Origin of the sequence: Nocardia pseudobrasiliensis NBRC 108224 (genome assembly GCF_001613105.1) — a bacterium.
Classification (GTDB): Bacteria; Actinomycetota; Actinomycetes; order Mycobacteriales; family Mycobacteriaceae; genus Nocardia; species Nocardia pseudobrasiliensis.
The window spans coordinates 228,591-276,456 of sequence record NZ_BDBS01000001.1; the positions used below are offsets into that span (position 1 = coordinate 228,591).

Annotated in this window: 37 protein-coding genes and 1 tRNA gene (1 of these 38 running past the window's edge); 19 read left to right on the forward strand and 19 right to left on the reverse strand. The window is 67.5% G+C overall.

The window, feature by feature from the left end; genetic code table 11:
- The 3 genes from NP4_RS01055 to NP4_RS01070 form a co-directional block, all read left to right on the forward strand.
- On the forward strand, nucleotides 1–1,117 hold the 3' portion of the coding sequence (locus tag NP4_RS01055) for an ATP-dependent DNA helicase UvrD2 (protein ID WP_082875404.1). Its footprint begins 1,061 nt before the window's first position; 1,117 of the gene's 2,178 nt are visible here — the last part of the coding sequence; its start codon lies beyond the left edge, outside the window; its stop codon occupies nucleotides 1,115–1,117.
- Nucleotides 1,118–1,692: 575 nt separating this feature from the next.
- Complete coding sequence (locus tag NP4_RS01065) at nucleotides 1,693–1,977, forward strand: WhiB family transcriptional regulator (RefSeq protein ID WP_062513114.1); 285 nt, start codon at nucleotides 1,693–1,695, stop codon at nucleotides 1,975–1,977.
- Nucleotides 1,978–2,236: 259 nt separating this feature from the next.
- Entirely contained in the window at nucleotides 2,237–2,641 is a 405-nt protein-coding gene (locus NP4_RS01070; RefSeq protein WP_067990429.1) for a hypothetical protein, read from the forward strand.
- Between the two features lie 101 nt (nucleotides 2,642–2,742).
- Here NP4_RS01070 and NP4_RS01075 read toward each other — a convergent pair whose 3' ends face one another.
- On the reverse strand, nucleotides 2,743–3,333 hold the full coding sequence (locus tag NP4_RS01075; RefSeq protein WP_211335712.1) for a helix-turn-helix domain-containing protein: 591 nt from the start codon (nucleotides 3,331–3,333) through the stop codon (nucleotides 2,743–2,745).
- A 153-nt stretch (nucleotides 3,334–3,486) separates the two neighbouring features.
- Here NP4_RS01075 and NP4_RS01080 point away from each other — a divergent pair, with 153 nt between their 5' ends.
- A complete protein-coding gene (locus NP4_RS01080; protein ID WP_067990432.1) occupies nucleotides 3,487–4,599 on the forward strand; it encodes an aryl-sulfate sulfotransferase in 1,113 nt (370 codons plus the stop codon).
- A gap of 34 nt (nucleotides 4,600–4,633) precedes the next feature.
- On the forward strand, nucleotides 4,634–5,974 hold the full coding sequence (locus NP4_RS01085; protein ID WP_067990435.1) for a uracil-xanthine permease family protein: 1,341 nt from the start codon (nucleotides 4,634–4,636) through the stop codon (nucleotides 5,972–5,974).
- Here NP4_RS01085 and NP4_RS01090 read toward each other — a convergent pair.
- The 4 genes from NP4_RS01090 to NP4_RS01105 form a co-directional block, all read right to left on the reverse strand.
- Nucleotides 5,916–7,259, reverse strand: coding sequence for an ABC1 kinase family protein (locus NP4_RS01090; RefSeq protein ID WP_067990439.1), 1,344 nt, complete (start codon nucleotides 7,257–7,259; stop codon nucleotides 5,916–5,918). The genes NP4_RS01085 and NP4_RS01090 overlap by 59 nt on opposite strands.
- Before the next feature lie 530 nt (nucleotides 7,260–7,789).
- Nucleotides 7,790–8,725 carry a TOMM precursor leader peptide-binding protein gene (locus NP4_RS01095; RefSeq protein ID WP_082875407.1) on the reverse strand — a complete coding sequence of 312 codons (936 nt, stop codon included), beginning with the start codon at nucleotides 8,723–8,725 and terminating at the stop codon, nucleotides 7,790–7,792.
- 297 nt (nucleotides 8,726–9,022) lie between these two features.
- On the reverse strand, nucleotides 9,023–10,558 hold the full coding sequence (locus NP4_RS01100; RefSeq protein WP_245996881.1) for a cytochrome P450: 1,536 nt from the start codon (nucleotides 10,556–10,558) through the stop codon (nucleotides 9,023–9,025).
- A 128-nt stretch (nucleotides 10,559–10,686) separates the two neighbouring features.
- Nucleotides 10,687–12,081, reverse strand: coding sequence for a zinc-dependent metalloprotease (locus tag NP4_RS01105; RefSeq protein ID WP_067990448.1), 1,395 nt, complete (start codon nucleotides 12,079–12,081; stop codon nucleotides 10,687–10,689).
- 50 nt (nucleotides 12,082–12,131) lie between these two features.
- On the opposite strand from NP4_RS01105, the gene NP4_RS01110 reads away from it, so the two are divergent.
- Nucleotides 12,132–13,157, forward strand: a complete 1,026-nt coding sequence (locus NP4_RS01110) for a YlbL family protein (RefSeq protein WP_211335714.1) — start codon at nucleotides 12,132–12,134, stop codon at nucleotides 13,155–13,157.
- Here NP4_RS01110 and NP4_RS01115 read toward each other — a convergent pair.
- Nucleotides 13,154–13,747, reverse strand: a complete 594-nt coding sequence (locus NP4_RS01115) for a PPA1309 family protein (RefSeq protein WP_067990453.1) — start codon at nucleotides 13,745–13,747, stop codon at nucleotides 13,154–13,156. The genes NP4_RS01110 and NP4_RS01115 overlap by 4 nt on opposite strands.
- Nucleotides 13,748–13,871: 124 nt before the next feature.
- On the opposite strand from NP4_RS01115, the gene NP4_RS01120 reads away from it, so the two are divergent.
- Entirely contained in the window at nucleotides 13,872–16,892 is a 3,021-nt protein-coding gene (locus tag NP4_RS01120) for a UPF0182 family protein (protein ID WP_082875408.1), read from the forward strand.
- Between the two features lie 89 nt (nucleotides 16,893–16,981).
- Here NP4_RS01120 and NP4_RS01125 read toward each other — a convergent pair whose 3' ends face one another.
- Nucleotides 16,982–17,521 carry a transglycosylase family protein gene (locus NP4_RS01125; protein ID WP_067990458.1) on the reverse strand — a complete coding sequence of 180 codons (540 nt, stop codon included), beginning with the start codon at nucleotides 17,519–17,521 and terminating at the stop codon, nucleotides 16,982–16,984.
- Between the two features lie 651 nt (nucleotides 17,522–18,172).
- Here NP4_RS01125 and NP4_RS01130 point away from each other — a divergent pair.
- Together NP4_RS01130 and NP4_RS01135 are read left to right on the forward strand one after the other, a co-directional pair.
- Nucleotides 18,173–18,246: transfer RNA gene (locus tag NP4_RS01130), tRNA-Met, on the forward strand.
- A gap of 127 nt (nucleotides 18,247–18,373) precedes the next feature.
- On the forward strand, nucleotides 18,374–19,282 hold the full coding sequence (locus NP4_RS01135) for a DUF2797 domain-containing protein (RefSeq protein ID WP_067990461.1): 909 nt from the start codon (nucleotides 18,374–18,376) through the stop codon (nucleotides 19,280–19,282).
- 3 nt (nucleotides 19,283–19,285) lie between these two features.
- On the opposite strand, the gene NP4_RS01140 is transcribed toward NP4_RS01135, so the two are convergent.
- Together NP4_RS01140 and NP4_RS01145 are read right to left on the reverse strand one after the other, a co-directional pair.
- The gene (locus tag NP4_RS01140; protein WP_245996882.1) at nucleotides 19,286–21,361 is read right to left on the reverse strand and encodes a CocE/NonD family hydrolase; all 2,076 of its coding nucleotides are present in this window, start codon (nucleotides 21,359–21,361) and stop codon (nucleotides 19,286–19,288) included.
- Between the two features lie 86 nt (nucleotides 21,362–21,447).
- Nucleotides 21,448–22,284 carry a helix-turn-helix domain-containing protein gene (locus NP4_RS01145; protein WP_067990465.1) on the reverse strand — a complete coding sequence of 279 codons (837 nt, stop codon included), beginning with the start codon at nucleotides 22,282–22,284 and terminating at the stop codon, nucleotides 21,448–21,450.
- 76 nt (nucleotides 22,285–22,360) lie between these two features.
- Here NP4_RS01145 and NP4_RS01150 point away from each other — a divergent pair, with 76 nt between their 5' ends.
- Nucleotides 22,361–23,185: an alpha/beta fold hydrolase gene (locus NP4_RS01150; RefSeq protein ID WP_067990467.1), complete on the forward strand. Its 825-nt coding sequence runs from the start codon at nucleotides 22,361–22,363 to the stop codon at nucleotides 23,183–23,185.
- Here NP4_RS01150 and NP4_RS01155 read toward each other — a convergent pair.
- From NP4_RS01155 to NP4_RS01175, 5 genes are all read right to left on the reverse strand, one after another.
- Nucleotides 23,167–24,384: an FAD-dependent monooxygenase gene (locus tag NP4_RS01155; protein ID WP_067990469.1), complete on the reverse strand. Its 1,218-nt coding sequence runs from the start codon at nucleotides 24,382–24,384 to the stop codon at nucleotides 23,167–23,169. The two genes, NP4_RS01150 and NP4_RS01155, sit on opposite strands and share 19 nt — an antisense overlap.
- A 69-nt stretch (nucleotides 24,385–24,453) precedes the next feature.
- Nucleotides 24,454–25,029, reverse strand: coding sequence for a TetR/AcrR family transcriptional regulator (locus tag NP4_RS01160; protein WP_067990471.1), 576 nt, complete (start codon nucleotides 25,027–25,029; stop codon nucleotides 24,454–24,456).
- Between the two features lie 12 nt (nucleotides 25,030–25,041).
- The gene (locus NP4_RS01165; RefSeq protein WP_067990474.1) at nucleotides 25,042–25,497 is read right to left on the reverse strand and encodes a DUF6640 family protein; all 456 of its coding nucleotides are present in this window, start codon (nucleotides 25,495–25,497) and stop codon (nucleotides 25,042–25,044) included.
- A gap of 106 nt (nucleotides 25,498–25,603) precedes the next feature.
- Nucleotides 25,604–27,067 (reverse strand): carboxylesterase/lipase family protein, encoded by a 1,464-nt coding sequence (locus tag NP4_RS01170; protein ID WP_067990475.1) that lies wholly within the window; start codon nucleotides 27,065–27,067, stop codon nucleotides 25,604–25,606.
- Between the two features lie 102 nt (nucleotides 27,068–27,169).
- Entirely contained in the window at nucleotides 27,170–28,123 is a 954-nt protein-coding gene (locus tag NP4_RS01175) for an Lrp/AsnC family transcriptional regulator (protein ID WP_067990478.1), read from the reverse strand.
- Nucleotides 28,124–28,178: 55 nt separating this feature from the next.
- On the opposite strand from NP4_RS01175, the gene NP4_RS01180 reads away from it, so the two are divergent.
- Together NP4_RS01180 and NP4_RS01185 are read left to right on the forward strand one after the other, a co-directional pair.
- Nucleotides 28,179–28,649: a MarR family winged helix-turn-helix transcriptional regulator gene (locus NP4_RS01180; RefSeq protein ID WP_067990482.1), complete on the forward strand. Its 471-nt coding sequence runs from the start codon at nucleotides 28,179–28,181 to the stop codon at nucleotides 28,647–28,649.
- 163 nt (nucleotides 28,650–28,812) lie between these two features.
- Nucleotides 28,813–29,040 carry a TetR family transcriptional regulator C-terminal domain-containing protein gene (locus NP4_RS01185; RefSeq protein WP_067990484.1) on the forward strand — a complete coding sequence of 76 codons (228 nt, stop codon included), beginning with the start codon at nucleotides 28,813–28,815 and terminating at the stop codon, nucleotides 29,038–29,040.
- Here NP4_RS01185 and NP4_RS01190 read toward each other — a convergent pair.
- Nucleotides 29,006–29,254 (reverse strand): hypothetical protein, encoded by a 249-nt coding sequence (locus tag NP4_RS01190; protein ID WP_067990487.1) that lies wholly within the window; start codon nucleotides 29,252–29,254, stop codon nucleotides 29,006–29,008. The genes NP4_RS01185 and NP4_RS01190 overlap by 35 nt on opposite strands.
- Nucleotides 29,255–29,717: 463 nt before the next feature.
- Here NP4_RS01190 and NP4_RS01195 point away from each other — a divergent pair, with 463 nt between their 5' ends.
- Nucleotides 29,718–30,440 (forward strand): TetR/AcrR family transcriptional regulator, encoded by a 723-nt coding sequence (locus NP4_RS01195; protein ID WP_067990491.1) that lies wholly within the window; start codon nucleotides 29,718–29,720, stop codon nucleotides 30,438–30,440.
- A gap of 9 nt (nucleotides 30,441–30,449) precedes the next feature.
- Here the strand turns inward: NP4_RS01195 and NP4_RS01200 are convergent, their stop codons facing one another.
- Nucleotides 30,450–31,322, reverse strand: coding sequence for an NAD-dependent protein deacetylase (locus NP4_RS01200; RefSeq protein ID WP_067990569.1), 873 nt, complete (start codon nucleotides 31,320–31,322; stop codon nucleotides 30,450–30,452).
- A gap of 105 nt (nucleotides 31,323–31,427) precedes the next feature.
- Between NP4_RS01200 and NP4_RS01205 the strand changes: the two genes are divergently transcribed.
- Complete coding sequence (locus NP4_RS01205) at nucleotides 31,428–32,909, forward strand: bifunctional phosphatase PAP2/diacylglycerol kinase family protein (protein ID WP_067990494.1); 1,482 nt, start codon at nucleotides 31,428–31,430, stop codon at nucleotides 32,907–32,909.
- Between the two features lie 18 nt (nucleotides 32,910–32,927).
- On the opposite strand, the gene NP4_RS01210 is transcribed toward NP4_RS01205, so the two are convergent.
- Together NP4_RS01210 and NP4_RS01215 are read right to left on the reverse strand one after the other, a co-directional pair.
- Nucleotides 32,928–34,622 (reverse strand): Hsp70 family protein, encoded by a 1,695-nt coding sequence (locus NP4_RS01210; protein ID WP_067990497.1) that lies wholly within the window; start codon nucleotides 34,620–34,622, stop codon nucleotides 32,928–32,930.
- 56 nt (nucleotides 34,623–34,678) lie between these two features.
- Entirely contained in the window at nucleotides 34,679–35,602 is a 924-nt protein-coding gene (locus NP4_RS01215; protein ID WP_062513037.1) for a LysR family transcriptional regulator, read from the reverse strand.
- Nucleotides 35,603–36,087: 485 nt separating this feature from the next.
- Here NP4_RS01215 and NP4_RS40565 point away from each other — a divergent pair, with 485 nt between their 5' ends.
- Nucleotides 36,088–36,519 (forward strand): hypothetical protein, encoded by a 432-nt coding sequence (locus NP4_RS40565; RefSeq protein WP_147287808.1) that lies wholly within the window; start codon nucleotides 36,088–36,090, stop codon nucleotides 36,517–36,519.
- 191 nt (nucleotides 36,520–36,710) lie between these two features.
- The gene (gene ald, locus NP4_RS01220; RefSeq protein WP_067990571.1) at nucleotides 36,711–37,820 is read left to right on the forward strand and encodes an alanine dehydrogenase; all 1,110 of its coding nucleotides are present in this window, start codon (nucleotides 36,711–36,713) and stop codon (nucleotides 37,818–37,820) included.
- A gap of 251 nt (nucleotides 37,821–38,071) precedes the next feature.
- Here ald and NP4_RS01225 read toward each other — a convergent pair whose 3' ends face one another.
- A complete protein-coding gene (locus NP4_RS01225; RefSeq protein WP_082875409.1) occupies nucleotides 38,072–38,611 on the reverse strand; it encodes an Lrp/AsnC family transcriptional regulator in 540 nt (179 codons plus the stop codon).
- A gap of 475 nt (nucleotides 38,612–39,086) precedes the next feature.
- On the opposite strand from NP4_RS01225, the gene NP4_RS01230 reads away from it, so the two are divergent.
- From NP4_RS01230 to NP4_RS01240, 3 genes are all read left to right on the forward strand, one after another.
- Complete coding sequence (locus tag NP4_RS01230) at nucleotides 39,087–39,908, forward strand: CPBP family intramembrane glutamic endopeptidase (RefSeq protein WP_147287809.1); 822 nt, start codon at nucleotides 39,087–39,089, stop codon at nucleotides 39,906–39,908.
- Between the two features lie 24 nt (nucleotides 39,909–39,932).
- Complete coding sequence (locus tag NP4_RS01235; RefSeq protein WP_067990500.1) at nucleotides 39,933–43,220, forward strand: type I polyketide synthase; 3,288 nt, start codon at nucleotides 39,933–39,935, stop codon at nucleotides 43,218–43,220.
- The coding region (locus NP4_RS01240) for a condensation domain-containing protein (RefSeq protein ID WP_169813631.1) at nucleotides 43,204–47,866 on the forward strand (4,663 nt) is incomplete at its 3' end. The genes NP4_RS01235 and NP4_RS01240, both read left to right, overlap by 17 nt.

Below are 47,866 nucleotides of genomic sequence, written 5' to 3' on the forward strand. Positions count from 1 at the left end.
CAAGGCCGTGGCGCGGCTGATCGGCACGGGCGTCCCGGCCGCGGAGATCGCGGTGCTCTATCGCATCAACGCCCAGTCCGAAGCCTATGAGCAGGCGCTCACCGAGGCAGAGATCCCGTATCAGGTGCGCGGCGGTGAGGGCTTCTTCCAGCGGGCCGAGGTCCGCCAGGCCGTACAGGCGTTGCGGCAGACCGCCGTTCGCGACGATCTGCCCGATGCCCGGGGTCCCGAACTGGTCACCCTGGTCCGCGCGGCCCTGGCCCGTCTCGGGCTGACCGCCACCGAACCCAGTGGCGCGCAGGCCCGTGAGCGCTGGGCGTCGCTGGTGGCGCTGGTCCAGCTCACCGAGGAATTGACCGCCCACGATGAGGATCTGGAGCTGTCGGGTCTGCTGCGCGAGCTCGCCGCACGCGCCGAATCCCGGCATCCGCCGACCGTGCAGGGCGTGACGCTGGCCTCGCTGCACGCGGCCAAGGGGCTGGAGTGGGATGCGGTCTTCCTGGTCGGCCTCGCCGACGGCACGCTGCCGATCCAGCACGTGCTGGGGGAGGGCGGCGCGGTCAGCGACGAGGCGGCGCTGGAGGAGGAGCGGCGGCTGCTCTATGTGGGCGTGACGCGCGCGCGGGAACATCTGCAGCTGTCGTGGGCGCTGGCCCGCGCCCAGGGCGGTCGGAAGACGCGGCGGCGCAGCCGTTTCCTCAACGGTTTGATTCCGGAGGACTCCCCGGCCTCGCGTATCGCACAGGCCACCGGCGATCGGCGCGGCGCGAAACGCTCGCATCCGACCTGCCGGATCTGCGGTCGCCCACTGCTGGGCACCACCGCGACCATGCTCGGGCGCTGTTCGCGCTGCCCGGCCGATCTGGATCCGGTATTGCTCGACACGCTGCGCGAATGGCGTAAGGAGAAGGCCGACGAACTGTCGGTGCCGCATTTCGTGGTGTTCAGCGACACCACGCTCACGGCCATCGCCGAACAGCTGCCGACCGACGATCGGGCCCTGGTCGCCATCCCGGGCATCGGGGCGAAGAAACTCGGGCAGTTCGGCGCCGACGTGATAGCTATAGTCCGCTCCCGCATGGGTGCGCAAGACCATAAAACTGCAGGTGAAAAATAGGTTGTGCGGTTGTGAGCGACAGCCGTAGGGTGGGGATCACGCACCGGGAGGGCATTCCGGCGCGCACAGTGACCAAACGGATACGAGTAAGGAGGGAGGCAGACCAATGAACGGAATTATCAACATCGCGTCGATCGGCGTTGCGGCGTCGGCGATTCCGTGTGTGCACCTTGCCTCCCGGGGGGTCCTCGCTTTGCAGGGGACCGGTCTGTCCGCCGTAAGCATCTTCGGTACCGAACACACGGGGCCGAAGCATGCCCACACGACGGACAAGCCCATGCGGAGCTGGCACCCGGTCTATGCCGACGCATTTACCGGCGCCAATGCGGCAGTCGTCCGTCCGACGGCTGACCTGCAGGCAGCCCGCCTCCGCGACGCAAGCCCAGCGACCGTGATCAGGAGTCGACACCGACTCAGGTAGGGATCAACTCCCTTAGCCAACTGGCCACGGATCGCAAAACGCGAAACCGTGGCCATAGTTTTATCGGCCTCCAGCCACCGGCACCGGTTTCGCGAAAACCCAACCGCTGCACGAGCTGAAGGAGTAAGACGTGTCCACCGCGACCGTTCCTCGCGTGACATGCCATTCGACCGTGGCCCCGACATCCCGCACCCGGGGTGTCGCGCTCACTCTGCCCTGCCGGGTCGGCGACCCCGACCTGTGGTTCGCCGAGAGCCCCACCCAGCTGGAAGAGGCCAAGGCGCTGTGCGCGTCCTGCCCGATCCGCCGGACCTGCCTGGCCGCCGCGCTCGACCGCGGTGAGCCCTGGGGCGTCTGGGGTGGCGAGATCTTCGATCAGGGCGCCGTCATCGCCCGCAAGCGGCCCCGCGGCCGCCCGCGCAAGGTGACAGTGGCGTAATGGTCACCGCATATGATCACGAACGCGCCCGAGCCCCGCATCTCTGTCGAGATGCGGGGCTCGTCCTCATTCCGGGCCCGAATGTCCACGCCGACAACGGCGTTCGCCGCGTACCTCCGAGACCACGCTCGCGTCCCGGAGGTAGACGGGGGTCGCCGTGCGAACGATTTCGTGGACTGGGACCGTATACGACAGGACTCGCACAACGAACGGACTTCGTACTCATCACGAGCGAAGGCGGCCCGGCAATGACGCTGATATGTCCGACCCGCCAGACCTGTCGATTGCGCCGCCGGGCTCTGCCGCGGTATCGCCGGACCTCGAAATCGAGGAGCGCGCCACCATGGCGGGTAGCGCCAACTACTCGGCATCGATAGCCAGGGCCGAGAAGGGCCTCACCATCGCGGCGGCGATCGCGGTGCTGGCCGGTGGGCTGATCGGACGATTCGTACCGCACGGTGCGGTGCTGGCGGCGCTGGGGCTGATGGCTGTTCTCGGCGGATTGTTCGGCATGGCGCTGAACGCGTCGACGAGGAATCCGAGCGGCCGCGCGCAGCGGATCCTGTATCCGGTCATGTCGTCGGCCGGGGTGATCGCGCTGGTCGTGTTCTTCGCCGTACGCGGGAGAAACGGTTCGCCGGACATCGGGCCGGATTCGTTTTGATCGGGGCGCTGGCCGTCGGGTTGCCGAGTATGGCAGCAGTTCTCGCGATCTTCGGCGGCCACCGGGGGATTTTCGGCACGACCGACGAGTAGCCGGACCGATCAGCGGCGGCGGTGTGGTGGGTGGCGGACCATGAGGCCGTCGGAGACCGCCAGGAGCAGGGTGATGGTGTCGTGGGTGTGGGCCCACCAGCGATGGCGGGTGCCCGCGGTGCAGTAGTAGGCGTCGGCGGTGGAGAGGTGGATTTCCTCGCCGTCGGCGATGAGGGTGATCGCGCCGCGGACGACGTAGACGAGTTCGTCGTTCTCGTGGGTGAATTCGCGGGAGCCGCGGCCGGTGCCGCCGGTGAATTCCAGGGCGCGTAGGTCGCGGCGGCCGTGGATCAGGGCGCGGACCGAGCCGTCGTCGCCCGGATCCGCTTGGGCCAGAACGGGATCGGCGCCCGCGCGGACCACCGGTTCGTCGGGGGTGGGGTCGGCGGCGGCGAGAAGTTCGGTGGCGGTGGTGCCGAGGGCGTCGGCGATGCGCTGTAGAGAGCGCAGGCTGGTGTTGGTGCGGCCGTTCTCGAACTGGCTCAAAAACGAGGGGGACAGATCCGTGCGTTCGGCCAGCTGGGCGAGCGTCAGGCGGGCCGCGAGCCGCCGATTGTGCACGACGTCGGCCAGACTCAGTCGGCGTGTTTCGTCCGTCACCACCTTGTCCGGATGCACAGATCTACCTCTCGACGTTTCGCCTCATTGTCGGTGCTGCACCGACGTATCCCAGTTTTTACCTCACGATGATCGCAAGTCTTCATCGAACGCGTTGGCTACTGAATATTCAGTGAAACTGGATTTTCAGGAGACATGGTGGAACAGAACACGCTGAAGCGGCGCGGAACGGGTCTGATCGGCATCGATCCGGAGCTGTCGTGGCCGGGATACACGCTCTACGCACCGCTGGCGGGCAATGGAATCGTCGATCTGATCGACCCGAACGGCGAGCTCGCGCATCGCTGGAATCTGCCGTATCGACCGGGTCGTCACGCGCGGCTGCTCGCCGACGGCCGCCTGGCCTACAACGGCGCGACGCTGGCGATCGAACCGCCGTTCGCGATGTGGCGCAAATACAGCGGCGGATCGATGGCCACCTACGATCCGAACGGCCGCCTGCTCACCGAATTCCGTGACGATCACCAGCATCACGACGCCCACCACTACGACGACGGCCGCATCCTCTACACCGCGGTGCGACCGCTGACCGGTGCGGCCGCGCGGCGCATCGAGGGCGGGGTGCCCGGCACCGAGGCCGACGGCGTGGTGTGGGCCGATGTCATTCGCGAGGTGAGCGCCGACGGCTCCCCGCTGTGGGAGTGGCACGCGGTAGACCACCTCGATCCCGCCGAATTCGGCCTGCAGCCGCACTATTGGCGCGAACACTGGCCGTTGATCAACAGCGTGCACCCACTCGACGAGCACACCGTGATAGCCAGCCTGCGCAGTGTTTCGGCGGTGATCACCATCGACCGTCGCACCGGCGAATACACCACGCTGGCGGACCGAACCGTCGTCGCCCAGCAACACCACGCCACGCCGCTGGGCGACGGACGAATCCTGATCTTCGACAACGGCACCTTCCGCACCGGCGAATCGGTGACCTACAGCCGAGTCATCGAAATCGACGCGCGCACCGGCGAACCGACCTGGACCTACCAGGACTCCCCGCGCGAGGCCTTCTTCACTCCGTTCATGGGCGGCGCTCAGCGCCTACCCAATGGCAACACCCTGATCACCGAGGCCGCCTTCGGCCGCATCTTCGAGATCACCGCCGAGGGCCGAATCTGCTGGGAGTACGTGGTCCCCACCTTCACCACCTATCCGGATCCGGGCACCGCCGAGGTCTTCCCCAGCCTGTCCAACGCCATCTTCCGGTCCTATCGCTATGCGGCGCAGGATATTCCGTGGCTGGGGACGCTGTGAGGCGGCGCGGCGACGGTCCGAAGGCAGGTGTGAGATGACCGGTGTGGTGGAAACGGCCGATGAGAAGCTGCCTGCCGCGCGAGCTCTCGTGGCGGCGGTCCAGCATCTGCTGGTGATGGTGGCGACGCCGATCGCCTCGGTGTTGTTGATCGGGCGGAGTTTGGGGTTGGGGGATGGGGAGGTTCGGGCCCTGCTCTGTGCGGTCCTGTTGTTCGGCGGGGTGGGGACGGTATTGCAGTCGTTGGGACGCGGGTCGCTGGGGGCGGGGTTGCCGTTCGTGATGCTGCCCGGCGGGGCGGCGGTGGTGTTGTTCGTTCAGATCGCGCAGAGTTCGGGGGCGGCCACCGCGTCCGGGGCCGTGATCATTACCGCGGTCGCCGGAATCGTGCTGGTGCCGGTGGCTCGGCGGTTCGTGACGCGGCTGCCCGCGGTGGTGATCGCGAGCATGATCGTGGTCATCGGGGTGAATCTGGTGAAGGTCGCGGGCGGATTGATCGTCGCGCCGGAGGAGCGTTCGACCGTGGCGGCGGTTTCGCTGGCCGCGGTGACCGTGGTGGTGACGGTGCTCGCGCATCGGTTCCTGCCGGGCGGGTGGCGGCGGTTGGCGGTATTGGTCGGGATGGTCGCCGGCGCCGCGGTCGCGCTGGCGGTCGGGCGATTTCAGCTGCATGCCGGTGGCGGGGTCGTGCAGTTGCCTCGGCTGTTCCTGTTCGGCACACCGCATTTCGATCTGATCGCGAGTGTGCCGCTGCTGGTGTTCGGGATCGGCTCGATGGCCGAGGCGACGGGGCAGACTCTGCTCAATGCCCGGATCGTGGGTCGGACGATCGATCCCGAGGCGACCGTCGGACGCACCATTCGCGGCGATGCGGTGACCTCGCTGCTGTCGGGACTGTTCGGTGGCCCGTCGATGGTGACCAGCGGGGAGAATATCGGGCTGCTCCGGCTGACCGGCGTGCGCAGCCGCTATGTCACCGCGCTAACCGGACTGCTGTTGATCGTCGTGGCATTCCTGGCGCCGGTTGGACGGATCGTGAATTCGCTACCGGGCCCGGTGATCGGCGGTACCGCGGCGATCGCGTTCACGATGATCGTGGCGGCGGGGATCGGCATGTTCGAACGGGTCGATCTGCGCTCGGACGGCGAATTGATCACCGCGACGGCCGCGCTGACCGCCGGACTGCTGCCGATTCTGACCCCGGCGCTCTATCGCGACTTCCCCGCCGATCTGCGACTGCTGCTCGGCAGCGGGGTGACCATGGCGGCGGTCGTCGGCACCGTGGTGCATGTGCTGTTCGCGCTGCGGTGGCGAGGGCTCAACTGGCGCTTCGGTATTCGGCGTAACCGGGCACCCAGTCGTGCATCAGCCGCATGAAGGGCACCTCGGCGTCGAGCTGCGCGCAGATGCCGATGGAACCCATCAGCACCCGGAACACCATGGCGTGCTCGGGCGGAAGCTGCAGCGACCACGAGGTCTTCATCTCCGGGCTGCCGATATCGGTGGCCTTGCCCGCGACCCGCTGCATCCACTTGCGGGTGAAGTGGAAGGTCTCGGTGCGGATCGGATCGGAGAACGGCCGCAGGAAATCGGCGATCTCCTGGTGGCCGAGGATCTTGCCTGGGATCACGAAACCGTTGTCGTACATGAGCGTGGTCAGCTCCTCGTACCAGTCCTCGACCGCGAGGGCGACCATCTGGCCGAGGATCGGCGGGAAGCCGTCGGGCAGCGGCGCGCAGGCGCCGTAGTCGATGACGGCCAGGCGGCCGTCGGACAACATCATGAAGTTGCCCGGATGCGGATCGCCGTGCAGCAGGCCGACCGTCGACGGTGAGGAGAAATGGAATTCCGCCATCCGCTCGGCGACCCGATTGCGCAGTTCGCGGGTGCCCTCGGGGTCGGCATTGCCCTGGGTGATGATTGCCGAGACCGGGGTGGCGTCGAGCCATTCGGTCACGATCACCTTGGGCGCGCTGGCCACCACCCTCGGGACCACGAAGCGCGGATGGCCCTCGTAACCCTTGGCGAAGGCGCGCTGATTGCCCGCCTCGATGCGATAGTCGAGCTCCTCCTCCATACGCTCGCTGAGTTCGGCCAGCACCGGCTTCACATCGGCGGTCTGCAGAATTCCGGCGACCAGACCCGAGACCCGATTCAGGGTCTTCAGATCCGCGCGCAGCGCCTCGTCGGCGCCCGGATACTGCACCTTCACCGCGACCACGCGACCGTCGGACCAGATCGCCCGATGCACCTGACCGATACTCGCCGAGGCGGCCGGGGCGTCGTCGAATTCGCGGAACCGCTGCCGCCAGCCGGTGCCCAGCTGCTGATCCAGCACCCGGTGCACGGTCGCGGCCGGCATGGGCGGCGCGGCGGCCTGCAGTTTGGTCAGCGCCTCGCGGTAGTGCTCGCCGAACTGCTCGGGCACGGCGGCCTCCATGACCGACAGCGCCTGTCCGAATTTCATTGCGCCGCCCTTGAGTTCACCCAGGACGGAGAACAACTGCTCGGCCGCTTTCTGGTTCAACTGCGCATTGATCTCGGACTTGTCGCCGCCGACGAGCTTGCGCCCGAACCCCACCGCGGCCCGGCCGGCGATGCCCAGCGGAATCTTGGCCAGCTTGGCATTACGGGACGAGCTACGGCGCACAATCTCGGACACCTACCCATCATGGCCGACGTACCGCGCGGTGTGCCATGGGAATCGGCTGAACCGGACGGTTCCAAACGGGCGTGTTATCGGTCACATTCACCCTCCGCGCATCCGTAGGCCCTGATTGATCGGGGCTATCGGACAGCGATGTGGCCCCCGATACTGATCGGTGATCGTGCCCACAGCGGAGGAAATATGCGAATCAATCCGCTTGTACTCGCAATTGTCGCCACAGCCGCACTGGCAATCCCGACCACACTCGCGGTGACGAGCAATGCCGCGGCGGTCGATGAGGTCTCGCTCGGCGGCGCAGGGTCGAAAGCGGTCGCCGTCGTGGACGAGGCCGCAGCGGGCGAATGGATTCCGCTCGAAATCCCTACGGAGGCGCGGTCCATCCGGCCAGATGCGGGTCGGCTCGGGAATATCGGGTCGGGCAGAACCGTGACGGCGACGATCGCGCCGATCGACGTGGTTCCGCCCGTGGTTACCGGGTCGGCCATGGCGGATGGTCTGCTCGGTAGTTGGGGACATGTCGTGCCCTATCTGTTGTCGGGACGCTGGGGCTGTGCGCTCGTATCGGCGGTGGGGTCCTCGTATACCTGTGGGGGTTGATCGGGTTCGTCGGGTGGGTACAGGGTGCGGCAGGCGCATTCCGGATGCGGGGTCCAGGGGCGGCGTTCGATGTGGTGGGTGTCGGGATCCAATTCCAATGTGGTGTCGAGGGTCTGGGGTGGTTGGTCGGGGCGCCCGGCGAGGATGAGTTCGAGGTCGCGCAGGACCAGGGCGGTGGTCGCGGCGACCGTGGCGGGGGAGGCGTGGCCGACTCGGCCCAGTAGTTGACCCGCCAGATGGGGCCAATCGGCGTCGTGGTCGCGGCGGATGAGATCGGCGCAGCGCAGACAGCTGGTGCCGCCGGGCAGGACCAGCGGGCCGACGATGCCGCGGCCGTCGCGGACGCGGACCTGCAGATGTGGGACGCGTTGCAGGATCAGGTCGTTCACCAGATGTGGTTCGGGGACCAGAGCGTCGGCCAGAATTACCAGATCCGCCGATCGCGCCGCCGTCTTCGCCGCCGGATCGGCCTCGCGGGAGCGGGTGGGCCGCAGACCCAGTGGGCGCATTCCGGCCGTGATCGCCTCCGACAGCGGCCCGCGCCCGTGCACATGGACCGCGCGCACCCGGGTGGTGCGGGGCCGGGGCGAAAGCAGCAGCCCCGCACTCTCGAGGGCGGCCAGGATCGCCAGCGCGTCGGGTGCGCGGATGCCCACCCTGTCGGCCTGCCAGACGATTTGGGGATGGCTGAGCTCGCCGTCGAGCAGGCGCAGAAAGCCCAGGACGGCATCGGGACTCGTACCGGGCGGGCGCAGCACCATCGCGTGTTCGGGATCCCAGCCCAGCTGTACATCCCCCGACGGCCGCCGCAGCACCGCCAGGCGTGGATGCAACATCGGGCCGCAGGGGCGATACGTGGTCATGTCGGAAAGTATGGCGCTCCGGTCTGTCCGCACCGCCGACCAAAGACCTGGTTATCCACAGGAAATGTGCTCATCCACAGGGCATCTCATGAGGACACGGGGTTGTCCGCGCCCCGCTCGCGACCGCACTTCCGATCGCCGCTACATCGCCGCGCGAGTGCGAATGGAAGAGATTCCCCAATTCTGTCCACAGTGCGTGCGGGCCGAAATCCTATGAGGGAAACAAACTTTCAGCCCCGTTCGCGGTGTGATCGAATGTATCAGCTCCGGTGGTGAATCCGGACGAACCACGCGGAACTACCCCGCGGCCTGTGCTCCACCGCGTGCCGGACGCGCGGTCGCGGTCATCCAGACCGGCTCGTCGGGCCCGCCGGTGAACGAGATCTGCGGCCGAATGGGCCTGTCGTCCACCGGGTTCAGCTCGACGCGCTGCGCGGTGCGGGCCAGCACCACTACGGCCTCCATGGTCGCGAAACCCGCCGCGACACACATCCGCTTACCCGCGCCGAACGGCAGGTTCGCGTGTTTGGGCGGCGGCTTCGCCTGATCGCCCAGATGTCTGCTCGGATCGAATTCGTCGGGCCGATCCCACACCCGGGCATTGTGGTGCACGCCGTGCACGATGATGGCGACCGTGGTCCCGGCCGAGATCGGATAGCCGCCCAGGACATCGTCATCCAGTGCGACCCTGGCCAATCCGATGACCGGCGGATGGACCCGCATCGTCTCGGTGACGATCGCCTTGGTCCACACCAGCCGATCCACATCCTCGGCCGTCGGCACGCGACCGCCCAGTACGGAATCCAACTCCTCGTACATCCGCTCGCGCGCCTCGCGATGGCGACCGAGCAGATGCCAGGCCCAGGCCAGAGCCGTTGCGGTGGTTTCCATTCCGGCGCCGATGAAGGTCATCAGCTCCTCGCGGATCTCCTGATCGGTATAGGCGTACCCGCTCTCCGGATCGCGCGCGTCCATCAGCAGCGCCAGCAGATTGTCCTTGCGCGCGATGCGTCCGGCGCGATGATCGGCGATGAGATCGTCGATCACCCGTTCCGCGTGTCGCAGATCGCGCATGGCCCGCGGTGCGGTGAGCCAGCCCGAAATGCGCATGATCCGCATGGGAAGCCGCGGATTCTCGGCGGATTCGGGATGTGGGCCGTGTTTGAGCACCCAGGTCGACATCGCCCGGATGGGGCGACTCAGATTGGTCATGAAGCCGACGCCGAAGAACCGCAGCAGATTCGCCAGCCGCACCTGTGACATGGGTCCGGACAGATCGGTACCGAACATGGTGCGCGCGACCACATCCAGGGTGAGCAGGTTCATCGCGGCGTTCACATCGACCGGTCCGGACGCGGTCAGCATCCGATCGACCGCGTCGTCGGTGGCCTCGGTCATCGGGAGCGCGAAGCGATCCAGATTGCGGCGGTTGAACACCGGCTGCACCAGCCGTCGGTTGCGCATCCAGCGCCGATCGTCCAAATCGGTCACCAGACCGCGGCCGAAGGCCACGGCGAGCATGTCGTATTCGGCGCTCTTGGCGTAGTTGTTCTGATTGGTGACCAGGACGTGGCGGGCCAGCTCCGGACTGCGCACGACCACGAACCGTAGGAACGGCACCCGGGCGACCACGACATCGTCCTGCCCCGGCAGCCGGGTGATGTATTCGGTGATGGTGTGGTCGCGCACCCGCGGCAGTGTGCGCAGGGCCAACTTCCACGACTCCCACCAGGAGACCCGGGACTCGTGCCAGCGGATGAACGCCGGTGACCAGCGCGGCGGATGCAGCGCCGCGGATGGTTGTTCATCGGCCGATTTCATGAGAGCCGCCACGCCGGTCACTCCCTCCGCGAACCCCTTGGATTGCGCTCAGTGTACAACTGTGCACAATCGCGTCAAGGGGGTCGCCAGCCGCTCAGCTGGGGTAATCGCTGCAACCGAGCGGCGAACGGTGAACGCGCTCAGCCTTTGCTGTCGTCGTCGCCCTCATCGTTGCCGCGACTCTCGCGCTCCTCGCGCTCGCGGGCCTCGGTCTCGGCCAGCTGAGCCAGCGGATCGTCGAATACCGCGGTGCCGCCGCCGATCACGCCGTCGATGAAGCCCGCCGGATTGTCCAGATCTTCCGAGCTGGGCAGCAGATCCGGATGCGCCCACACCGCGTCGCGGGCCTCGAGCCCGGCATCGGTGGTGAGCCGCCGCCACAGCGTGGCCGCCTCGCGCAGCTTGCGCGGGCGCAGCTCCAGGCCGACCAGGGTGGCGAAGGTCTGCTCGGCTGGGCCGCCGGTCGCGCGGCGGCGGCGCAGCGTCTCGGCCAGCGCGCCCGCACCGGGCAGTCGATCGCCGACCGCGTCGGTGACCACGACCTCGACCCAGCCCTCGATCAGCGCCAGCAGGGTCTCCAGCCGTTCCAGCGCGGCCTTCTGCTCCGGCGTGGTCTGCGGTTCGAAGGTGCCCTGCGACAGCAGTTCCTCGAGTTTGGACGGATCGGTCAGCGACATCGGATCGATGTTCTGGGCGGCCTGTTCGATCGCCGAGAAGTCCATCCGAATGCCGCGGGCATAGTCCTCGACCGCGCCCAGTACCTGCTGGCGTAGCCACGGCACATGGCCGAACAGCCGCTGATGGGCGGCCTCGCGCGCGGCCAGATACACCAGGATCTCGCTCTCGGGCCGTTCCAGACCCTTGCTGAACTCGGTGATCGCCGCGGGCAGCAGCGCCGCGGTCCCGGCCGGGCCCAGCGGCAGGCCGATATCGGTGGAGGTCAGCACCTCCTGGGCGAGCTGGCCGAGGGCCTGGCCAAGCTGCGAGCCGAAGGCCATACCGCCCATTTGACCCAGCATGCCGATCATCGGGGCCGCGAACTCCTTGGCCTCCTCCGGCAGCGTGGTGGTCCACATGCCCGAAACCTGTTCGGCGACCGGATCACACAGCCGCTTCCAGGTCGGCACGGTCTCCTCGATCCAGTCGTTTGCCGTCCAGGCCACCGTCTTCGAGGCGCCCGCGGGCAGCGTGGTCGCCGCGTCGAGCCACAGTTCGGCCAGATGCGCCGCATCGGTGACCGCGCGCTGCGCGCCTTCGGTGAGCGGAGTCACGGTCGAACCCAGCTGCTGCCGGGCCAGCCGCTTGGCCAGGTCGTAGTTGACCGGGCCCGCCTGCGAGCCGGGCTGGCCCATATTGCTGAACATCTGACCGAGCGAGGTCAGCATCTGTCCGAGCTGCGACGGATCGAAACCCGCGCCGGATCCGCCGATGGGGAACCCGAACGGGTTGTTCGACCCGGCGCTCGACGGATCGTCCCGCTTGTTGCGGTCGTCATCGTCGTCGCGGTTCGAGAATCCGAAGGGCACATCGCTCATACCCCAAACCTTACGCGGGTGCCAAGGGGCGAACCGCTACTGTTGGCCGGGTGAATCGGCGGATCATGACTCTGTTGGCAGCCCTCGTCCCAGTGCTCGTGCTCGGTGTCGTGGGCAGTGCCGTGACGGTCCCATTCGTCGCGCTCGGCCCTGGTCCGACGTTCAATACGCTCGGTGAGGTCGAGGGCAAACAGGTCGTCGACGTTCAGGGCGCGCCGATCGATCCGACCACCGGCAATCTCAATATGACGACGGTGTCCGTTCGCGACGGGCTGAATATCTTCGAGGCGTTCGGGCTGTGGGCCGACGGGCGCTACGGATTGCGTCCGCGCGCGGAGGTGTATCCGCCCGGAGTGCCGCGTGAGCAGGTCGACAAGTCCAATCAGCAGGACTTCAAGGATTCCGAGGACAATGCGGAACTGGCGGCGCTGCACTATCTGAAATATCCGACGACGGTGAAACTGCGCACAGTCACCCCCGACGGGCCCGCCAAGGATCTGCTGCGGGTGGGCGACGAGCTGGTGTCGGTGGACGGTAAGCCCGTCACCACCTCCCAGAACTTCATTTCCACCGTGCAGGGCGACAAGCCCGACGCGGTCGTGTCGTTCGTGATCCGGCGCGACGGCGCGGAGCAGACCGTTCCGGTGAAACTCGGCGCGCGCCCGGAGGATTCGACCAAGGGCTATCTCGGCGTATCGCCGGAGGAGGTCCCGCAGGGGCCGATCAAGGTCACCTTCAACCTGGCCGATATCGGCGGCCCCTCGGCGGGCCTGATGTTCAGCCTGGCCCTGATCGACAAGCTGTCGAGCGGAAACCTCAACGGCGGCAAGTTCATCGCGGGCACCGGCACCATCGACCCCGATGGCAAGGTCGGCCCGATCGGCGGCATTCAGTACAAGATGATGGCCGCCCGCGATGCCGGGGCCGAGACCTTCCTGGTCCCGGCCGACAACTGCAACGAGGCCAAGGAGCGCACCCCGTCGGGACTGCGACTGGTCCGGGTCGACACCCTCACCAGCGCGGTGCAGTCCCTGGAGGCCATCACCTCCGGTAAGGACACGCCCACCTGCGGCTAGTCGGGCTCGTTCTCGAGCGTGTGCCGCAGCGCGTCGACCAGATTGGGGGCGAGGTTGGGCGCGGTGCGCAGGTCGATATCGCCGAAGGGATCCTCCTCGTCGGTTTCCGGACGGATCTGCAACAGGCACAGCGAGACACCGTCGCGCAGCACGCCCGCGAACAGGCGCGCATCGCGGCGACCCGGATGGGTGACGGCCGCGTCGCGGGCCGCGCGGTCGGCGGCGTCGCGGTCGGCCAGCAGCGGGGCGATGGCGTCGTCGAGGGTTTGCTCGGCATCGGGCGGCAGCACCACGATCTGCTGCACCAGCACACAGCCCTGGACCGCGGGCGGCCAGCTGGTGGTGGCGAGGAATTCGTCCAGCGCGGGGGAGCCGCCATCGATGTCTTCCGGAAACGGTTCCTGCGCAATCGGAGTCAGCTCGGCGCCGTCGTCGAGTTCGTCCTGCAGGGTCGGTTCGGCGGCGACCAGATCCACGGTCGGTACCAGGGCGAACATCTGCGGCGGCCGGTCCCACCCCTCCGCGTCGGCGAACTCCGCTACTTCGCGAATGCAGCGGTAGAGGGCGGAGGCGGGGTTGTCCACAGTCACGCGCGCAGAGTCTAGGAGATGACGCGACCCATGCAGTGCGGTCCCCGCCGTTCCGATTTACGTAAAGTGGGGCGCGAACGGTCCGCATGGATCATCCGCAACATCGAACTGGGAGTGTGGCACCGTGGGCATGCGCCCCCCGACAGGCTTACCTTCGCTGTCCCGACGCAGCCGGGTGCTGCTGGTGACGGCCCTCGTCATCGCGGCACTGCTGTTGATAGGGCCGAGGCTGACCGACGCGTACACCAACTGGCTCTGGTTCGGTGAGGTCGGATTCCGCCGCGTCTACACCACCGTGCTGTTCACCAGGATCGTGCTGTTCCTGGTGGTGGCCGTGGCGGTGGGCGCGCTGATCTGGCTGGCGCTGCTGGTGGCCTACCGATCGCGACCGGTCTTCGTGCCGGTTTCGGGCCCCAACGATCCGATCGCCCGCTACCGCACGGCCGTGATGGGCCGATTGCGCCTGTTCGGCATCGGAATTCCGGCGCTGGTCGGTCTGCTGTCGGGTCTGGTCGCGCAGTCGAGCTGGGTCACGGTGCAACTGTTCCTGCACGGCGGCTCGTTCAATATGAAGGATCCGCAGTTCCATCTGGACGTCGGCTTCTACGCGTTCGATCTGCCGTTCTACAAGATGCTGCTGAACTGGTTGTTCGTCGCCGTGGTCATCGCGTTCTTCGCGAATCTGGTGACGCACTACGTATTCGGCGGTCTGCGGCTGTCGGGTCGCGAGGGTAATCTGACCCGCCCGGCTCGTATCCAGCTCGCCGTGATCGCCGGACTGTTCGTCCTGCTGAAGGCCATCGCCTACTGGTTCGACCGGTATTCGCTGCTGTCGAGTACGCGTGAGGAGCCGACCTTCACCGGCGGTTCCTACACCGATATCAACGCGGTGCTGCCCGCCAAGCTGATTCTCATGTCGATCGCGATCATCTGCGCGATCGCCTTCTTCGCGGGAATCGTGCTGCGTGATCTGCGGGTGCCCGCGATGGCGGCGGCGCTGCTGGTGCTGTCGTCGATTCTGGTGGGCGCGGTGTGGCCGCTGATCGTCGAGCAGTTCGAGGTGCGCCCGAACGCGGCGACCAAGGAGGCCACCTACATCGAGCGCAATATAGATGCCACGCGCTCGGCCTACGGGTTGAACAACGTCCAGTACGTCGACTACAAACCCGGTGGCAACGAGGCCCGGAATCCGTCCGAACTCTCGGCGGCCGATCAGCAGACGATCCGCAATATCCGGCTGCTGGATCCGAACCTGTTGACGCAGACCTTCATTCAGCGCGCGCAGCTGCAGAACTTCTACGGCTTCCCCGATCCGCTGGACATCGATCGCTACGCCATCAACGGCGAGGTGCAGGACTATATCGTCGCGGCGCGAGAACTGGTGCCGCAGAACCTGTCCGGTAACCAGACCAACTGGATCAACAAGCACACCGTCTACACCCACGGCGACGGTTTCGTCGCCGCGCCCGCCAACCGGGTCAACCAGGCGCCGCCGAAGGAGACCCAGCAGGCGGCCAGCGGAACCGGCGCCCCGTCGAACAACAACTCCGGCGGCGGTTACGGCTATCCGGTCTTCAATATGGGCGATCAGTCGACCATCAGCGATCTGGCCACGCCGAAGGACAAGCAGGCCATCAAGGTCGATCAGCCGCGGGTGTACTTCGGCGAGATGATCTCCAAATCCGATGCCGACTACGCGATCGTGGGCGGTAACAATCAGGCGCCGCGCGAGTACGACACCAAGGACAACCAGTACACCTACGACGGCAAGGGCGGCGTCTCGATCGGCAACTGGTTCAACCGGTTGGCGTTCGCCGCCAAGTACGCCGAGCGCAACATCCTGTTCTCGGGTGCGATCGGATCGGATTCGAAGATCATCTTCAATCGCAATCCGCGCGATCGTGTGCAGCAGGTGGCGCCGTGGCTGACCGCGGACGGCAATGCCTATCCGACGGTCGTGGGCGGCCGCATCGTCTGGGTCGTCGACGCCTACACGACGCTGGACAACTACCCCTACGCACAGCGCACCTCGCTCGACGGTGTGGTCGCCGACAGCATCGACGCCAATACCGGGCGCATGCTGCCGCGCAAGGAGGTCAGCTACATCCGCAACTCGGTGAAGGCGACCGTCGACGCCTACGACGGCAGCGTCACCCTCTACGAGGTCGATCCGTCCGATCCGGTGCTCGAGGCGTGGGAGGGTGTCTTCCCGGGTTCGGTGAAGCCGCAGAGCGCGATCACGCCCGAACTGCGCCAGCACTTCCGCTATCCGGAGGATCTGTTCAAGGTGCAGCGCGAGATGCTGGCGAAGTACCACGTCAACGATCCGCGAGAGTTCTTCACCAACAACGCCTTCTGGTCGGTGCCCAGCGATCCGACCTCGGATACGCCGACCAATGCCAATCAGCCGCCGTACTACGTGCTGGTCGGTGATCCCAAGACCGGCAAACCCACGTTCAAGCTGACCAGTGCGATGGTGGGTTACAAGCGGCAGTTCCTGTCCGCCTACATCTCGGTCGGCTCGGATCCTGACAACTACGGCAAGTTCACGGTGCTGCAGTTGCCGACGGATTCGCAGACCCAGGGTCCGCAGCAGGTGCAGACGTCCATGACGACCGATGCCCGGGTGTCCAACGAGCGGACGACGCTGACCGGTGGCAATACCAACAAGATCAAATATGGCAATCTGCTGACATTGCCGATCGGGCAGAGCGGCATCCTCTATGTGGAGCCGTGGTATCTGGAGCGCAACACCGGTCCGAATACCGCGTCGTTCCCACAGCTGGTCAAGGTGCTGGCCAGTTACGGCGACAAGGTCGGCTACCAGCCGACGCTGGGTGACGCGCTCAACGACGTCTGGGAGGGTTTGGGCGCGTCCGTGGCCCAGCAGCCCGGTCAGGCGGCGATCAATACCCCGGGCCAGACCAGCGCCAACCCACCGGCGCAACCGAATCCGGGCAATACCCAGCCCCCGGTGCTGCCGCCCGCTACCGGTTCATCGGGTCGCGATGCCGCGGTGCGCGGGCTCAACGATGCGCTGCGTGGCGTTCAGGATGCGCAGAAGTCGGGCGATCTGGGGCAGTTGGGTAAGGCCCTGGAGACCCTCCAGAAGGCCATCGACGAGTACAACAAGTCGGGTGGCTGATTTGGGGTAGCCGAAAGACGAACGGCGCTGCCATCTTCGCGATGGCAGCGCCGTTGTCGTATCCGCGCCAGATGTCGTCCTGCGCGGAGTTATCGGCCCAGCGAGTCGATGAGGCCGCTGTTCTGCTGCAGCAGCTGCTGGTACTGGTCGCCGTAGCCGAACTGCTTGGCGGCCTGCTCGCCGGCGGTCTTGGCCTGGTCGATCAGGGCCTGGCGCTCGGTGGGAGCCGGGGCCGGAGCGGCCGGGGCGGGTTCGGGGGCGGCCTGGGTCTCGGCGACATCCTCCGACGAACCCCAGCGCAGGTACTGGCCGCAGACCGGCCAGGCGCCCACACCCTGGGTGGCGAGCACGTTCTCCGCGACGCGGATCTGCTCCTCCTTGCTGGCATTGGCGGGGCTGCCGCTGCCACCGTTGGCGCGCCAGGTGCTCTGCGTGAACTGCAGGCCACCCTCGTAGCCGTTACCGGTGTTGATGTGCCAGTTGCCGCCGCTCTCGCATTGAGCGACGCCGTCCCAGTCGTGGGACGCGGCGGAGGCGGTGTTGGACAGGGCGAACGGGACGGCAACAAGGGCGCCGGTGACGGCCACGAGACCGAGGGCGCGACTGCTGAACTTCCGGTTCTGGTTCATGGTGGTTTCCCTCCCTGCGCCCACCGACACGACCATCTCTCTCGTCGTGACCCTGTCCCCAGGAGGTCGGGGTAATCCGAACCGCGGGACAGGGTCACCGGCGTGCAGCAGTTCGGGTCGGACGCCCATCACGGTTTGATCCGGGCCGAGACAGACCATAACGAAGCAATCTCAACAGATCACGTCTTGATAACACCAAGAATTGCATGAAACGAATAACTGCCGAAACCACGTTGATGCAGGTTGGCTATGCTGAATTTCCAAATCCCGGACGGTCTGTTATACACCCGTTATGTGTTCCATATCACTCCGAGATAGTGATGTGCGTCACGTTTTATGGCCCTTGCGTTGGCAACGCGCGCGTGCCTCGCGTGAATTGGAAGGCCACTCGACCGTCCGACCTGCGCCGACGTACCGGCCCACCCCGCGGGCGGCGTGTTGCGAGCCCCGCGCTCGGTGGCCACGCCCGCCGCGCAATCCGTTCGGACTCTTAGCTGGCGCTAAAAGTGGCCTTGATCACAAATCCCCTCGCAACCCTCGATTCACCCGGCCGTCATGATCATCTCGAAACCCGCACCGCAAGGCTCAAAATGCCCCTGGCCAGGCGATTTGGTATTCCCGCAAACCCGTGTGTAATGTTGTGTTCACCGACGCGGGGTGGAGCAGCTCGGTAGCTCGCTGGGCTCATAACCCAGAGGTCGCAGGTTCAAATCCTGTCCCCGCTACTAGGGGAGCGGCCCCGGAACCAATGGTTCCGGGGCCGCTTTCATTTGGTTCGGCGTCATTCGCGAATCCGCGTTTCCCGTCACGGAAACGCGTTATCTCCCGCCGACCTGTAGGAGAGGTGCGACCATGACCTCGCCTCGGCCCTCCTGGACCGTTACCGGTGTCTACTGGCGTAGCAACCAGCCGGTCCTGGCGGCGGTCGACCCGCGCGGAGCCGACCGCGAGCGGCCGCTGTGCCTCGGTGACCCGCTCGCCCTGCGGATCGCCGGACCCCGGCGCTGCGTCGGGATTCGCCAGCCCGGCAATCACCGAGCCTGCCCGTTCGCCGCCGAGATCGCCCCGCGAGCCACCGCGGCCCAGTGCTCTGCCTGCGCCGCCGCCGATCCCGGACATCGGCTGGCGCGCGACCAGCTCGCGGACGACGGTCGCGTCTATGCCCTCTACCTCACCTGGCTGGGCCCCGGCATGGCCAAGGTCGGGCTGACCGCGGCCGCCCGTGGCTCCGGGCGCCTCGCCGAACAGGGCGCCCTCACCTTCACCTGGATCACCCGCGGCCCGCTGCCTGCGATTCGCGCCATGGAACAGGCGATCTCTCGTACCGGGCTCGCCGCCGAACGCTGGCATCGGCGTGCCAAAGTCCATGCCTGGTCCCACCGCACCGGTCCCGAAGATCGTCAGCGCGCTCTCCGCATCGTCTACGAACAGATCGCCGCCACCGTGCCCTGGCCCGACGGTCTGCCGCACGAGCCCTACCAGCCGGTCGATCAAGCCGAGCTGTTCGGATTCGACCGGCTGCCCACGCGCCTGCGGGAAGTCGCCGCACTGCAGCGTGATTCGGTGCTCGCCGGAACGGTCCGCGGCCTCGTCGGCCGCGAACTCGTCCTCGACACCGATACCGAGCCCGTCCTGCTGGACACGCGCCTGCTGGCCGGATGGCCGCTGCTGTCGTCGACCGCGAGCACCACGGCGAACCTTTCGCTGATTTCCCTGGACCTTTCGGGCAGCGACGATGCCGACCAGACCGCCTTGTTCTGACCGCTACGGCAGTGGTCGGTTCAGGGGCAGGTTGACGAAGCTCGGTTCGTTGCCGTCGAGCAGGATGTGTTGGGCGCTGAGCGCATTGAGGACGCCGCCGTCGAAAAGCATTGGCGGGGCGAGGAATCCGCGTGGGAAGTTGGAGGCGTAGACGTTCACCCGCAGGCGGTGGCCGGGTTCCAGGACCGCGTCGACGGGGTTGACGGCGATATCGACCACGGTCGGCTGGCCCGGAACCAGGGGCTGGCGGGTGTCGAGGGTCAATTTGTATACGGTGTGGGTCAGGTCGCCGTTCTCGGCGCGGGTGCTCTTGTCCTCGTCGACCGCGCGCAGGCTCGCCGCCAGCTGTCCCGAGGCCAGGACCATGGACTGGCCGTTGGGGAATACGTCGTTGACGGTCACGGCCCAATCGCCCTCGACATTGTCGTAACTGGTGAGCAGGTGCAGATTCGCCGTGCCGGACAACCGGGTCTGCTCGGTCAGCGGTGCGGTGGTGAAGGTGAGTCCGCCCAATTCGTGGAAGCGGTCGTCGCGGGCGCAGAAGTTGAACACACTCAGCGCCCCGGCGCTCTCCACCGCGGAGTCACGTGAGCACAGGGCGGTGGCCCCGGTCGCCGGTGACACCGTGAAACCTGTTGTCTCCGAGGTGGGATCGGGGACCAGCGAGCCGTCGTAGACGCTGGTGGCGGTGCCGGTGTGGCCGCCGGACAGATACATCCGCCGGTAGTCGATATCGGGCTGATCCGGATAGTTGTCGAGTACCCGCCAGCCACCGTTCTGCGACTTCGACACCACGGGTCCGTAGGCATCGATCCCGTTGTCGATGCCTTTGAGCCAGTGGTCGTACCAGGCCAACTGCAGAACATCCAAGCGCGGCGGCGCTCCCGGCTCACCCAGATGCGCGCCCGGGTTCGCGTGGTAGGTATCGCCCATGACCAGCTTCTTGCGATCCGATCCCAGTGCGGTCAAGCTCTGGAAGCCGCGCGCGTTGGAGGAGGCGAACAGATCCTGCCAGCCGCCGTAGGCGAAGGTCGGCACCCGAATGTTCTCGGGGTGATAGTCGGTGAGCGCGTTGCGGATCGAGGAGTCCTTGGCCAGCGCGTCCTTCAGCGGTTGTGGAAGCGAGGCCACGTTCAGGCTCAGGGCGGCGAGGATGAGATCGAAGAACTCCAGCGGCGTATCGACGCGGTCCGCCAGCCACTTCAGATCCAGATGCCCGAGCGCGATTCCGATCGGATCGGGGAAGTTCGAGATCAGGTCGATGCCGACGATATAGGCCGGTCCGAACGCGCCCAGCGTGCCGCCGGGAAACGCGACATCGCCGATCGGATCCAGCGAACCCTCGACCGGGAAGATCGCCTTCAGCGCGGGCGGATTCAGTTCCGCCGTCTTGAATTGGTTGATCCCCGAATACGAGATGCCGGTCATGCCGATATTGCCGTCGGACCAGGGCTGGTGGGCGGCCCAGTCGATCACCTCGACGCTGTCTCGATTCTCGCGGTCCTGGAAGAACTTCCAGTCGCCCTGGGAATAGCCGGTGCCCCGGGTGTCGGCCACGACATAGGTGTAACCCTGCTGGATGATCTTGCGGTCCGCACCGAGAGTCCGCGCCGCGCCGCCGCTGAGTGCCTTGGTGATATCGGTGATCGAATCGAAAGGCGTTCCGCCGAAATCGAAGCGGTTGACCAACTCCACCATCGCGTCCGACAGCCACGGAACCGACAGCGCCACATCGGCGAGAAACGACACGAACTTCGTGTACGGGGTGAGGTTGACGATGGTGGGCAGTGGTGTGGTGATCGGATGGCCGGTCGCGTCCATCGGCCGGTAGATATTGGCCTTCAGGACGGTGCCGTCGCTCATGGTGATCGGTACGTCGAATTGGACGTCCACATCGCCGGGGAATCGGCCCGGATAGGCGGGGGCGGGGCTGTCGTGCTCGGCGAGCCAGGCTCGGCCGGGCGCGCCGCCATCCACGGGCAGCGCATGATCGTCGGCGCGTGCGGTCGGGGCGACGAACAGGGTCGCCATCGCCACCGCTACGCCCAGCACCAATGCCGGGATCAATCGTCCAGCCACTGCGACTCCCCACTTAAAAACGTTCGCGTACCTATCGAACTCAGAGAGTAACCGTTCTCACTTTTGGTGAACAAGTGTGCGACAGATCACATTTCGCGGCTGGGCCAGGCGATATCATCGACATTGAGAAACGGTTCGCCGGTCACCGTCGCGGGTGTTGTTCCCGTGAACGCCACGACGTCTCGATGCAGATGGGACTGGTCGGCGTAGCCGGTCTCGGCGGCGACTCGGGCCGCGGGTTCGCCCGCGACCAAGCGGTGGGCGGCGTGGTCGAAGCGGACCAACTTCACGGCGCGTTTGGGGGCTACACCGAGCTGGGAGCGGAATCGGGACCACAAACGCTTACGGCTCCAGCCGATCTCGTCGGCGAGTTCGTCGACCCGGGTCAGACCGCGGCTGCCGATGACGCGCCGCCAGGCCCAGGCGATCTCCGATTCGACTCGCGGCCCCGTGTCGTATCGGCGCGCGATCAGTGCGTCGATCAGTGCGAAGCGGTCCTGCCACGAGGAGATCTCGTCCAGTTGCTCGCGGATCCGGGACGCCTCCCGGCCCCACAGGTCGCCCAGCGGCACCGCGACCGCGCCGAAGTCGGCGGGTGAGACGCCCAGGACCGCGCGGGCGATCAGCGGGGACAGACGCACCTGTACGCATTCGACGTTCTCGCCCCGGGCCAGGATCGCCCCGCCGGATCCGAAACCGGGCCCGGCGACGAGGCTTCCGCGCCGCTGCCATCCACCGGGACCGTCGAGGATCGGCGAACCGGGACCGATATCCAGCAGCAGCGTCACGGCCGGATGCGGAACCATGCGGAGCGGGTTCAGATCGCGGACACGGAATCCGGCCATGCCGACCCCGACCACGCGACTGGGCCGCCGCGGGCTCGCGACGCCCCATGCATCCGCGCCCTGCGTGAACGTCCGCACTCCTCAATGCTATTCGAGCCGGAGCGGGGAACATTCGTTCAATACGGCGGCACATATCGGCGGTGACAGTGGGTTCATGGCAATTTCCGAGAGTTCGACCCTGTCGCTGGACGACGGCGAGATCCATGTGCGCCAGGACGGATCCCGCAGTGCCCCGGCACTTCTGCTCATCCACGGATCGGCATCCTCGACGCGCTCGTGGGACGCGTTGACGCCGCTGCTGACCGAAGCGCATCGGGTGATCCGAATCGACCTGCTCGGGCACGGCCGATCGGCCAAACCCGCCGAGGGCGACTACGCGATATCGGCTCAGGCCCGCCGCGTCGAGCGGGTGCTGGAGCGGCTCGGCGTCGAACATGTTGTGGCCGTGGGTCATTCCAGCGGCGGCGTGGTCGCCACGGCCCTCGCCGAACGGCGGCCCGATCTGGTGACGGCGATCGTGCTCGTCAATACCGGACCGAATTTGGGCGCTGTCATCGCATCGGATTCCGCCGCGATCACACCCGAACAGTGGCCGCCGGGCGACGAGCAGCTCCGGATGTTCGCGAGCAGTGCCTTCAGTCGCACGGGCTATCGGATTCCGGACGAGCTCCTCGACGATGTGCGGGCCATGACCTATCACTCGCTCGTCACCACCATGCGGGCCACCCGCGCCTATCTCGAGCAGCGGGCGCTGCCGGAACGGCTGGCGGGCCTGGCCAAACCGCTGCTGGTGATCTTCGGCGAGGACGATCGCCGATGGCGGTCCGCGTCGGCTGCCGACTACGGCGTGGTCGCGGGCGCACGGATCGAATTGCTGTCCGGCCTGGGACATTCGCCCCTGCTCGAGGATCCGCCGCGGACCGCTGCGCCGCTGCTGGCCTTCACCGCGGTGCACGCGTCTCAGTCCACGCCGAGCTGATCTCCTGGATAATCCTCGACGGTCATGGAGTTGTAGAGGCGGGCGCCCTTGGTGGTCAGGCGGACGAAGGCGCGTCCGGGCACGGCGGGTAGGGCGGAGATCAGACGTGCGCCCTGAACCAATCCGGATACGCCGAGGCGGGAGGCGGGGATCAGTGTCCTCGCCGCGCTCAGGGCGAAGGCACGGCTGCCGCTGACGTGTGTCGCCATCACGCGCTCGTAGGAGGGGAACGCGCGCTCGTGATCACCGCCCGCTCGCCCCAACTCGCCCGCGAGGACATACGCGCCCACGACGGCGAGGGTGGTGCTGCCGCCCACCGCCGGACCGGGGCAGTAGCCCGCGTCGCCGACGAGGGTGACCCGCCCGCGCGACCAGGTGTCCATGCGGAGCTGCGTGATCGAGTCGAAGTAGAACGCCGGGGTGCGGTCGAGTTCGTCGAGCCAGCCGTCCACTTCGGTATGCATGCCGCGGAACGTGTTTCGCAGCAGCTGCTGCTGGCGGGCCACGTCGTGGTGTGCGTAGTCGAGTTCGTGCGCGCTGCGGAACAGGAACAGCGCCCGCGCGTCGCCGAGATGCCGCGCGCCGTACATTCCGGCGGTGCGGCCGACGCCGACGTGGATGCGCAGTTCGCTGTCGAGACGGGCCTGATTCGGCAGGGTCGCTACTCCGAGATATGCGCCGATATGACTGCTGAAGCGGGCCTCGTCGCCGAAGATCAGGCGGCGCACCGTGGAATGCAGGCCGTCCGCCCCGACCACGAGGTCGAATCGGCGCGGCGCGGCGTGCTCGAATCGCGCCTCGCCGTCGGGTGAGATCGCGGTGATCGTATCGCCGAAGACGTATTCGACGTCGTCACGCGTTGCGTCGTAGTAGATCTCGCTCAGGTCGTCGCGCATGATCTCGACGTGTCGATCCGAGGCCGCGCCGAAGATCTTGGACAGATCCACCGAGACCGGACGCCGCGCGCCCTCCCGGCGCAGGGTCATCCGCTTCGTGCCGACGGCCCGCTCCTCGATCCGCGCGAGCACACCCATCTTCTCCGAGATATCCATCGCGGGCCGGAACAGGTCGACCGCGTGGCCGCCGGACTTGCGCGGCGCCGGCGCGCGCTCGACGACGGTGACCGAAAATCCGTGCCGCGTCAGCCAATACGCCAGCGCCGGACCGGCGACGCTGGCGCCGGAGATGAGAATTCGCATGAGCAACTGTCGCCGCTGCCGGGTGACCGTGGCTTGAACAAATGTTCCCGCGCCGGGCCCTCGGTTCGCTCAGGCGGAGGGGCGTAGGCCGTCGAGGGTCAGCTCGATGAAACGCCGCCAGTCGCCGAATCCGGCGCGACTGATGGCGGCGACGGCGCCCACGATCATGTAGAGGTCGGCCGCGGTGGCGTCCGTGCGGATGCTGCCGTCGGCGCGACCTCGGGCCAGTAGTTCCTCGCCGAGCGCGATGAGCTCGGTCCGGATCTCACCGTGCGGTGCGGTGTCCCCGATGACCGATTCGATGGCGCTGGAGAGGGCGCGCCCGCGCTCGTGGACCTGGCAGATATGTCCGAGGAAGTCGGTAAGCGCCTGTCGCACATCGGGATTCGGCAGGCTGCTGCGACGGGCGTGATCGAGGATCTCGACGAATCGCCGTTCGGCCACGGCCTCGATGAGCGCGGCGCGGGTCGGGAAATGCCGATAGACGGTGCCCACCCCGACCCCGGCGGCTCGCGCCACGTCGGCCATCTGCACGTCGTCCCCGCGCTCGGTGAACAGTGTTGTCGCGGTGTCGAGTACCTGGTCGCGATTGCGAGCCGCGTCGGCGCGGCGCTTGCGGGTGGTTCGAGCGTCGTCGGTCTGCATGGTGACCGTAGGCTATCGGGCGCGGCGAGAGCGGGTGCGCTCCAAGGTCGTCGCGGCGGACAGGCTGATCAGCATGACCAGCGCGATGAACAGTTGTGGGTCCAGGCCGAACACCCTGCGCCCGGTGTGCGCGAACTCCGGATCCTTCGCCGCCGTCCCGGGGAACAGGAGCGCGGCCCACATACCCAGCCACGGCACCGACCCCAGCGCCGCGGCCAGATAGAACTGCGCCTGCGGATCGCCCTTGCGCCGCAACAGGATTCGCAAACCGATCGCACCGGTCAGCATGCCCATTCCGATGTACTGCGCATCGTGGAACTTCGCATGCGGCGGCCAATTCGGATTGCGCAGATGCTGTTCGGCGATATCGGGGATGACAAGGTCGGCCAATAGTGGGCCGATCAGGGTATTCACCAGGACGGTACCGACCAACACCCGCGGCAGCGTCCGAACTCGTGTGACGGCCATGGGGGCAACCTCCTTCTGTACACGGAAGCGGAATCCGATTCCGGTAACAACGTATGTCGCCGCATCACGACCTGTCAATGCCGTCGGTGTCGAAGCCCGTTGGCCCTCAATGCGAATCGCCTACTCCGAAGCGTCGGATCCACGGATCGACACCGTGTGGTTGCCAGGTGGGCAGGCCGGCGACGTTGGGGGAGCCGGTGGTGACGAAGGCGGCCACGGCGGTGGCGAAGGTTTCGGCGAGTTCGCGGTCGCCGGGTGTCACCGTGCCGAGCATGGGCGCGCTGGGGTAGGCGTCGAACGTGCCGAACAGGAAGGGAAGTTCGGCGCAGTGGGTGGCGCCCAGGCCGTAGGGGTCGGGGCTGGGCGTGCGGGCGAAGCGGTAGACGTACGGGGAATTGCCTTGGGCGGTAAGTGTTTTCGCCATATGGGCGATGCTGTCAGCGCTGAACAGATCGGTCGCGGCGGCGGTGAGGACGGCGACGGGGCCGGCTCCCGGATGCGCGGACTTGTGACGAGCGTAGACATTCCGGCCGTCGCCGCCGGTGAGGGCGTCGAGTATGCGGATCGCTTCCACGCGGGTGGCGGTCTGGACCATCGGATTGAAGGCGTAGAAGGCCGACAGCTCGTTGTCGGTGGTTCCCAGCAGTACGTCCTTGTTCGCCAGCGCACCGCGCGGCAGCGCGTCCTGCCAGCTCTCGAGATGGCCCGCGCCGCCGAGCACCGGGTAGAGGGCCGGTGCGATCGCGCCGGGGCGCGCGGTGTGGGCGGCGAGGCGGGCATTGGCCGCCAGTAGCCGGGTCACCGGCAATTCCCGAAGGCGCGCTGCGGGATCGGCGTCCGCGGCGATCCCCAGGACGTCCAGATAGGCGACGGCCGTGCGGGCGGCCTGATCGGGAGTCGGCGAGGGTAGCGCCCATGGACCGGACTGTCCGATCACCCGGCGCACCAGCGGGCCCGTGTCCGGATCGAGGGCCAGGGCCAGTGCGGAGAACGCACCGGCCGACTGTCCGCCCACCGTGATCAGTTCCGGGTCGCCGCCGAAGGCCGCGATATTGGTCGCGAGCCAGTGCAGCGCGCGGGCCTGATCACGCAAACCCAGGTTGTCGGAACCGATTTCGGGCAGCTGCAGAAAACCCAGCGGGCCGAGGCGGTAGTTCGCGGTGACCACGACGATATCGCCGAGGGCGGCCAGCCAAGCGCCGTCGTACCAGTCCCAACCGCCGCTGCCGCTGGTGAAGCCGCCGCCGTGCAACCACAGCAGCACCGGTCGCGGGTTGTCGGCGGCGCCGCGCGGGCTCCAGATGTTCAGGGTCAGGCAGCCGTCCTCGTCCCAGTCCGGTAGGCGGGTGCCCATCACCGCCTCGAGTCGTGACGGCCACTGCGGCGCCGCCGGGCCGGGCCGGCGGGCGTCGCGGATCTCGGTCCACCCCGGATGCCGTTGCGGCGCGGCATATCTCAACTGACCGACGGGGGAGGCGGCGTAGGGTATGCCGTGGAAGGCGATGGCGCCCGCGGCATTTCGGCTGCCGCGCACCCTACCCGAGGCGGTGTCGACGATATCTGTGCTCATGGTCAAGGTCTACGCCAATCGAGGGCTGATCGGACGCGGTCGCGAGATATTATTCAGGAAGTAGGACAGCGAGCCGAGGGGGATTGCGGATCGTATGACAAATCAGCGCGTGATTCCGGTGCGTTTGACCGTCGAGAGAATCGGCACGGTCTCCACGCTCGCGATGCCGCTCAGCGGGCCCAGGGTATCGGTGAGGAACACATACAGATCGCTCGGATCGGTGGCGGCGACGGCGACGAGCAGATTGGTGGCGCCGGTCGTGCCCGCGGCGAATCGCACATCGGGATGAGCGCCGAGCGTGCGGCCGGTGTGTTCGAGATCGCTGGGATGGACGGTCAGCCACAGCAGCGCCTCGGAGCCGATGCCCAGCAGTGCGAGATCCACCTCGGTCGCCAGCCGGATCATCCGGGCGTCGACGATCTGCTCCAGACGCCGCCGCGCGGTGACGGCGGTGAGCCCGGCATACTCGGCCAACTCGCCGTAGCTCGCGCGGCCGTCGGCGGTGAGCGCGTCGAGGAGTCGACGATCGGATTCGTGCAGTACGGGTGGATGCGCTTGCGGGCGTGGCGGATTCAAGCTCGCGGTCTCGGCGGCGGACAGCAGTCCGCGCGCGCCGTCGAGGGTTGTGGTGAAGACCCGGATCAGGTGCTGCGCGGTCCACGATTCGATCGCCGAGGTCGCGGGCAGGTCCCGCAGCAACAGGCCGTTGCGCGCGTCGGGGCCGTCCAGGAATGCGACGATGCTGATTTCGTCTCCGCCGCCGAGGATTTCGACCCAGACGGTATCGGGCCTGCGGGCCAGCGCCCGCGCGACCGCGCCGATTTTGGTGGGGCGGCATCGAATTCGCAGCGCGACCGGGGTAAGCGTGGGAAAGCACATCGGATTGCGCACGATGGTGGCGCGCAGCGTGCCGTCGCCGTACAGCGGTGCGGCCCGGCGCAGTACGGTGCGCTCGGACATGTTCAGGCAGCGGCCGATCGTGCGCCACGATGCCCGCGGCGCTTCCAGCAGCGCCGCGGCGATCCGCCGTTCGGTCGCGTCGAGACTCTGTCGCATATCCCACTCCAGACTACCGGTAGTCAGGCTAATGAAAATTGGTTAGCCTGACTACGTGAATACGGAAATGGCCGATCTGAGCAGGCGGCTTCGGATCATGGTGTCCGATATGTACACGGTATTGCGGAAACTCACACCGCAGCATCAGCTCACCAATGCTCAGACCCGTGTCGTGCGGATCCTGGTCACCCGCGGTCCGCTGCGCGTCGGGGAACTCGCGGTGCTCGAGGGTGTACGGCTGCCCACGATGACCAATACCGTGAGTCGGCTGGAACGCGAGGGCCTCGTCGAGCGCGGCTTCGATCCGGCCGACGCTCGGGCCACGCTGGTCTCGGTCACCCGCCGGGGCCGCCGCAGCTTCGACCATTTCATCGCGGTACGCGAGCGCTACCTGAGCGAGCGGCTGGCGCTGCTCGACGACGCCGATCGCCGCGCGATCGCCGCCGCGCTCCCGGCCCTGCGCCGACTGTTCGGCGATATGGCGGCCCCCGGCCAGGCGGAATCGGGCGTGAACTGGGATGTGTGATGTCGCCCGCCGCGTGATCGATCCCATTACTCACCGAGTTGCCCGAGCGCGATACGGCAGTCCCATGCACTGGCCGAGCGGCTACCCGAATTGATCTGCGCGTTGGAACAGCGCGTCGAGGTCAACCGGCAGCTGGGCCGGCTGGCGAAGATGGCTTCCGCCGATGCCGTCCGGTAGCGCGCCGGAGCCCACCGCGGCGATCGAGGCGGAGGAGTTGGTTGCGGATACCGATCCGCGCCGCCTCGCCTATGAGATCGACGCGCTGACGCAGACGGTCGTGACCCGATCGCGCCTGCTCGACGCCGAGGAGGTTTTGGTCCATGCCCGTGCCGCCCTGCTCGAGCGGTTGCGGCGGCTCAGTGTCGATCCGAGCCTGCTTCCGAGCCGATAGCCAGCAGGCGCACCGCGAACGGCGCGTGCTCGTAGACGTCGAGGATCGTCAGGGCCTCGCGGATCTGCTCGTCGCCGCTCATCTCGGTGGGAAATCCGGGGGTTCGATACGGCATCACCACGCGCGCGTAGGGGGCGGACATCGCCGTTACGGCGTCCACATCGCGGGCGGAGAGCCGATCCACGAATCGTTCGATCGGGGCGCGATCGCGCACCTGGACATCATCACGAACAGAGAACCCTCCAGCCATCACTGGCTCCCTTCCACTGTTCCGAGGGATCGGTCGATCAGCTATGGCGAATTCTTCGCAAACCTTATTTTCGAGACGGGCATCGCATTTGCCGTCAGGCCCGGGCCGGAGCCGCGGCCCGGGCCTGGATCGGTCAGAGCTGGGTGAGTGAGTGGGAGCCCACCTCCCTTCACGCATCGGAGAGGTCCTCGGCCGCGAAGTTCTGACCCGTGCGTGCGGCCCGAGGGGGCCGGTTGTGGCTATCGCCTAGTAAATGACTGCGAGATTCCGAAACGCAAGCATTTCGAACATATAAGTGAGGTGGATCACGAAGCGGACTCGCCGGGCATATCTAAAACACGGCTGTGACCTGCGAATAACAACGGAAACGGCGAATTGTTAGCATTGGAAGTAACGTTGCTAACGGGGTGGTGTTACCGTTGGAAAGATGGACACCGTTCGGTCCGCTGCTGCGGATAACACCCGGGAACGCATCATCGCGGCGGCAATCGAATTGCTGGCCGAGGGTGGGCGCGATGCCGTATCGACGCGGGCGGTGAGTGCGGCGGCCGGGGTGCAGGCGCCGACGATCTATCGGCTGTTCGGGGATAAGCAGGGACTGCTGGATGCCGTGGCGTCCCACGGGTTTCGGGCCTATCTGAACGACAAGACCGCGGTGAACAAGGATATGGATCCGGTCGACGATCTGCGGGCCGGCTGGGACGCGCATGTGGAGTTCGGGCTGGCCAATCCGGCCCTGTTCGCCCTCATGTACGGCGAGGCCCGCCCCGCGGCCTCGCTGCCGCCCGCCGCCGTGGCCGCGCTGAAGGTCCTGGGCCGCAAGGTGAAACGCGTCGCCGAGGTGAGTCGACTACGCGTCGAGGAGGAACGCGCCACCCACCTGGTGTACGCCGCCGGCCTCGGCACCACCCTCACCCTGATCTCCATGCCCGACGACGCCCGCGACCCGGCCCTGTCCGAACTCACCCGCGAGGCCATCATCGCCGCCATCACCACCGACGCCCCGGCCGCGCCCGTCGCCGGTCCCATCGGCGCCGCGGTCGCCCTCCGCGCGGTGCTGCCCCAGACCAACGCGCTCACCGCGGGCGAACAGGTCCTCCTGCAGGAGTGGCTGGACCGCATCGCAGGCCGCCCGGCTACTTCGCACTGAGCCGCGTCGTCATATCGAATGGGCTGTCAGTGACGGTGTTTCGGTGTGAGCCAACAGGTCTGCCAGGCCCGTGAGGGTGGGGGCGCAGCCGGCGTTCAGTTTCAGGGTGGCGTATTCATCGCCCCGGGTGGGGCCGCGGTTGATTATCGCGACTGGGCGGTTGGTTTTGGCGGCGTGGCGGACGAAGCGTAGCCCGGACATGACGGTGAGGGAGGAACCCGCGACCAGAAGGGCGTCGGCCTGGTCGACCAGTGCGTAGGCGGCGGCTACGCGGGGTTTCGGGACGTTCTCGCCGAAATAGACGATGTCGGGCTTGAGCATTCCGCCGCAGTGGGCGCAGTCGACCATGCGGAAGGCAGCAGTGTCGGTGATCACCGCGTCGGCGTCGGGGGCGACCTCGAGGCCGTCGGTGATCGCCGCCTCGGCGAAGCCGGGGTTGGCGGCCTCGAGCCGGTCGGCCAGGGTCATGCGGGAGATCAGGGCGGCGCAGGACAGGCAGCGGACGCGGGCGTAGGTGCCGTGCAGATCGATCACGCGGCGGTGTCCGGCCTTGGTGTGCAACAGGTCCACGTTCTGGGTGATCAGGCCGATGACCGCGCCGAGGCGCTCGAGACGGGCCAGTGCGCGATGTCCCGCATTCGGCCACGAGCCGTCCATACGCCGCCAGCCCACGTGATTGCGGGCCCAATAGCGCTGGCGGAAAACGGGATCGGCGACGAACTGCTGATAGGTCATCGGAGTACGCGGCGGCGAGCCGGGGCCCCGGTAGTCGGGAATTCCGCTGTCGGTCGAGATGCCAGCGCCGGTGAGCACCGCGATCCGCCGCCCTGTCACCAGCTCCGCCAGCCGGTCCAGGCCGGGCGGGTGCACGGTATCGGACATGATCTCAGGGTACGACCATCCTTCGGCCATACCCGCGGCCGCGCATTCGAATCCGCGTTACGCGTCACAGGGATCGGGGCCGGTCGGGCCGGTACTGTCGGGTCGATGAGCGGGTGGTTGCGACGCAGAGCCTTCGTGGTCGGACGATTCGATCGAGCGGTCAGCGGCACGGTGGCCCGGCTGCCGGATTCGCCGATCGATACCGGCCTGCGCCGATTGACCCGCTCGGCCGATCACGGACTGCTCTGGTTCACCATCGCCGGGGCGCTCGCCAGTCGCAAAGGCGCGCAGCGACGGGCCGCGGTGCGCGGAGTGGCATCGCTGGCCGCCGCGAGCTTTCTGGCCAATATCGTGCTGAAGACGGTATTCGCGCGTCGTCGCCCGGCCGCGGAACTATTGTCGCCGTATCGGCGGTTGGTCCGCCGCCCGTCCTCCTCGTCGTTCCCGTCCGGCCACAGCGCCTCCGCGGCCGCGTTCGTCACGGCCGTGGCGATGGAATCCCCGCGCACCGGCCTCGCGCTGGCTCCCCTCGCCGCCACGGTCGCGTATTCGCGTGTGCACACCGGGGTGCACTGGAGTTCGGATGTACTCGTCGGGGCCTCGGTCGGAACGGGAGTCGCGCTGGCGACCCGGCGCTGGTGGCCGGTGCGCGAATCGGCGACCCACACCCGGCCGATGCGCGAGGTGCCGCGCCTGGTCGACGGCAAAGGGCTTGTGCTGCTGGTGAATCCGACCTCCGGCGACGCGGCCTACGATCCGACCGACGATATCGCCGCGGTACTGCCCGCGGCCCAGCTGCTGCGCACCGAACCCGACGGCGACTGCGTCGAACAGCTCGAGCGCGCGCTGGCCGAACGCACCGAGACCACCGCGGCGGTCGGCGTCGCGGGCGGGGACGGCACGGTGGCGGCGGTGGCGCGGGTGGCGCTGCGGCACGACCTGCCGCTGGTGGTGATCCCGACCGGAACGCTCAATCATTTCGCGCGCGACGTCGGCGTCGACAACCTCACCCAGGTGGCCGAGGCCGTCGATACCGGCGAGGCGGTCGCGGTGGATCTGGCCAGCGTGCGCCTCGGCGACGGCGAACCGCACCATCTGATCAATACCGCCAGCATCGGCGCCTATCCGGAACTGGTTCGCCTGCGCGAACAGTGGGAGGGCCGTTGGGGTAAATGGCCCGCCTTCGCCGCCGCGCTGCTGGTGATGCTGCACCGCGCCGAACCGATCCGAATCCGCTTCGACGACCGCTGGCACGAGGCCTGGTTCCTGTTCGTCGGCAACGGTCCGTACCACCCGCACGGCGCGATCCCCGCCTATCGGCCCCGGATGGATTCGGGTCTGCTCGACGTCCGCTGGCTACGCGCCGACCTGCGCTGGTCGCGAACCCGAGCCATGATCGCCCTGCTCCTGGCCGCCTTCGGCCACAGCAAGGTCTACGACGAACGAATCGTCCACGAGCTGACCGTGGATCTCGCGGGTCCCCAGGCCCTGGCCACCGACGGCGAGGTGATCGGCAAGGCTGCGCACCTGCATTTCAGCGTGGCGGGCCGAATCGCGGTGTATCACCGGCATAAGCCGGGCGAGTGACCGCGCGCCGCTCACTCGTCAGTGGCCGAACCCGCCCAAGTGACCGCCGCCGCCCAGACCCCCGCCGAGCGAACCGCCGACCGAGCCGCTGGTAGTACCGCCGGTGCTACCGCCAACGGTGCCGTGGACCGATGCCGAGCCGCCGGTGCCGCCCGAGGTGTGGTCGCCGGTGGTGGAGCCGCCCGCGGTGGCCGTGCCGCCGCCGCTGACCGCGCGGGTGTCGCTGCCGGGGGCGGAGACTTCGCCCGTCACTTCGCCTCCGGCCGAGACCGAGCCGGAAGTGGTTGGGCCGGTGCCGGTGCCGGGGTCGGTCGAACCACCTTGTCCCGCAGGCGGAGTCGAGCCGCCGGTCGAAGGCGGGTTGTGGGAGCCGGGATTCGTCGTGGTGCCCGCGAAATTCGTTGAGGGACCGAAGTTCTGGGTGTGATCGAAGCGGATGTTCGGATCGATCTGCGGCTCGAAGGGCAGCGGGTTCTCGAAGCGGGACGGATCGGCGTAGGCCCCGCCGGTCGGAGCGTCCGCCGGGAGGGCGGGTGCGGCCGGAGGGGGAGAAGCCTTGTCCGGCAAGGGATTGGCGAGAGCGGGTACCGTGCTGATCGCCTCGCCGACCGCCGCGGACAGTACCGCCTCGGGAGTTACGGTGCGTTCCTGCCCCGATGCGCCGGGGTCGTGCAGCGCGGACGCGCCGGGCGGACCGTCCAGAACCGGTGTCTGCCGCCACATTTCGCCCGAACCGGGGGTCGGTGTCAGCAGGGCGGCCGACGCCAGTCCCAGGACAGATAGGGCGGCGACCGCGGAGACCATCGACGGGCCCGCGCGCACGACCGAGAGGGGCAGGGCGCGGGCCGACGGGCGCAGGGCCGTACGGGCCGCGCCCAGGGCGACACAGTGTCCCGGATCGGCGGACACGACCACCTCGGGGCCGAGTTCTGCCAGCGCGCGCGCCACTTCGGGAGCGCGAGAAGCGCCGCCCACCAACAGGATTCGCGAAATATCGCCGATGCCGAGTTCGGCGGCGTGCAGACAGTCCCACAGCACCGCCAGCGAATCGCGCACATGCCAGGCCCGCAGCTCGTCGCTGTCGGCGAGTGAGACGGGTAATCGGCGGCCGGGCCCCAGTACGTCGCCGACATAGCGCACGATCATGGCGCCCAGTGGGCGGCCGCCGAAATCGTAGGAGCGGATGGGGGTTCCGGCGATCCGCCGTTCACCCTCGGCGGTGATCTCGACCAGCGTGACATCCAGACTCGTCGCGCCCAGGTCGTAGACGAGCACGTACCCCGGGGCCAGCGGTCCGTGTTCGTGAGCGAGCCAGGTCAGCGCGGCGAGCGGTTCGGCCAGCAGGCGTACCTGTCGCGCGCCGGACAGGTCCAGAGCCTGGCGCAACTGCGCCACCTGCTTGTCGTCGTAGCACGCCGGATGGGTACAGACCGCGTCCGCGCCCGCGGGCACCAATTCGCGCACCGATTCGGCGATCAGCGTCGCGGGGGAGTAGATGCGACCGCCGAGCGTGACCGTTTCCGGATGCCGCGCCAGATCGGCGAAATCGGTGACGGCGCTGAACTCGGGATCGACCGTGACCGAGGTCGGCCGGGTCGTCACTTCCGGAGGTCCCGATTCGCTCACCGTAGCGTGGACCGTGGTGACCGCACCGATTCCCACGCCGATGCCGACGTTCTCGGATTCGCCGCGCCCGCGGTTCGGAGTAATCATCTGAATTCACCTCGAAAAACAGTAGTTATAACGAACCGTGGCGCGCCTGAAAGCGGTCAGCGCACCTCGAGAAGGCCGGCCGCCCGGAACTTCCGAATCAATTCCATATCGCTGATGACACCCATGAATTTTTCGATGTACGGCGACATGTCTTTAACATGTACGGACAATTTCCTGCGGATACGGGGAGCCGGTCGGGTAACCGACAACAAACGCGAACAATTGTGCAGAGCCATTTTCGGAACCAGCGCGATGCCGATTCCGTGTTCCACCAGGCTGAGCGCGGTCGGAACATCCGGTGCGGTGACGACGTAACGAATTTCGACATTCGCCCGACCCGATTCCTGAACCAGGGTTTTGGCGATGTCGGAACTGTTGCAATAGCCGATCCACGGCACCTCGGCCAGCCGCTGCCAGGTGCCGTCGAAGCGACTCTCCTGACTGCGGTGACACGCCACGACGAGTTCCTCCTCGCCGACGGTGTGCACGAACTTGGCCGAGGATCGGGTCAGCGGGCCGATCGCCAGATCGACGGTGCCGCGATCGAGCGCCGCGCCCAGGTCGTACATGGTGGCGAACGAGCGCACCTCGATGTTGTCGATATCGCACTGCAGCCGCAGCCGGTAGATCAACGGCGGCATCAGCTTGTGGGCGATCGTCGAGGTGGTGCCGATCGTCAGCACGCCGTCGCTGAACGATTGCCCGATGGCCAGCGCCTGGTAGGCGTGATCGACGACGGTCGAGGCCTGGGCGAAGAACTCACGGCCGAACTTGGTCAGGCTGGAGCGGCGGGATTGGGGATCGAACAGTTTGCGGCCGAGCGCGACTTCCAGCGCCCCGATCTGTTGCGACATCGCCGAGGGGGTGACGCCGAACTTGCGGGCGGCGGCCGACATCGAGCCGAGTCGGACCGTGCTGACGAAGTAGTCGAACTGACGGAGCGTGATGCTGTTGGGGGTGGAGAGGGTTTGTTCAGACATCGGTGACCTTCGTGCCGGGCGATCGATTCATAGACCGCGTCCGGGGGCCCGGCGACGCCGGCCGGGCGCGGGGAAGGTCACCGACGAGGGGAGTGTTCCGATCGACAAGATCGGTAATACCGTGCTATCCATTGGTTCATTTCATGTTCATGGAGATCGATCCGGCACAAATGCAGAAATGGGTCCGTTGGACACGTGCCAGCTTGTGGAGGGATGGTATCCGTGTCCCAGTTCTAGCGTCAAACTTACGTTTGTAATCCGACTGTTATCTAGATCACGTTCAAGGCTGAAGTGTATTGCGGTACAGCCTTCAACTGAGCGTCGAAAATTCAGTGGTCAACCGTCCAGTAGGTTCTTGATCATTCACCTGTGACTTAACTTTTGTGAAGTATCGCTAACGTTTCTGGACGGAAGTACTTGTCTCGCTTAGTCTTTCGCGGCGAAACAGGCTCGGCGTAGCCGAGGATTTCCAAGGAAAGTAGCTGATGGGCAGACACAGTGCACAACCGAGCCTGGGTATCACGCTGCGGTTGCTGATGATCTCCGCCGCCGCCTTGCTTACCGCATCCATAGCCTCTGACCAGGGAACTTCCCATTCGGGCCGGTTCACCGCGAGCTCGGCTCCGGATGACGATCCCGTGGGTGAGATCGGGGTGCCGACGGGCGGACAGATCCTCCCCGGCCCGGTCGCCCCCGCGCCCGGCGATGCCCCTGCTCCGGTCGAAACCCCTGGTCACGCCCCTGCTTCCGGTCGAGGCCGCACGCCGACGCCGCCGACCTCCCATCCTGAACCCCCGCCGCCCGCGGGTCCCCTCGACGCCCTGGCCGCGGCCTGGACCGCCGGTACGACCCGCGGATTCGAGCTGCTCAAAGGGGTTGAGGAAGCCTTCATCGAACATCTGCCCGGGCGGTCCTGACACGCCTCGTCGCGCGGCCCGCGCCGGTCTCGAAGATGCTTCGAGCAAGGGCCTATCCTGAGCCGAAACTTCGACGTAATGGATGAAACAAGCGCGAAATCGAGAATTATCTTCAGCGAACTAGACCGCTATGCGCACGATCTTCATACTCGCTCCTGACGACCTTCCACATGGAATGCAAAGGAGTGCAGGTGAAGATCGGAATCCCCCGCGAGGTGAAGAACCACGAGTATCGCGTGGCGTGTACCCCGGCGGGTGTGCGTGAGCTGGTGTCGCGCGGGCACGAGGTATTCATCGAGGCCGGTGCGGGTGCGGGTTCGGCCTTCGCCGACGACGCCTACACCCTGGTCGGCGCGCGGGTGCTCGCCACCGCCGACGAGGTCTGGGCCACCGCGGATCTGGTGCTGAAGGTGAAAGAGCCCGTCGCGGAAGAGTATTCGCGCCTGCGCGAGGATCAGGTGCTGTTCACCTACCTGCACCTGGCCGCGTCCGCCGAATGCACCGACGCCCTGCTGAAGTCGGGCATCACCTCGATCGCCTACGAAACCGTCACCGGCCGTGACGGTTCGCTGCCGCTGCTGGCCCCGATGAGCGAGGTCGCCGGGCGGCTCGCCCCGCAGGCCGGCGCCTACCACCTGATGCGTTCGGGCGGCGGCCGCGGTGTGCTCATGGGCGGTGTGCCCGGCACCCGTCCGGCGAAGGTCGTGGTCATCGGCGCGGGTGTGGCCGGTCGTAACGCGGCCGCGGTCGCCGTCGGCATGGGCGCGGATGTCACCGTGCTGGATCTGAACATCGCCCCGCTGCGTGAGCTGGACGCGCTGTACCAGGGCCGGATTCGCACGGTCATCTCCAATGCGCAGGAGGTCGAGAACTCGGTGCGCGAGGCCGATCTGGTGGTCGGCGCGGTGCTGGTTCCGGGCGCCAAGGCCCCCAAGCTGGTCTCGAATGAGCTTGTGGCGCAGATGAAGCCGGGCTCGGTGCTGGTCGACATCGCCATCGACCAGGGCGGCTGCTTCGCCGATTCGCATGCCACCACGCACGCCGATCCCACCTACCGGGTGCACGAGTCGGTGTTCTACTGCGTGGCCAATATGCCCGGCGCGGTGCCCTACACCTCGACCGTCGCCCTCACCAATGCCACGCTGCCGTACGTGATCTCGCTGGCGGACAAGGGCTGGCGCGCGGCCACCGCGGCCGATGCGGGTCTGGCCGCGGGCCTGAGCACACACCGCGGCATGCTGCTGTCGGAATCCGTGGCGGCCGCGCACGGATACACCGCGCAGTCGCTGTCGGCGGTCTGATTCTCGGCATGGTTCGGTTCCGCGCGGATGGTTCCGCGCGGTTCCGTACTGTGTCGATTGATCAATACTTTGCGTAATTTTTCTAGTCGTTCCGGCTAGTATCACGCCCCAATCACGGCCGAATTCCGGCCGGATAACGGATGGCTATGACCGCCGACCGCGGCACGCGGGGACCAACCGGTGACGTGTTTCGAGCGGTCCCTGGCGTGTTTCGAGCGGTTCCGGGCTTGCGCGTCGTCCCCTGGATGGGATCAGTCGCGCGCGGTGCGGATCCGCGGGCGGACGTGCTCGAAGATCAGGATCGTCTCGGTGCGGGCCACCGCGGGGTGGGCGCTGAGATGTTCCAGGACGAACAGCCGCAGTTCCTCGGTGTCGGCGGTGGCCACATGCACGAGGTAGTCGTCGGCGCCCGCGATGAAGTAGACGTTGAGCACCCCGTCGATCGTCGCCAGCTGCTCACCGAATTCGGCCAGTTGGGGACGGGCGTTGGCGTGTACGCGCACCGAGATCATGGCCTGCAGGCTGCGGCCCAGCGCCACGGGATCGATATCGGCGTGGAAGCCGCGGATCACGCCGCGCTCGACCAGGGTTCGCACCCTGCCGAGACAGGTCGACGGCGCGATACCGGCCACCGCGGCCAAGGCGTTGTTGGTCATGCGGCCGTCGCGGGCGAGCTCGTCGAGCAGGATGTGGTCGATCTCGTCGAGAACGACGCTGTGCCGCTGGTTTGCCGGGGAGGCCGCACCGATCGCGCGTTCGTTCTTCTTCACGAGGCTCACGGTACCGAACATGCTTCGCTCGGTTCGCCCTCGTGAGAACCATCTTCGCCGCCTCGGACCGTCGGCATCGATCGCGCCTGGTAGCGAATGTGGTCGAAAAGCGAGCTAACAAATAGCTAACGAAGCATCAACACATCACGATATGCGTCCTAAGATATCCAGAGTTATCGCCAGGCTATCTATTCCAAATAGGTGCAAATCGGACATCGGAACCTTCGGCGGCGTAGCTTGAAGCTGCAATAATCCGGTGCCTGACGTCACAGACCAGGGCCTATTCCATCGCTAGACAGGTACTTCCACGTGGTAGTACTGTCCCTTCATGTCCACGACGGACGGTAGTTCGCAGCATATTTCCGGCGCGCCATGTGCTCGAACCCCTGACACCCGCCGTCGCGGCCCAACTGAATGCGCGGTGAACCGTCTCCAATGATGTCGATCGGATTCGCCTGAAACTAATTTGCACCACCACTTCGAGCGGATTCTGGCGATGAAACTCTTTTGCGTCCTGTTCCTGGTCTATCTCATCCTGGCGGAGCCATACTTCGAGATAAGCTCGGTCAAGAAATTCACTGAGCAGTTCGGCAACCGAGCCGACGCTCGCATCAAGCTCTACCAGGGCGGTGTACTGCGGACCTGGCTGACGCTGGCGGTCATCGTAGTAGCCTTCCTCATCAACGGCACCTCGCTCACCCAGCTGGGTCTCGGCGGCTTCGACTTCGGCGTGTTCCGGGCGTTCACCCCGGTCGAGAAGGTCATCAGCCTGGCGATCATCGCGATCTACGTCGGCTATCTGACCGTGCCCGCGCTGCTCCCGCTGACCGGTAAGGCCGGTCGCGACTGGATCGCGGAGAAGATCGAGTACGTCGTCTTCATCACGCCCGCCGATTCCCGCGAGCGTTTCTGGTGGATCATGAACTCCCTCAGCACGCCGGCAGAGGAGATCGTCTACCGCGGTTTCACCATCTACGCCCTGGATCTGTTGTTCCCGAATTTACCGTTCTGGGTCCTCATCATCCTGGCCGCCGGTGTGGTCGACGGTCTGCGGCACGCATTCCGTCCCGCGGTCTCGCTGCAGGTGATTTTCGGCGGAGTCGCGCTGGGTCTTCTCTATCAGCTCACCGGTTCGCTGTGGCTGACGATCGCGGTCAAGCTGTTCCACGATTTCCGTGTCCTGGCATTCCCGTTGGAACAGGCGCGCAAGAATCTGGAGGCCAAGGGCCTGTCCGAAATTCCCGGAAAATCGGCCGAAGCGAATTCCGCTCATAGTGGGTCGAATGCTTCCGAGACCGGATCCGTAATCGCGCAGTAAAGGCGTACGGCAATGTCTGCAGACATGGCTCGTCGGACCGCCGACGAGATCAGCACCTTCATGGTGCAAACGCTCGGGGAGCTTCTGGACATGGCTCCGGATGACATCGCGATCACCGAGCCGTTCGCGAACTTCGGACTCACTTCCGCGGTGGCGGTCATCTTCATCGGTCGCCTGTCGTCCTGGATGGGACGCTCGCTGCCGCCGGATCTGCCGTGGGAGTATCCGACCGTCCGGGAGATGGCCCAGGGCCTGGCCTCCGGGGCGGTCGCCACGGAGACCGCGGAAGGCGTCGCCGAGCCCTCGGTCGTGAGCGAACCCGCGCCCGCACCGCGTGGCGCGCAGGAGCCGATCGCAATCGTCGGCATCGGCTGCGCGGTCGGCGAACGGCGTGGTCCCGAGCAGATGTGGGACACCCTGTGGCGGGGCGAGGAGCTGGTCGGTCCGGCGCCCGCGCACCGCGGCGGGGGACCGGTCGGCGAGACCGACGGTCACCGCTCCCGGTTCGGCTCCTTCGTACCCGATCCCTATGCCTTCGACGCGAAGTACTTCGGCATCTCCGCCGAGGAGGCCGCGTTCATGGACCCGCAGCAGCGGGTGCTGGCCGAGACGGTCGCCGATGCCCTGGCCGATGCGGGCCTGCCCACCGAACAGTTGACCGGCAGCGCCACCGGCGTATTCGTCGGCATCAGCTCCGGTGAGCACGCCCGTAATCTGGGTCGGGCCACCGAGGGCACCTCGATCGCCGCGGTCACCGGCACGGCCAGCAGTATCGCCGCCAACCGGCTGTCCTATCACTACGATCTGCGCGGCCCGAGCGTGAGCGTGGATACCGCCTGCTCGTCCTCGCTGGTCGCCGTGCATATGGCCCTGCGGGCGCTGCACGACGGCGATTGCGATCAGGCCATCGTCGGCGGCGTCCAGCTCACCCTGGAACCGCAGATCACCGATTCGCTGGCCGATGCGGGCATGCTCTCGCCCGACGGCCGCTGCAAAACGTTCGACGATCGCGCCGACGGCTATGTGCGGGGCGAGGGCAGCGCGGCGGTCGTGCTCAAGCCGCTGGCCGCGGCCGAACGCGACGGCGACCGCGTCTACGCCGTGCTGCTGGGCAGCGCGGTCAATCAGGACGGCCGCACCAACGGCCTGACCGCCCCGAACTACCGCTCCCAGGTCGAGGTGCTGCGCCGCGCCTATCAGCGCGCCGGAGTGGATCCGGGTCGGGTGCAATACGTCGAGGCGCACGGCACCGGCACCGCACTGGGCGACGCGGTCGAGGCCCGCGCCCTGGGCACGGTGTTGGGCGAGGGGCGCGGCGAGACCAAGGCCGTGGTCGGCTCGGTGAAGACGCTCATCGGTCACCTCGAGGCCGCGGCCGGAATCATGGGTCTGATCAAGACCGCCCTGGCCCTGCACCACGCCCGGGTACCGGCCAATCTGAACTTCGAGACGCCCAACCGGCATCTGGATTTCGAGCAGCTGCCCTTCACCGTGGCCGCGCGCAACGCGCCGTGGCCCGCACACGAGGGTCCGGCCCTGGCCGGTGTCAGCTCCTTCGGCATGGGCGGCACCAACGCCCACGTCGTACTGACCGAGGGCCCGAAGGCCGCCCGGCCCAAGGTCGGTGCGCCCGGCGCGCCGTCGGAGCGACCGCGGCTGTTCGCGCTGTCGGCCCGCAGTGAGCAGGCCGCCCTGGAACTGGTCGACCAGTGGACCGAACTGCTGGCAGATCCGGCCGAACTTGATCTGGCCGGACTGTCGCACGCCTCGACCGCGCGCAGCACCCAGCACCCGTATCGGGTGGCCGTGGTGGCGACGGGCGCTGAGGAACTGCGGCAGCGGCTCGCCGCCGTGGCGGGCGGTTCGCTGCCGCTGGGCGCGGCCGCCGGACGGGTGCCGCGCAGCGGCGCGACCCCGGTCGGCTTCCTGTTCGCCGGACAGGGCAATCAGTGGATCGGCATGGGCCGCAGCCTGGTTCGCCGTCAGCCGGTGTTCCGCGACGCCCTCATGGCCGTCGATCGCGAACTGCGCCCGCTGCTGGGCTGGTCGCCGTTCCAGATCGTCGACCGCGGCCGCGACGCCGACGAACTGGCCGATACCGCGGTCGCGCAGCCGGTGATCTTCGCCGTGCAGATCGCGCTGGCCGAACTGTGGCGCTCATGGGGCATCGTCCCGGCCGCGGTGGCCGGGCACAGCGTCGGCGAGATCGCCGCGGCCTGCGTCAGCGGCGCGCTCGACCGCCCGACCGCCGCCCGCATCATCGCCGCGCGCGCCAAGGCCACCGCCAAGGTGCGCGGTAACGGGACCATGGCCGTGGTCAATCTGCCCGCGGCCGAACTCGCCCCGCAGCTGCCCGCCGAGGTCTACGTGGCCGGGATCAACGCGCCGCGCTGGACGCTGCTCGGCGGCGATACCGAAACGCTCGAGGCGCTGCTGGCCGGGCTGGAACAGGATTCGGTGCTGACCCGGCGGCTGCCCGGTGAGCACGCCTTCCACACCCCGGCCATGGCCGACTGCCTGGAATACTTCGAGCACGATCTGGGCGAGGTCGCCGCGGTCGACGGGCATATCCCGTTCTACTCGACCGTCACCGGCGATCTGATTCCCGGTTCGCGGCTGGACCGGCGGTACTGGCTCGACGAGGTCGTCCGTCCGGTCGCGTTCGCCGACGCGGTCGGCGCGATGATCGGCGCGGGCGTGCAGACCTTCGTCGAACTCGGCCCGCATCCGGTGCTGGGTGGCATGGTGAAAAGCCTGCTGCGCCACCATGATCGGGGTGGCATCGCGGTGCCCTCGCTGGCCCGCGAGCTCGACGATCTGACGGTCATGCTGTCCTCGGCGGCCGAACTGCATGTGCGCGGCCACGAATTGACCTGGAGCGCAATGGATTCCGTCGCCAGCTCCCCGGTTCGTCTGCCGCTCTACCCGTTCGAGCGCGGCAGCTACCGGGTGGTCGACGGGCGGCCACGCATCGAGGCGCCCGAGGGCGAGTCGCGGCAGACCGCGTTGTTCGCCGAGGATGCCGACTTCGTCGCTCCCCGAACCGAATACGAGCAGTTCGTCGCCGAGATGTGGGCCGAACTGCTGGGTCTCGAGCGCATCGGCGTGTTCGAGAACTTCTTCCGCATCGGCGGGCATTCGCTGCTCGCCACCCGGTTCGCACGCCGGGTCCGCGAACTGTTCGATATCGAGTTCCCGCTCCGCGCCATGTTCGAGGAGCCGACCGTGGCCCGCGTCGCGGCCGCGCTGGAGGAACTGCTGCTCGAACAGGCCAATGCGTTGTTGGAGAAAGAACATGAACTCACCAGCTAGCAACCTGGCTCTGGCGCGGCTGCGCGAAAAGCGCGCCGCGGGTCTGGGCGGCGGCGCCGGAATTCCGGTACGCACCGCCACCGGCCCGTTCGCCGCGACCCCCGCCCAGCGCGGACTCTGGCTGCACGAACAGCTGGCCGACAACGGCGCTCTCTACCATGTGCCGGTCGGCCTGAAGATCAGCGGCCGCCTCGACCCGCAGGCGCTGCGCGAGGCCGCCGCGGCCGTGGTCGAGCGGCAGCACGCGCTGCGCACGGTCTTCACCGCGACGCCGGAGCTGCGCGCCGAGGTGCGCGCGGATCTCGAACTCGACTGGCAGCTGCACGATCTGCGGCTGGTACCGCAGGCTGCCCGGGCCGAGGCGGCGGGGCAACTGCTGGCCTCGCGCGCGACCGCCCGCTTCGACCTGCTCACCGGTCCGCCGGTGCGCTGGACGCTGCTGCGGCTGGCCGAGACCGAATGGATTCTGGCGATCGTCGCCCATCACCTGGTGCTCGACGGTCTGTCGATGACGCTGCTCGTCGAGCAGCTGTGGGCGGCATACGGTGGAGCCCCGGTGACCCCGGCCCGCCAGTACGCCGACTTCGCGGAATGGGATGCGGGCCAACCTCCCCGCACCTCCGCGATCGAGCGGCGCGCGACTCGTCTGCGGGGCGCGCCGCCGCTGGATGTGGCGGTCGGCCGCCCGCGCCCGCCCCGGGTGCGCAACGACGGCGCCCACCTGCACGAGCCGGTGCCGTCGGCGCTGGCCGCCACCATCCGCGACGCCGCGGCTGCCCACGGCGTGCCGCCCTTCGTCTTCCTGCTGGCCTGCTATCAGCTGACCCTGACCGCGCACACCGGGCAGTACGACTTCGGCATCGGCATTCCGATGGCAGCCCGTCCGCAGGACGAATTGGCCCGCACCATCGGACATTTCGTCAATACCGTGCCGGTGCGCTCGGATATCGCCGCCGGACAGTCGTTCGCCGATCTGCTGCGCGCGGTCCGCGATACCGCCATGGCCGCCTACGAGGACGAGACGGTGCCCTTCGAGCGCATCGTGGAAACCGTTGGCGGCCCGTGGGATCCACGGTTCAGCCCGGTGTTCCAGGTGCTGTTCGTGCAGCAGCGGCTGCAGCGTCCCGAGGTGGGCAAGTTCGACCTCGAGATCGACTGGCAGAGTATCGAGACCGGGGCGACCCTGTACGACCTGGTCATGCACATCGCCGAGGCGGGCGCGGAACTCGTCTGCGAGCTGACCTACAACACCGCCCTGCTCGACGAGCGGGCCGCCGGACATCTGGTGCGCGACTTCCTGTCCGTCGCCGCGGCGGCGGCCGCCGATCCGGACGCGTCGGTGGCGCAGCTGGTGGGCGGGCTGCCGCGACGGCATCTGGTGATCCGGATCGCGGGCGAATCCACGGATTTGGCAATGGGTTTGGCCGAAGTGCTGCATCGCGGCGGCGTGCCCGCGCGAGTGGTGGCGGCCCCCGTAACCGAACCCGTCGACGCGCGCGTCGATCTGCTGGTCGCCGCGACCGGATTCGGCGACGCCGAGGCCCGGGAGCTGGCCGAGGCCGCGGCCCGGACCGGCGTCGACGTGCTCGCCCTCGCCCCCGAGGGTCGCGCGTTGCCCGAAACCCTCGCCACCCGAGCGGTTCTCGTCCCGTCCACCGCGTCGAATACCTACGAGGCGGGCTGGGAACTGGGTCGTAGGCTGCTGTCCTGGACCGGCGGCTCGGCCCCGGCCGAACTGCATCCGGCCGTCGCGGTCTGGCTGGCGGAGCAGAACGCGCAGCCGGTCGCCGAGACGCCGGAATACCCGGCGGTGTGGGCCGATTCGCCGATCGCCGCCGATGGCCCGGCCGAGCCCGAGGGCCCTCTGGAGATCCGGCTCGCCGAGCTGTGGGCTCAGGCCCTGGAGGCGCCCGCGGTGGGCCGCAACGATGATTTCTTCCTACTCGGCGGCACCTCGCTGGCGGCCACCCGCCTGCTCTCGCAGCTGCTCGACGAGTTCGGCGTGCAGATCTCGCTGCGCGATCTGTTCGAGCGGCCCACTGTCGCCCAGGCCGCGAAGCTCCTGGAATCGGCGCTGGCCGAAGGCGATTCGGTGGCGGCGCTGCGCCGGGCCGAGCGCGCCGAGGGCGATCTGCTGCCGGTGTCCTACGCCCAGGAGCGGCTGTGGTTCCTGGAGACCTTCGCCCCGGGCAACAGCACGTACATCATGCCGGGCGGACTTCGCCTGCGCGGCAAGGTGGATGCGGCCGCCCTGGAATCGGCGCTGAACCGGGTGGAGGAAAGGCACGAGGCGCTGCGCACGGTCTACCTGACCACCGACGAGGGTGAACTGCGCCAGCGGGTGCTGCCCTTCGCCCCCCGCGCGCTACCTGTCACCGATCTGACCGGCCTGCCAGCCGCCGAGCGGAACCGGGCCGAGAACGATATCGCGGCAGGCACTTACAGCGCGCCGTTCGATCTGGCGACCGGTCCGGTCTGGCGCTACCACCTGCTGGTCACCGGTCCCGACGAATATCTGCTGATGATCGCGCTGCACCATATCGTCTGCGACGGCTGGTCCATCGCGGTGCTCAGCCAGGAGATCTCGACGCACTACCGGGCGCTGCAGTCCGGTATCGAGGCCGAATTGCCGCCCCTGCCAGTGCAATACGCCGACTACGCCATCTGGCAGCGTGACAACACCGATCACCTCGACGCCCAACTGGACTACTGGCGTCGAACCCTGACCGGCGCGCCGAACACCGAGATCCCCGGCGACTACCGCCGCCCGCCCCGGCGCACCTCCCACGGTGCGGTGGAATACGCCACCCTCGACGCCGACGTCATGGCCGAGATGCGCAAAATCGCCGCGGCCCAGGGCGTTACGACCTTCGCGGTGCTGCTGGCCGCCTTCTACACCATGCTGCACCGCTACACCCGCCAGTACGATCTGACGGTCGCCTCGCCGATCGCGGGCCGCACGCGCTCGGCCACCGAACCGCTGGTGGGCTGCTTCCTCAACACCCTGGCCCTGCGCGCCGAGGTCGATCCGGACGAGTCGTTCAGCGATCTGGTGACTCGGGTCGGCAAGATCGTCCTCGAGGCGCACGCCAACCAGGACTGCCCGTTCGAACGGGTGATCGCGGCCCTGGTTCCGCAGCGCGATCTGAGTCGGAACCCGTTGGCGCAGGTCATGTTCAACTATCTGAACACCCCGCCGCCCGCACTGGATATGGCGGGCCTGGACGTGGCCATGGTCGACGCGCCCCGGCGCACGGCCAAACTGGACCTCGACCTGACCGTCGACGAGACCGGCGGCGATATCAAGCTGAGCCTGGAATACAGCACCGACCTCTACGAGGCCGATACCGCCCGCCGGTTCCTGCGGCATTTCGCCGGGGCGCTGGCCGCGATCGCCGCCGATCCGGCGCGGCCGATCGGCGAGATCACCCTCGGCGATCCGGCGCGTTCCGGGGCACCGGTCGCGTGGGGCCTGCGCGGTCTGCCCACGGTGCCCGAGCCGGAACCCGGCGAGACGCTGGCCGACCGGCTCTCGCATGTGGCCCGGACCCGCGCGGCGGCAAAGGCTTTGAGCAACGACGAGCGCACCACCACCTACGCGGAACTGGATGTGCTCGCCGACGACGCCGCCCGGCAACTACTGCGGGTGGGCGAGCCGGGCGGCCGCGTGGCGCTGCTGTACGACCACTCTCCGGAAAGCTTCGTGGCCGTCTGGGCCGCGGTGCGCGCGGGTGTCACCTACGTGCCCCTGGATCCGCGCGCACCGCAGGCCCGCCTGATCGAGATCCTCGAGGAGGCGAAGGTCTCCGCGCTGCTGTGCGATCCGGCCCGGATCGATATCGCGCGGGCCATCGCGGGCGAGGTGCGCATCCTGCCGGTGGCGGCGCGACCGGGCGAGGCGCATCTACCGCCGGGCCCGGTCCACCACGTCGACCACGCCCTGGAGCCGGGCGCGCCGGCCTACATCACCTATACCTCCGGATCCACCGGTCGCCCCAAGGGTGTCGCGCAGAGCTCGGAAAACGCTCTGGCCCATGCGGTCTGCTACGCCCGTCGGCTGCGGCTGGCCCCCGGCGACGTGGTGGCCGCACCCGCCCGCTACACCTTCGACGCGGGCATCCTGAACTCCTTCGGCGCGGCGGTGGCCGGTGCGGAACTGCATGTCATCGACCCGCATCTGTTCACTCCCGCGGCCCTGCGCTCGGAGATCGAGAGCGCGGGCGTGACGGTGCTGCACTGCACGCCGACGCTGTTCCGCTATCTGCTCAGCGATGCCGCCGAACCGTGGCTGCCCTCGGCGATCCGGCTGGTCGGCCTCGGCGGTGAACAGGTGGTGCCCGGTGACGTCACCGATTTCGGGCGGCACTTCGGCCCGGACACCCAGTTCGTCAGTCTCTACGGCCCGACCGAATGTTCGGTGGCGCTGCAGCACATCATCACTCCGGCCGACAGCGACCGCATCGGTGTGCCGATCGGACACCCGGTCGACATCATCGATGTGGATATCGTCGACGAAAAGGGCCGTCCCACCGAGGTTTTCGGTGAGCTCACGCTGCGCAGCCCGCATGTGGCACTGGGCTACTGGCACCGCCCGGAGCTGACCGACACCGTCTTCGGGGTCGACGCCGAGCAGATGCGCTACTACC

What these genes read in the sequence shown, in the direction of transcription:
- NP4_RS01105 (WP_067990448.1), bottom strand. Translation starts at nt 12,081, where the DNA reads ATGAGCGATGTGCCCTTCGGATTCTCGAACCGCGACGACGATGACGAC.
- NP4_RS01235 (WP_067990500.1), top strand. Translation starts at nt 39,933, where the DNA reads ATGGCTCGTCGGACCGCCGACGAGATCAGCACCTTCATGGTGCAAACG.
- NP4_RS01150 (WP_067990467.1), top strand. Translation starts at nt 22,361, where the DNA reads ATGGCAATTTCCGAGAGTTCGACCCTGTCGCTGGACGACGGCGAGATC.
- NP4_RS01080 (WP_067990432.1), top strand. Translation starts at nt 3,487, where the DNA reads ATGGTGGAACAGAACACGCTGAAGCGGCGCGGAACGGGTCTGATCGGC.
- NP4_RS01195 (WP_067990491.1), top strand. Translation starts at nt 29,718, where the DNA reads ATGGACACCGTTCGGTCCGCTGCTGCGGATAACACCCGGGAACGCATC.
- NP4_RS01170 (WP_067990475.1), bottom strand. Translation starts at nt 27,067, where the DNA reads ATGAGCACAGATATCGTCGACACCGCCTCGGGTAGGGTGCGCGGCAGC.
- NP4_RS01155 (WP_067990469.1), bottom strand. Translation starts at nt 24,384, where the DNA reads ATGCGAATTCTCATCTCCGGCGCCAGCGTCGCCGGTCCGGCGCTGGCG.
- NP4_RS01160 (WP_067990471.1), bottom strand. Translation starts at nt 25,029, where the DNA reads ATGCAGACCGACGACGCTCGAACCACCCGCAAGCGCCGCGCCGACGCG.
- NP4_RS01225 (WP_082875409.1), bottom strand. Translation starts at nt 38,611, where the DNA reads ATGTTCGGTACCGTGAGCCTCGTGAAGAAGAACGAACGCGCGATCGGT.
- NP4_RS01095 (WP_082875407.1), bottom strand. Translation starts at nt 8,725, where the DNA reads ATGACCACGTATCGCCCCTGCGGCCCGATGTTGCATCCACGCCTGGCG.
- NP4_RS01210 (WP_067990497.1), bottom strand. Translation starts at nt 34,622, where the DNA reads ATGATTACTCCGAACCGCGGGCGCGGCGAATCCGAGAACGTCGGCATC.
- NP4_RS01175 (WP_067990478.1), bottom strand. Translation starts at nt 28,123, where the DNA reads ATGCGACAGAGTCTCGACGCGACCGAACGGCGGATCGCCGCGGCGCTG.
- NP4_RS01215 (WP_062513037.1), bottom strand. Translation starts at nt 35,602, where the DNA reads ATGTCTGAACAAACCCTCTCCACCCCCAACAGCATCACGCTCCGTCAG.
- NP4_RS01135 (WP_067990461.1), top strand. Translation starts at nt 18,374, where the DNA reads ATGACCTCGCCTCGGCCCTCCTGGACCGTTACCGGTGTCTACTGGCGT.
- NP4_RS01125 (WP_067990458.1), bottom strand. Translation starts at nt 17,521, where the DNA reads ATGAACCAGAACCGGAAGTTCAGCAGTCGCGCCCTCGGTCTCGTGGCC.
- NP4_RS01200 (WP_067990569.1), bottom strand. Translation starts at nt 31,322, where the DNA reads ATGTCCGATACCGTGCACCCGCCCGGCCTGGACCGGCTGGCGGAGCTG.
- NP4_RS01085 (WP_067990435.1), top strand. Translation starts at nt 4,634, where the DNA reads ATGACCGGTGTGGTGGAAACGGCCGATGAGAAGCTGCCTGCCGCGCGA.
- NP4_RS01205 (WP_067990494.1), top strand. Translation starts at nt 31,428, where the DNA reads ATGAGCGGGTGGTTGCGACGCAGAGCCTTCGTGGTCGGACGATTCGAT.
- NP4_RS01165 (WP_067990474.1), bottom strand. Translation starts at nt 25,497, where the DNA reads ATGGCCGTCACACGAGTTCGGACGCTGCCGCGGGTGTTGGTCGGTACC.
- NP4_RS01185 (WP_067990484.1), top strand. Translation starts at nt 28,813, where the DNA reads ATGCCGTCCGGTAGCGCGCCGGAGCCCACCGCGGCGATCGAGGCGGAG.
- NP4_RS01230 (WP_147287809.1), top strand. Translation starts at nt 39,087, where the DNA reads ATGAAACTCTTTTGCGTCCTGTTCCTGGTCTATCTCATCCTGGCGGAG.
- NP4_RS01070 (WP_067990429.1), top strand. Translation starts at nt 2,237, where the DNA reads ATGTCCGACCCGCCAGACCTGTCGATTGCGCCGCCGGGCTCTGCCGCG.
- NP4_RS40565 (WP_147287808.1), top strand. Translation starts at nt 36,088, where the DNA reads ATGGGCAGACACAGTGCACAACCGAGCCTGGGTATCACGCTGCGGTTG.